At 73.4% G+C, this 47,682-nt stretch carries 35 protein-coding genes and 1 pseudogene; 8 read left to right on the forward strand and 28 right to left on the reverse strand.

All coding sequences use genetic code 11. The annotated features are described in order from the left end of the window. Positions 1–302: 302 nt before the first annotated feature. From AC060L_RS34890 to eccD, 9 genes are all read right to left on the reverse strand, one after another. Positions 303–1,988 (reverse strand): ribonuclease J, encoded by a 1,686-nt coding sequence (locus AC060L_RS34890; RefSeq protein WP_483802995.1) that lies wholly within the window; start codon positions 1,986–1,988, stop codon positions 303–305. A 207-nt stretch (positions 1,989–2,195) separates the two neighbouring features. Further along, complete coding sequence (gene dapA, locus AC060L_RS34895) at positions 2,196–3,095, reverse strand: 4-hydroxy-tetrahydrodipicolinate synthase (RefSeq protein ID WP_483802996.1); 900 nt, start codon at positions 3,093–3,095, stop codon at positions 2,196–2,198. A 228-nt stretch (positions 3,096–3,323) separates the two neighbouring features. Continuing rightward, the gene (gene thyX / locus AC060L_RS34900) at positions 3,324–4,070 is read right to left on the reverse strand and encodes an FAD-dependent thymidylate synthase (RefSeq protein WP_483802997.1); all 747 of its coding nucleotides are present in this window, start codon (positions 4,068–4,070) and stop codon (positions 3,324–3,326) included. Continuing rightward, positions 4,067–4,507, reverse strand: a complete 441-nt coding sequence (locus AC060L_RS34905; protein WP_483802998.1) for a hypothetical protein — start codon at positions 4,505–4,507, stop codon at positions 4,067–4,069. The genes thyX and AC060L_RS34905 overlap by 4 nt, the downstream gene beginning before the upstream one ends. Beyond that, the gene (gene dapB, locus AC060L_RS34910) at positions 4,507–5,268 is read right to left on the reverse strand and encodes a 4-hydroxy-tetrahydrodipicolinate reductase (protein ID WP_483802999.1); all 762 of its coding nucleotides are present in this window, start codon (positions 5,266–5,268) and stop codon (positions 4,507–4,509) included. Before dapB ends, AC060L_RS34905 begins: the two co-directional genes overlap by 1 nt. 8 nt (positions 5,269–5,276) lie before the next feature. Next, positions 5,277–6,629, reverse strand: a complete 1,353-nt coding sequence (locus tag AC060L_RS34915) for a M16 family metallopeptidase (RefSeq protein WP_483803000.1) — start codon at positions 6,627–6,629, stop codon at positions 5,277–5,279. Between the two features lie 81 nt (positions 6,630–6,710). Next, a complete protein-coding gene (locus AC060L_RS34920; protein WP_483803001.1) occupies positions 6,711–8,918 on the reverse strand; it encodes a polyribonucleotide nucleotidyltransferase in 2,208 nt (735 codons plus the stop codon). A 411-nt stretch (positions 8,919–9,329) separates the two neighbouring features. Beyond that, positions 9,330–9,620 carry a 30S ribosomal protein S15 gene (gene rpsO, locus AC060L_RS34925; protein ID WP_184935315.1) on the reverse strand — a complete coding sequence of 97 codons (291 nt, stop codon included), beginning with the start codon at positions 9,618–9,620 and terminating at the stop codon, positions 9,330–9,332. 78 nt (positions 9,621–9,698) lie between these two features. After that, positions 9,699–11,174: a type VII secretion integral membrane protein EccD gene (gene eccD / locus AC060L_RS34930; RefSeq protein WP_483803002.1), complete on the reverse strand. Its 1,476-nt coding sequence runs from the start codon at positions 11,172–11,174 to the stop codon at positions 9,699–9,701. Positions 11,175–11,358: 184 nt separating this feature from the next. Here eccD and eccCa point away from each other — a divergent pair, with 184 nt between their 5' ends. Then, positions 11,359–15,366 carry a type VII secretion protein EccCa gene (eccCa, locus tag AC060L_RS34935; RefSeq protein ID WP_483803003.1) on the forward strand — a complete coding sequence of 1,336 codons (4,008 nt, stop codon included), beginning with the start codon at positions 11,359–11,361 and terminating at the stop codon, positions 15,364–15,366. 552 nt (positions 15,367–15,918) lie between these two features. Then, positions 15,919–17,325: an APC family permease gene (locus tag AC060L_RS34940; RefSeq protein WP_483803004.1), complete on the forward strand. Its 1,407-nt coding sequence runs from the start codon at positions 15,919–15,921 to the stop codon at positions 17,323–17,325. 108 nt (positions 17,326–17,433) lie between these two features. Here AC060L_RS34940 and AC060L_RS34945 read toward each other — a convergent pair whose 3' ends face one another. The 6 genes and pseudogenes from AC060L_RS34945 to eccB all read right to left on the reverse strand — a co-directional run bounded on the left by AC060L_RS34945 (position 17,434) and on the right by eccB (position 23,247). Then, positions 17,434–18,777: a hypothetical protein gene (locus AC060L_RS34945; protein WP_483803005.1), complete on the reverse strand. Its 1,344-nt coding sequence runs from the start codon at positions 18,775–18,777 to the stop codon at positions 17,434–17,436. Positions 18,778–18,951: 174 nt separating this feature from the next. Further along, positions 18,952–19,467, reverse strand: a pseudogene (locus AC060L_RS34950) (SigE family RNA polymerase sigma factor); the annotation flags it as partial. A 127-nt stretch (positions 19,468–19,594) separates the two neighbouring features. Continuing rightward, positions 19,595–20,815 (reverse strand): type VII secretion-associated serine protease mycosin, encoded by a 1,221-nt coding sequence (mycP, locus tag AC060L_RS34955; protein ID WP_483803006.1) that lies wholly within the window; start codon positions 20,813–20,815, stop codon positions 19,595–19,597. A 23-nt stretch (positions 20,816–20,838) separates the two neighbouring features. Then, on the reverse strand, positions 20,839–21,141 hold the full coding sequence (locus AC060L_RS34960) for a WXG100 family type VII secretion target (protein ID WP_483803007.1): 303 nt from the start codon (positions 21,139–21,141) through the stop codon (positions 20,839–20,841). 40 nt (positions 21,142–21,181) lie between these two features. Then, positions 21,182–21,469: a WXG100 family type VII secretion target gene (locus AC060L_RS34965; protein ID WP_483803008.1), complete on the reverse strand. Its 288-nt coding sequence runs from the start codon at positions 21,467–21,469 to the stop codon at positions 21,182–21,184. 173 nt (positions 21,470–21,642) lie between these two features. Beyond that, positions 21,643–23,247, reverse strand: coding sequence for a type VII secretion protein EccB (gene eccB / locus AC060L_RS34970; RefSeq protein WP_483803009.1), 1,605 nt, complete (start codon positions 23,245–23,247; stop codon positions 21,643–21,645). 167 nt (positions 23,248–23,414) lie between these two features. Here eccB and eccE point away from each other — a divergent pair, with 167 nt between their 5' ends. From eccE to AC060L_RS34990, 4 genes are all read left to right on the forward strand, one after another. Continuing rightward, positions 23,415–24,875: a type VII secretion protein EccE gene (gene eccE, locus AC060L_RS34975; RefSeq protein ID WP_483803010.1), complete on the forward strand. Its 1,461-nt coding sequence runs from the start codon at positions 23,415–23,417 to the stop codon at positions 24,873–24,875. Then, positions 24,875–25,612, forward strand: coding sequence for a hypothetical protein (locus tag AC060L_RS34980; RefSeq protein WP_483803011.1), 738 nt, complete (start codon positions 24,875–24,877; stop codon positions 25,610–25,612). Before eccE ends, AC060L_RS34980 begins: the two co-directional genes overlap by 1 nt. Positions 25,613–25,675: 63 nt before the next feature. Next, the gene (locus AC060L_RS34985) at positions 25,676–26,476 is read left to right on the forward strand and encodes a hypothetical protein (protein ID WP_483803012.1); all 801 of its coding nucleotides are present in this window, start codon (positions 25,676–25,678) and stop codon (positions 26,474–26,476) included. An 89-nt stretch (positions 26,477–26,565) separates the two neighbouring features. Continuing rightward, positions 26,566–28,872 carry a nucleotide-binding protein gene (locus tag AC060L_RS34990; protein WP_483803013.1) on the forward strand — a complete coding sequence of 769 codons (2,307 nt, stop codon included), beginning with the start codon at positions 26,566–26,568 and terminating at the stop codon, positions 28,870–28,872. Positions 28,873–28,964: 92 nt separating this feature from the next. On the opposite strand, the gene AC060L_RS34995 is transcribed toward AC060L_RS34990, so the two are convergent. From AC060L_RS34995 to rimP, 10 genes are all read right to left on the reverse strand, one after another. Then, complete coding sequence (locus AC060L_RS34995) at positions 28,965–29,897, reverse strand: bifunctional riboflavin kinase/FAD synthetase (protein ID WP_483803014.1); 933 nt, start codon at positions 29,895–29,897, stop codon at positions 28,965–28,967. Positions 29,898–29,964: 67 nt separating this feature from the next. Next, positions 29,965–33,630, reverse strand: a complete 3,666-nt coding sequence (locus AC060L_RS35000) for a serine protease (RefSeq protein ID WP_483803015.1) — start codon at positions 33,628–33,630, stop codon at positions 29,965–29,967. A gap of 359 nt (positions 33,631–33,989) precedes the next feature. Continuing rightward, complete coding sequence (truB, locus tag AC060L_RS35005; protein ID WP_483803016.1) at positions 33,990–34,895, reverse strand: tRNA pseudouridine(55) synthase TruB; 906 nt, start codon at positions 34,893–34,895, stop codon at positions 33,990–33,992. Between the two features lie 53 nt (positions 34,896–34,948). Then, the gene (locus tag AC060L_RS35010) at positions 34,949–36,046 is read right to left on the reverse strand and encodes a DHH family phosphoesterase (RefSeq protein WP_483803017.1); all 1,098 of its coding nucleotides are present in this window, start codon (positions 36,044–36,046) and stop codon (positions 34,949–34,951) included. Between the two features lie 2 nt (positions 36,047–36,048). Further along, complete coding sequence (gene rbfA, locus AC060L_RS35015) at positions 36,049–36,495, reverse strand: 30S ribosome-binding factor RbfA (RefSeq protein ID WP_483803018.1); 447 nt, start codon at positions 36,493–36,495, stop codon at positions 36,049–36,051. A gap of 165 nt (positions 36,496–36,660) precedes the next feature. Next, the gene (locus AC060L_RS35020; protein ID WP_483803019.1) at positions 36,661–36,957 is read right to left on the reverse strand and encodes a DUF503 domain-containing protein; all 297 of its coding nucleotides are present in this window, start codon (positions 36,955–36,957) and stop codon (positions 36,661–36,663) included. Between the two features lie 136 nt (positions 36,958–37,093). Next, positions 37,094–40,309, reverse strand: coding sequence for a translation initiation factor IF-2 (gene infB / locus AC060L_RS35025; RefSeq protein ID WP_483803020.1), 3,216 nt, complete (start codon positions 40,307–40,309; stop codon positions 37,094–37,096). 245 nt (positions 40,310–40,554) lie between these two features. Then, a complete protein-coding gene (locus AC060L_RS35030) occupies positions 40,555–40,848 on the reverse strand; it encodes a YlxR family protein (protein WP_483803027.1) in 294 nt (97 codons plus the stop codon). Positions 40,849–40,928: 80 nt separating this feature from the next. Then, the gene (gene nusA, locus AC060L_RS35035) at positions 40,929–41,954 is read right to left on the reverse strand and encodes a transcription termination factor NusA (protein WP_483803021.1); all 1,026 of its coding nucleotides are present in this window, start codon (positions 41,952–41,954) and stop codon (positions 40,929–40,931) included. A 28-nt stretch (positions 41,955–41,982) separates the two neighbouring features. After that, positions 41,983–42,597 (reverse strand): ribosome maturation factor RimP, encoded by a 615-nt coding sequence (gene rimP, locus AC060L_RS35040; RefSeq protein ID WP_483803022.1) that lies wholly within the window; start codon positions 42,595–42,597, stop codon positions 41,983–41,985. A gap of 329 nt (positions 42,598–42,926) precedes the next feature. Here rimP and AC060L_RS35045 point away from each other — a divergent pair, with 329 nt between their 5' ends. Both AC060L_RS35045 and AC060L_RS35050 read left to right on the forward strand, forming a co-directional pair. After that, positions 42,927–44,111 carry a ferritin-like domain-containing protein gene (locus AC060L_RS35045; RefSeq protein WP_483803023.1) on the forward strand — a complete coding sequence of 395 codons (1,185 nt, stop codon included), beginning with the start codon at positions 42,927–42,929 and terminating at the stop codon, positions 44,109–44,111. Positions 44,112–44,230: 119 nt separating this feature from the next. After that, positions 44,231–45,154 carry an aminoglycoside phosphotransferase family protein gene (locus AC060L_RS35050; RefSeq protein WP_483803024.1) on the forward strand — a complete coding sequence of 308 codons (924 nt, stop codon included), beginning with the start codon at positions 44,231–44,233 and terminating at the stop codon, positions 45,152–45,154. A 21-nt stretch (positions 45,155–45,175) separates the two neighbouring features. On the opposite strand, the gene AC060L_RS35055 is transcribed toward AC060L_RS35050, so the two are convergent. The 3 genes from AC060L_RS35055 to ispG form a co-directional block, all read right to left on the reverse strand. Beyond that, positions 45,176–45,718, reverse strand: coding sequence for an N-acetyltransferase family protein (locus tag AC060L_RS35055; RefSeq protein ID WP_483803025.1), 543 nt, complete (start codon positions 45,716–45,718; stop codon positions 45,176–45,178). A 25-nt stretch (positions 45,719–45,743) separates the two neighbouring features. Further along, a complete protein-coding gene (locus tag AC060L_RS35060) occupies positions 45,744–46,619 on the reverse strand; it encodes a GNAT family N-acetyltransferase (RefSeq protein ID WP_483803028.1) in 876 nt (291 codons plus the stop codon). Between the two features lie 53 nt (positions 46,620–46,672). Further along, the coding region (gene ispG, locus AC060L_RS35065; protein ID WP_483803026.1) for a flavodoxin-dependent (E)-4-hydroxy-3-methylbut-2-enyl-diphosphate synthase at positions 46,673–47,682 on the reverse strand (1,010 nt) is incomplete at its 5' end.

Genomic DNA, 47,682 nt, shown 5'->3' on the forward strand with positions numbered 1-47,682 from the left:
ACGCTGTTGAGTTCTCAAGGAACGGAGACTTCCTTCGAGCTGCTCTCGCAGTCCCTCCGGGCCTTTCGTTCTTTCGTGTTTCAAGCTTATCAGATGTTTCCCGCGCCGTTTCCGGCTTCGAATTTCATTCCGATTTGCTTTCGCCTTTCGGCGCTCCCGAACTCTAGCAGAGTTTCTCGACCCGTTTTCCCCGCTCGAATCGGAATTCGAAACGGAGCCGCGCGGTCGGCGGGGCAACCCGGAGAACATTACGCACCGGGCTGCCCCGCGTCAAATCAAGCCATCGGGAGCGACGGCTGTGGTCAGACCTCGACCACGACCGGCAGGATCATCGGCCGGCGACGGTAGTTGTCCGCCACCCACTTGCCGATGGTCCGCCGCACCAGCTGCTGCACCTGGCGCACCTCCAGCACGCCGTTGTCGGCGGACTTACGCAGCGCCTCCTCCAGCTTCTGGACGACCGGGCCGAAGGCGTTGTCGTCGATGCCGGAGCCGCGCGCCTGGATGGTCGGGCCGCTGACGATCTTCCCGCTGCTGGAGTCCACCACGACGAAGACCGAGATGAAGCCCTCCTCGCCGAGGATCCGGCGGTCCTTCAGGGAGGACTCGGTGATGTCGCCGACCGAGGAGCCGTCGACGTACACGTACCCGGCCTGCACCTTGCCGACGATCTTCGCGACGCCGTCGACCAGGTCGACCACGACGCCGTCCTCGGCGATCACCGTGCGGTTCTTCGGGACACCGGTCTTGATGCCGAGGTCCGCGCAGGCCCGCAGGTGGCGCCACTCGCCGTGCACCGGCATCAGGTTCTTCGGCCGGCAGATGTTGAAGAAGTAGAGCAGCTCGCCGGCCGAGGCGTGGCCGGAGACGTGCACCTTGGCGTTGCCCTTGTGCACGACGTTGGCGCCCCAGCGGGTCAGGCCGTTGATCACCCGGTAGATCGCGGTCTCGTTGCCGGGGATCAGCGAGGAGGCCAGGATCACGGTGTCGCCCTCGACGATCCGGATCTGGTGGTCGCGGTTGGCCATCCGGGACAGCGCGGCCATCGGCTCGCCCTGCGAACCGGTGCAGACCAGCACGACCTCCTTGTCCGGCAGGTCGTCGAGCTGCTTCACGTCGACGATCAGGTTGCCCGGGACCTTCAGGTAGCCGAGGTCGCGGGCGATGCCCATGTTGCGGACCATCGAGCGGCCGACGAAGGCGACCTTGCGCTTGTACTCGTGCGCGGCGTCCAGCACCTGCTGGATGCGGTGCACGTGGCTGGCGAAGGAGGCGACGATGATCCGCTTGTCGGCGTTCGCGAAGACGTTGCGCAGCGCGGCGGAGATGTCCCGCTCGTGCGGGATGAAGCCGGGGACCTCGGCGTTGGTGGAGTCCACCAGCAGCAGGTCCATGCCCTCCTCGGCCAGCTTGGCGAAGGCCGGCAGGTCGGTCAGCCGACCGTCCAGCGGCAGCTGGTCCATCTTGAAGTCACCGGTGGCCACGACCATGCCGGCCGGGGTGCGCACGGCGACCGCGAGGGCGTCCGGGATCGAGTGGTTGACCGCGATGAACTCGCAGTTGAACGGGCCGATCTGCTCCCGCTCACCCTCGGCGACCTCCAGCACGTACGGCCGGATCCGGTGCTCGGCGAGCTTGGCCTCGATCAGCGCGAGGGTCAGCTTCGAGCCGATCAGCGGGATGTCCGGGTTCTCCCGGAGCAGGTACGGGACGGCGCCGATGTGGTCCTCGTGGCCGTGGGTCAGGATGATGCCGTCGACCTTGTCGAGGCGGTCCCGGATCGAGGAGAAGTCCGGCAGGATCAGGTCGATGCCGGGCTGCTCGTCCTCGGGGAAGAGCACGCCGCAGTCGATGATGAGCAGCCGGCCGGCGTGCTCCAGCACCGTCATGTTGCGGCCGATCTCCCCGAGGCCGCCGAGCGGGGTGATCCGGATCGCGTTCGGCGCGAGCGCGGGGGGTGCGCCGAGTTCGGGATGGGGGTGGCTCAAAAGACTCTCCTTCACGCCGCACGCCATATGCCCGGGGTTCCGTCCCCTGCCGACATATGGCGCGCGGCTTCGCTGGCTACCTATCTGTACGGTCCGCCCGTCGCCGAGCGGTTGGTCGCTGTGCACCGCGCCGTTCGTCCCGGTCCGGCGGCGGGTCCCAGCGGCGGCTGGGGCCCGGCGATCCGGGGGCGCGCACGTTCGTTTCTGCTACAGGTGTACCCCGCCGGCGGCGAGATCCTCCTTCAATCGGGCGATCTCCTCGGCCGTGGCGTCGACCAGCGGCAGCCGGACCGGACCGGCGGGACGGCCGCTCAGGTTCAGCGCCGCCTTGGTGAGGATCACGCCCTGGGTGCGGAACATTCCGCTGAAGACCGGGAGCAGGCTCTGGTGGATCTCGGTGGCGCGGGCCACCTCGCCCGCGGTGTGCGCCTCGATCATCTCGCGCAGCCGGCCGGCCACCAGGTGGGCGACCACGCTGACCGTGCCGACGGCACCGACCGAGAGCAGTGGCAGGTTCAGGATGTCGTCGCCGGAGTACCAGGCCAGGCCCGAGCGGGCGATCGCCCAGGAGGCGGCGCCGAGGTCACCCTTGGCGTCCTTGTTCGCCACGATCCGCGGGTGCTCGCCGAGCCGGACCAGCGTCTCGTGGCTCAGGGCCACGCCGCTGCGCCCGGGGATGTCGTAGAGCATCACCGGCAGGCCGGTGGCGTCGGCGATCGCGGTGTTGTGCCGGTACAGGCCCTCCTGCGGGGGCTTGCTGTAGTACGGCGTCACGACCAGCAGCCCGTGCGCTCCGGCGGCCTCGGCCTGCCGGGCGAGCTCGACGCTGTGCCGGGTGTCGTTGGTGCCGACCCCCGCCAGCACGTGGGCGCGGTCCCCGACCGCCTCCACCACGGCCTGGACGAGCTGCGCCTTCTCGGCGTCGGTGGTGGTGGGCGACTCGCCGGTGGTGCCGTTCAGGACGAGACCGTCGTTGCCGGAGTCGACGAGGTGGGCGGCCAGGCGCTGGGCGCCGTCGAGGTCGAGGCCGCCGTCGGCGGTGAACGGGGTCACCATCGCGGTCAGGACCCGGCCGAAGGGCGCGTGAGGGGTGGAGATCGGAGCCATGGGTCCAAAAATACTCGTAGCCGATGAGGAGGCCGTGGGTCCGGTCCAGTGTTCGGACGGAATGGCCGCTGACCGGGGGACAGAAACCGGACAAATCATAGAATTCCGGTGCTACCTGCTCGGGGGTTCAAGCAGCACCGGAATCCGTGTTCTGAGCCTAGGGAGCGCTCTGAACCGTCGCAATCCAGACATGCCGGGGCAATGCGCCCATATGCCTATCTGCCCAGGTCAGGGTGCGACCCGGCCGTGCTCGTTGAAGGCCGCATGGGTGAGCGGCATCAGCTGGGCCCACTGGGCCTCCATCTGCTCCGCGACCATCTCGATCTCGCGCTGCGGGAAGCTCGGCACCTTCGCCCGCTCGTCCTTGGTGCGCAGCGAGAGGAAGTGCATCAGCGAGCGGGCGTTGCAGGTGGCGTACATCGAGGAGAAGAGACCGACCGGCAGCACCGCGCGGGCGACCTCGCGGGCCACACCGGCGGCCAGCATCTCCTGGTAGCGGCGGTAGGCGTCGAGGTAGGACGCCTGCATCGCCTCGGTCACCGTCTTGTGCTGCTCGGGCGTGCCCTCGTGGAACTCGTACTTGCCCGGGCGGCCGACCTGGACCAGCTTGCGGTCCTCGCCCGGCACGTAGAAGACCGGCTGGAGCTCGCGGTAGCGACCGCTCTCCTCGTTGTACGACCAGCCGCTGCGGTGCCGGTGGAACTCGCGGAAGACGAAGATCGGCGCGCTGATGAAGAAGGTCATCGAGTTGTGCTCGAACGGCGTGCCGTGCCGGTCCCGCATCAGGAAGTTGATCAGGCCCTTGGACTTCGCCGGGTCCTGCTGGAGCGCCTCCAGCGACTGCTCGCCGGCCGTGGAGACCCGGGCCGCCCAGAGCACGTCGGTGTCGGTGGCGGCGCTGCGGACCAGCTCGACCGTCACGTCGGAACGGAACGTGGGGGTGGCCGCTGCTTCGGCGGTCACGGAGTCGGTCACGGGTTGCTCCTCAACTTGATGGCGTGGTGCATGGTCTTGCGGGCCCGCGGCGTGTCGCCGGCGTCCGCGTAGGCGACGGCGAGGCGGAACCAGACCCGCCAGTCGGCCGGTTCGGCCTCCGCCTCGGCGCGCCGCTTGGCGAAGACCTCGTCGGCCGAGGCGCGGTCGATCCGCCCGCCGGAGGTGCGCTTCAGCTCGTCCACCGGCAGGCCGCCCTCGGCCTCCAGCTCGCGGGACATCGCCTCGGTGGTCCGCCCGAACCGGATGGTCTGGCGCAGGAACCAGATCCCGATGCCCGGGATGATGAACGCGCAGATGCCGATCCCGATGCCGAACGGCTTTCCGGTGGCGATGAGTTGGACGCCCTCGCCGATGCAGACCAGGGCGACCAGGAAGAGCACCCCGGCGAGGATGAAGAAGCCGGTGCGGGAGGTCATCACAGGTCCAGGAAGTGCTCGAGGCCGAAGGTGAGCCCCGGCGTCTGCACCACGCGGCGCACGCCGAGCAGGATGCCCGGCATGAAGCAGCTGTGGTGCAGCGAGTCGTGACGGATCGTCAGCGTCTCGCCGGTGTCACCGAAGAGCACCTCCTGGTGCGCCAGCAGGCCGCGCAGCCGCACGGCGTGCACCGGCACGCCGTCCACGTCGGCGCCGCGGGCACCGGGCAGCTCGTGCGTGGTCGGGTCCGACTGCCGGGGCAGGCCGGCCGCGTCCCGGGCCGCCGCGATCAGCTGGGCGGTGCGGGTCGCGGTCCCCGACGGGGCGTCGGCCTTGCGGTTGTGGTGCAGCTCGACGACCTCGACGGACTCGAAGTACTTGGCGGCCTGCTGGGCGAACTGCATGGTGAGCACGGCGCCGATGGAGAAGTTCGGCGCGATCAGGCAACCGACCGGTCCGGTGGTCGTCCCGGGCGCGGCGGCCAGCCAGCCGGTCAGCAGCTCCAGCCGCTCGGGCGTCCAGCCGGTGGTGCCGACCACCGTGTGGATGCCGTTCGCCGTGCAGTACTCCAGGTTGCGCAGCACCGAGTCGGGGTGGGTCAGTTCGACGGCCACCTGGGCGCCGCTCTTCACCAGGGTCTCCAGCTCGGAGTCCCGGCCGAGCGCTGCGACCAGCTCCAGGTCCGGAGCGGCCTCGACCGCCTTGACGGCCTCCGAGCCGATCCGGCCGGTGGCGCCGATGACGGCTACACGCAGAGTCATAGCGTTCCTTACTTCAAGAAGTCCACGAGCTTGGCGGCCCGCTTGTCGGCGATCGGCCCGATCAGCGCGAGCGAGGGCCGGTTCGCGCCGAGCACGTCCCGGGCCACCGCGTGCACGTCCTCCAGCGTGACGCTCGCGATCCTGGCCAGCATCTCGTCCACCGAGAGGTGGTGGCCGTAGCTCAGCTCGGCCTTGCCGATCCGGTTCATCAGCGAGCCGGTGTCCTCCATGCCGAGCACGGTGGAGCCGGAGATCTGGCCGATCGCGCGGCGCAGCTCCTCCTCGGTGATGCCGTCCGCGACGACCTTGTCGAGCTCCTCGCGGCAGATCCGCAGCACCTCCTCGACCCGCTTCGGCTGGCAGCCGGCGTAGATGCCGAACAGGCCGCTGTCCGCGTAGGAGGAGGAGTAGGAGTACACCGAGTAGGCCAGGCCGCGCTTCTCCCGGACCTCCTGGAAGAGCCGCGAGCTCATCCCGCCGCCGAGCGCGGCGTTCAGCACGCCCATCGCCCAGCGCCGCTCGTCGTGCCGGGGCACGCCCGGGACGCCGAGCACCAGGTGGGCCTGCTCGGTCGGCCGGTTCAGCACCTCCAGGTGACCGGCGGTGCGCACCGCCTTGACGCCACGACGGGCCTCGGCGGGCGCCGCGTCCGACTTGGCGAGCAGCGGCGCGAAGGCTGCCTCGACCTGCCGCACGACCGCCTTGTGGTCCAGGTTGCCGGCCGCGGCCACCACCAGGTGCTCGGGCTTGTAGCGGCGCCGGAAGAAACCGGCGATCTGGTCGCGGGTCAGGCCCTTGACCGTCTCCTGGGTGCCCAGGATCGGCCGGCCGAGCGGCGAGGAGCCGTAGATCACCTTGGCGAACAGGTCGTGCACCACGTCGCCCGGGTCGTCCTCGGCCATCGCCATCTCCTCGAGGATGACGCCGCGCTCGGCCTCCACGTCCTCGGGGCGGATCAGCGAACCGGTGAGCATGTCGCAGACCACGTCGATGGCCAGCGGCAGGTCGAGGTCCAGCACCCGCGCGTAGTAGCAGGTGTTCTCCTTCGCGGTGAAGGCGTTCATCTCACCGCCGACCGCGTCCAGGGCCGCCGAGATCTCCAGCGCGCTGCGCCGCTCGGTGCCCTTGAAGAGCAGGTGCTCCAGGTAGTGCGTCGCGCCGTTCAGCACCGGGGTCTCGTCCCGGGAGCCGACGCCGACCCAGATGCCGAAGGTCGCGGAGCGCACCGTCGGCAGGGTCTCGGTGACGACCCGCAGGCCGCCGGGAAGGACGGTGCGCCGCACAACGCCGGCGCCGTCCACGCCCTTGAGCAGAGTGCGAGTGGTACCGGGGCGCTGCTTCGCCGCCGAGGCCTGGGCCACGAAAGTTCCTCTCAACGAACAACAGGGTGCGGCCCGTACGCCGCGAGGGCGTACGGGCCGCTGGAGACTACCGCGGGCGCGTCACTCCGACGCGGCCTCGCCACCCTCTTCGTCCTCGACGACCGGGATCAGCGAGAGCTTGCCGCGCGGGTCGATCTCGGCGATCTCGACCTGCACCTTGGCGCCGACGGCCAGCACGTCCTCGACGTTCTCCACGCGCTTGCCACCGGCGAGCTTGCGGATCTGCGAGATGTGCAGCAGGCCGTCCTTGCCCGGCATCAGCGAAACGAACGCGCCGAACGTCGTGGTCTTCACCACGGTGCCCAGGTAGCGCTCGCCGACCTCCGGCATGGTCGGGTTGGCGATCTGGTTGATCGTCGTACGGGCAGCCTCCGCCGAGGGACCGTCGACCGCACCGATGTAGATGGTGCCGTCGTCCTCGATGGTGATGTCCGCGCCGGTGTCCTCCTGGATCTGGTTGATCATCTTGCCCTTCGGGCCGATGACCTCACCGATCTTGTCCACCGGGATCTTGATGGTGATGATGCGCGGCGCGTTCGGCGACATCTCGTCGGGCGCGTCGATGGCCTCGTTCATCACATCGAGGATGTGCAGACGGGCGTCCTTGGCCTGCTTGAGGGCAGCCGCGAGGACGGAGGCCGGGATGCCGTTCAGCTTGGTGTCCAGCTGGAGGGCGGTGATGAAGTTGCGGGTACCGGCGACCTTGAAGTCCATGTCGCCGTACGCGTCCTCGGCGCCCAGGATGTCGGTCAGCGCGACGTAGTGCGTCTCACCGTCGATCTCCTGCGAGATCAGGCCCATGGCGATACCGGCGACGGCGGCCTTCAGCGGCACACCGGCGTTCAGCAGCGACATGGTCGAGGCGCAGACCGAGCCCATCGAGGTGGAGCCGTTGGAGCCCAGCGCCTCGGAGACCTGACGGATCGCGTAGGGGAACTCCTCGCGGGTCGGCAGGACCGGGATCAGCGCGCGCTCGGCGAGCGCGCCGTGGCCGATCTCGCGGCGCTTGGGCGAACCCACGCGGCCGGTCTCGCCGACCGAGTACGGCGGGAAGTTGTAGTTGTGCATGTAGCGGCGACGCGTCTCCGGGGAGAGCGTGTCCAGCTGCTGCTCCATGCGGAGCATGTTCAGCGTGGTGACACCCAGGATCTGGGTCTCGCCGCGCTCGAACAGCGCCGAGCCGTGCACCCGCGGGATCGCCTCGACCTCGGCGGCCAGCGTGCGGATGTCGGTGACACCGCGGCCGTCGATGCGGACCTTGTCCTTGATGACGCGCTCGCGCACGATCTTCTTGGTCAGCGCGTTGTAGGCGGCGCTGATCTCCTTCTCGCGGCCCTCGAACTCCGGGAGCAGCTTCTCGGCGGCGACCGCCTTGACGCGGTCCAGCTCGTTCTGGCGCTCCTGCTTGCCGGCGATGGTCAGCGCCTTGGCCAGCTCGTCCTTGACGGCGGCGGTCAGCGCGGCCAGCACGTCGTCCTGGTAGTCCAGGAAGACCGGGAACTCGCCGGTCGGCTTGGCGGCCTGGGCGGCGAGGCGGGACTGCGCGTCGCACAGCACCTTGATGAACGGCTTGGCGGCGTCCAGACCGGAGGCGACGACCTCCTCGGACGGCGCCTCGGCGCCACCCGCGACCAGCTTGATGGTCTTGTCGGTGGCCTCGGCCTCGACCATCATGATCGCGACGTCGCCGTCCGGCAGCACCCGGCCGGCCACGACCATGTCGAAGACGGCGTCCTCGAGCTCGCTGTGGGTCGGGAAGGCCACCCACTGGCCCTTGATCAGCGCGACGCGGACGCCACCGATCGGGCCGGAGAACGGCAGGCCGGCCAGCTGGGTCGAGGCGGAGGCGGCGTTGATCGCGACCACGTCGTACAGGTGGTCGGGGTTGAGCGCCATGACCGTGACGACGACCTGGATCTCGTTGCGCAGGCCCTTGACGAAGGACGGGCGCAGCGGGCGGTCGATCAGGCGGCAGGTCAGGATGGCGTCCTCGGAGGGGCGGCCCTCACGACGGAAGAACGAGCCGGGGATCCGGCCCGCGGCGTACATCCGCTCCTCGACGTCCACCGTCAGCGGGAAGAAGTCGAAGTGCTCCTTCGGCTGCTTGGAGGCGCTGGTGGCCGACAGCACCATGGTGTCGTCGTCCAGGTAGGCCACGGCGGAGCCGGCGGCCTGACGGGCCAGGCGGCCGGTCTCGAAGCGGATGGTACGGGTGCCGAAGGAACCGTTGTCGATCACGGCCTCGGCGTAGAACACGTTCTCTTCCACCTGGAAGATCTCCTCTTTCGTACGTCTCCGGGAGAGCGCCCCCGCGCTTGCCTGCCGGTGGCCCTGACCTGCCGGGCCGGTCTTCGATCGAAGCCCCCGGGCCATCCCGCTTCGGTCTGCGGGAATCCCGGCGGCCACTACCGAGGACCGGCGCCTCTCGGCTGCCAGACCTCGCGGCGGTGGGCGTCTGGACGCTCTCCTGGATGCGGGCGGCTTCCGTTTGAAGCCTGCGGCCCGCTTTGGGGTCATGCGTGCTGCTCGGGTGGGGCGCGTCGTCCGCGCCACTTCCCGGCATGCCCACAACCCTACGGTGCGAATCTCGGCCACCTCGGGAGGCGGACCGGAAATTCTGGGGGGTGGTACGCGCGAGGGGCGGCTCCCCGGTGTGGGGAGCCGCCCCGAGCGGCGGTCTTAGCGGGCGCCACCGGCGGCACCGCGGCGGATGCCCAGGCGGTCAACGAGCGTACGGAAGCGCTCGATGTCCTTCTTGGCCAGGTACTGCAGCAGACGGCGGCGCTGACCGACCAGGATCAGCAGGCCACGACGGCTGTGGTGGTCGTGCTTGTGGAACTTGAGGTGCTCGGTCAGGTCCGAGATACGGCGCGACAGCATCGCGACCTGGACCTCGGGGGAGCCCGTGTCGCCCTCCTTCTGGCCGAACTCGGCGAAGATCTGCTTCTTGACGGCGGCGTCGAGGGCCACTGCAACTCCTTCAGGGTGACCGAGCGATCCTGGTCTACGTCACAGGCTCGAAAAGACTCGGCAGCCCCAGGGTACCAGTCAGCTGGTGGCGCCCCGCACCCGGGCATAGACGTCGAGTACCGCGAGGGCCAGCGGCACCAGCGAGAGAAGCAGCAGGCCGTCCAGCATATCGAGCAGTCGGCCCCAGAACGGCGAGACGCCCAGGCGCGGGACGAGCAGCGCGATCGCGGTCAGCAGCGCCGCGCCGAGCGCGATCGCACCGGCCAGCCAGAGCGTGTGCAGGTCCGCCGCGCTGCCGCCGGCCGGCAGCGGCGGGCGGGACCCCGTCGACAGGCCGAGAACGAGCAGGGCCAGGCCGAGCAGTCCGGCCGCGGTCAGGCTGAGCACCTGCGCGGTGCGCCGGAACAGCCGGGCCCGCAGCATGGTCGCCAAGCCCAGCGCCAGCGCGAGCAGCTGCGGCAGCGCCCGTCCGGTGGAGCCGAGCACCGCGCACGCCACGACCGGGACCGCGGCCGCGCCGCCGACCAGGCCGGCCAGCAGCTCGTGCCCGCGCCTGACCTGGAGCGCGATCCGCTCATAGGGCACGGCCGGCGGCACGGCCGGCGCACCGCCACCGGCCGCATCGCCGCCGGTCATGCGGGTGCGGCTCTGGCTCTGAATCTGGCCGGGCGCGGTGAAGCCAACCGGCAGCCGGGCGAAGCGGGCCGCGAGGGCCGGCAGGAAACCCACCGCGGCGACCGCGCAGACGCCGGCGACGGCGGCGATCCGGTCGGGCGCGGTGCCCGGCATCAGCACCGCGACGAACGCGGCCAGCGTGCCGGCGCCGCCCAGGAAGGCGGCGGCGACGAAGACCGAGTCGCGCTCCGGCAGTAGCCCGGCCAGCAGCACCGCAACCACCAGCACGCTCGTGCAGCCGACCAGCAGCTGCAGCCGGCCCGGCCCGTCACCGGGGTGGCCGACCGCCAGGATCCCGCTGCCCGCGATCAGCGCGTGCGGCAGCGCACCGGCGCCGAGCGTGAGCGCGGCGCCGTGGTCCGCGTACACCCGGGCCCGCACGGCCGCGAGGGCGATCAGCAGCACGGCGGCCACGCCGCTGAGCAGTCCGGGCAGGCCGTGCATGTCGTGGCGCGGGCCGGCGGACCAGAGCGCGAAGCCGAGCAGCACGAGGAGCAGCCCGGCGCCGGCCAGGCCGAAGACGCGGGTGGGCTCCGGGCCCCAGAACCGGCGGTCGGCCGCGACCGCCCCGGCGATCGCGTCGGCGACGTCGTCGTGGACGGCCGGCGGCAGCGACTCGGCGAACGGGCGCAGGCTCAGCAGGTCGCCGTCGCGCACCTGCTGGGCGTGGAGTGGCAGGCCGCCGTCCAGCACCGTGCCGTCCCGGCGGACCAGGTGGAAGCCGGTCGGCGCGCCGGCCGCCTGGGTCAGGCCGGAGAGCCGCAGCACCTCGGGATAGATGTCGGCGAGCGGGACGTCCTCCGGCAGCGCGACGTCGATCCGGCTGCCGGGTGCCGTGACGGTGACGCGGCAGAAGCCGGTCGTCGTGTCCCCGTGCACCGGCGTCCCCCTCGCTTCGCGGCCGCGCGCGGGTCCGCGCGGATCTGGCGCTGCGTCACCTTACCGCCCGTGCACGGACGGTGGCGCGGTGCGGCCCCCAGATCGATAGGATCGACGACTGCGCGGAGCTGCCGGGGTCGAGGACGGACTGCCGGGTCGGGGACGGGACAGGGGCGGGGACGGCATGGGTTTCGTTACGGTCAAACGTCCGGCCCGCGCCTATCCGCCGGCGGTGCCCGACCAGCCGGTGGAGCTGGCCGCGCCGCCCGACCTGGCCCGCGGCGGCGGCGAGGACTGGCTGATGAGCATGCTGCCGCTGCTCGGCATGGGCGGCTCTTCGGCGTTCTTCTTCATGCCCGGCCAGCAGCCGATGATGAAGATCATGGGCGCGCTGATGATCGCCTCCACCGCGGGCATGGGCGTGGCGCAGCTGGTCCGGGCCCGCCGGGGCGGCGGCGCGGGCCTGGCCGACCAGCGCCGTGACTACCTGAAGTACCTCCAGCAGATGCGCCGCCAGGTCCGCGGCACCGCCGAGCGGCAGCGCGACGCACAGCTCTACCTGCACCCGGCGCCGGACCAGCTCTGGTCGGTCGTCGCCGAGGGCCGCCGGCTCTGGGAGCGCCGGGCGGGCGACCCGGACTTCGGCCAGATCCGGGTGGGCCTGGGTCCGCAGCAGCTGGCCACACCGCTGATCGCACCGCGCACCGCGCCGATCGACGAGCTGGAGCCGCTCACCGCGGAGGCGATGCGCGGCTTCCTGCGAGCCCACAGCACGCTGGCGGACCTGCCGCTGGCCGTCTCGCTGCGGGCGTTCTACCACCTGACGGTCTGCGGCGACCCGGACGCGGTCTACGGCAACGTCCGCGCGATGATCGCCCAGCTGGCCACCCTGCACTCCCCCGACGACCTGGTGATCGCGGTGGCCGCGGCGCCCGGCGCGCTGGAGGAGTGGGACTGGACCAAGTGGCTGCCGCACACCCAGCACCGCAGTGAGAGCGACGGCGCCGGCTCGCGCCGGCTGATCGCGCCGGGGCTCGGCGAACTGGAACGGCTGCTGGCCGAGGAGCTGGCCGGCCGCCAGCGGTTTTCCCGGGACGCCGCACCGGTGCCGGAGCAGCCACACCTCGTGGTGGTGCTGGACGGCGCGGCGGTGCCACACGACTCGCTGCTCGCCGGCGTGGACGGCGTGCACGGCGTCACCGTGATCGAGGTGGTGCCGGGCGAGCCGGACGAGCCGACCGGCCACCTGCTGGTCACCGTCGGCCGCACCGCACTGCGGCTGGACTCGGCCTCCGGCGCGTCCTACACCGGCACCCCCGACACGCTGACGCTCTGGCAGAGCGAGGCGCTGGCCCGACAGCTCGCGCCGTACCGCAGCTCGGCCGGCGGCGACGACGAACCGCTGCTCTCCGACCTGGACTTCACCGAGCTGACCGGCGTCGGCGACGCCGGCTCGGTGGACGTCTCGCGGACCTGGCGCCCGCGCGCCCGCCGCGATCGGCTGCGGGTGCCGATCGGCGTCGGCGCGGGCGGCGAGCCGGTGCACCTGGACCTCAAGGAGGCCGCCTTCGAGGGCATGGGCCCGCACGGCCTGGTGGTCGGCGCGACCGGCTCGGGCAAGTCGGAGCTGCTGCGCACGCTGGTGCTCGGCCTGGCGATGACGCACTCCTCGCAGACGCTCAACTTCGTGCTCGCCGACTTCAAGGGCGGCGCGACGTTCGCCGGCATGGCGGAGCTGCCGCACACCTCCGCGCTGATCACCAACCTGGAGGGCGAGCTCACCCTGGTCGATCGGATGCGGGACGCGATCGAGGGCGAGCTGAACCGCCGCCAGGAGCTGCTCCGCTCGGCCGGCAACTACGCCGGCCTGAACGAGTACGAGCGGGCCCGGGCCGCCGGCGCGGCGCTCGACCCGCTGCCCTCGCTGCTGGTGATCATCGACGAGTTCTCCGAACTGCTCACCGCCAAGCCGGACTTCATCGAGATGTTCATCCAGATCGGCCGGATCGGCCGGTCGCTCGGGGTGCACCTGCTGCTCGCCTCGCAGCGGCTGGAGGAGGGCAAGCTGCGCGGTCTGGACACCTTCCTCTCCTACCGGATCGGCCTGCGCACCTTCTCGGCCGCCGAGTCGCGGGCCGCGATCGGCGTGCCGGACGCGTACCACCTGCCGCCGGTGCCGGGCGTCGGCTACCTGAAGTTCGGCACCGAGGCGCTGACCCGCTTCAAGGCCGCGTACGTCTCCGGGCCGTACCGGGCGCCGGGCCGGCAGCGCTCGTACGACCGGGTCGCCGGTGCCCGGCCGGTGCTCTTCACCGCGGCCGAGGTGCCGGTGCAGGCACCGGCCGAGCCGGCGGACGACGCCCAGGCGGACACGGACGCTGTGCTGGTGGACGGCGCGCCGGCGGACACGGTGCTGGACGTGATCGTGCAGCGGCTGGCCGGCCAGGGCCCGGCGGCGCACCAGGTCTGGCTGCCGCCGCTGGACCGCGCGCCGAGCCTGGACCAGCTGGTCCCGCCGCTCCTGGCCACACCCGAACGCGGCCTGACCTCACCGGAGTTCGGCGCGCTCGGGCGCCTGGTCGTGCCGGTCGGCATCGTGGACCGGCCGCGCGACCAGCGCCGCGAGGTGCTCTACCAGGACTACGCGGGCGCGGCCGGGCACGGCCTGGTGGTCGGCGGCCCGCGCTCGGGCAAGTCCACCGCGATCCGCACGCTGGTGGCCGGCTTCGCGCTCACCCACACGCCGGCCGAGGCCCAGTTCTACCTGCTGGACCTGGGCGGCGGCGGGTTCCAGGCGCTGGACGGACTGCCGCACGTCGGTGGCGTCGCCGGCCGGCTGGAGGCGGACAAGGTCCGCCGCACGGTCAGCGAGGTGCACGGCGTGCTGAACCGGCGCGAGGAGCTGTTCCGCTCCGCCGGGATCGACTCGATCGGCACCTACCGCGCCCGCCGGGCGGCCGGGCGGCTGCCGCAGGAGCGCTTCGGCGACGTCTTCCTGGTGATCGACGGCTGGCTCAGCTTCCGCCAGGAGTTCGAGGCGCTGGAGCCGGTGGTGGCCGACCTGGCGAACCGCGGCCTGAACTACGGCGTCCACCTGGTGCTCACCGCCTCCCGGTACGCCGAGGTCCGCCCGGCGCTCAAGGACCTGCTGCAGAACCGCACCGAGCTGCGGCTCGGCGACGCGATGGAGTCCGAGATCGACCGGCGCGCGGCGCAGAACGTGCCGGCCGGCACGCCCGGGCGCGGTCTGACGGCCGGCAAGCTGCACCTGCTCACCGCGCTGCCGCGGCTGCACGACCCGGCGACTGCTGTGACGGCCGACGCGGTGACGGACGCAGTGACGGATGCGGTGACCGGTGGCGAGCCGGCGGCCGGGACGGCCGCCCTGGTCGCGGCGGTGAACGCCGCCTGGCACGGCCCGCGGGCGCCGCGGGTGCGGATGCTGCCGCCCGTGCTGGACGGCCATGAGCTGCCCAAGGGCTTCGAGCACCCCGAGCTCGGCGTGGCGTTCGGGGTGGACGAGGCCGAGCTCGCGCCGGTCTTCGTCAACTTCGAGAGCGACCCGCTCTTCACCGTCTTCGGCGAGAGCGAGTCGGGGAAGTCCGCGCTGCTGCGGCTGCTGGTCAAGCAGCTCACCGAGCGGTACCCGGCGGACGAGATCGGCATCGTGGTCGGCGACTACCGGCGCGCGCTGCTCGGCGCGGTGCCGCCGGAGTACCTGGTCGAGTACGCGGCCGCGCAGCCGGCGATGAGCGCGGTGGTGGAGATGCTGCGCGGGGCCTGCGCGCGCCGGCTGCCCGGACCGGACGTCACCGCCGAGCAGTTGCGCAACCGCAGCTGGTACAGCGGCCGGGACATGTTCCTGATCGTCGACGACTACGAGCTGGTCGCCACCTCCGCCGGCAACCCGCTGGCGCCGCTCGCCGAGTTCCTGCCGTTCGCCCGTGACATCGGCCTGCGGGTGATCGTCGCGCGCGGCTCGGGCGGCGCGAGCCGCGCGCTGTTCGAACCGGTGATGCAGCGGATGAAGGAGCTCGGCGGGCAGGGCGTGCTGCTCTCCGGCAGCCGGGACGAAGGGGTGCTGCTGGGCACCGCCCGGCCGCAGGCGCTGCCGCCGGGCCGCGGCGTCTTCGTCTCCCGGCGCGTGGCCGGCGGGCAGCTGGTGCAGACCGGCTGGCTGCCGCAGCAGTAGGCGCGGGTGGCGTGGCCCGGCGGCGGGCGTCCGGCCTCCGGCGGCGCGACCCGCCGTCGCCACTGAGGGTGAGCGAGGGTTCGGACACGCAGCGTCGTATCCGGCGCCGCGACGTCTCAGCGGCTGAAAAGTTTCGGATTATTTCCGGCCACTGAGCTGCGGTTATCGTCGCGCGCCGGGTGAGGCCGGTGGGACCGCCGGGGTGCATGGACATGCCTGGGCCAGCACCAACCCACCCCGCCCTGAACCTTCGATTCGAGCGACGCAATCGAGGTTCGCCTTTGATTCATGCCCCGTTTGCCAAAGGTAACAAGTCGGACATCTTTTGCCATCACTGAATGTGATCTTCGCTTCGGATGGTTATGCGGCTCAGTGCAACGGATTCCGAAGGCAGAGCGGCATTGACGCGATCTATACGCCCCCGCACCATGGCGATCCGGGAGCGACAGAACCAGCAGACCCAGGCGACCCCCTTCGGAGGCGATACCGCTCCCGCCCCCAGCACCGCACAGTCCGCGCTCGTCGCGCTGAGCCGATCGGATCCCCCCAGTCATGACCGACACGCTTCGCCCACCCGCCACCGCCCCCACGGTGACGGTCAGTACCGCCGATGCCCCGCGCAAGCTCAACCGTTCGCTCGGCGTCGTGGGCGGAACGCTGCTCACGCTCTCCTGCGTCACCCCGGCCTCCTCGCTCTTCGTGCTGGTGCCGACGCTCTTCAACTCGCTCGGCACGGCGACCGCGCTGACCATCGGCATCGGCGCGATCATCTGCGTGGCAGTCGCCTTCTGTTACTCCGAACTCGGCACCCTGATCCCGAGCGCCGGCGGCGAGTACGCGATGGTCGGCACGCTGGCCGGGCGGTTCGCCGGCTGGCTGGTCTTCATCCAGTCGCTGCTGGTGGTGATGATCGTGCCGGCGGTGATCGCGGTCGGCACCGCCGCCTACCTGGCCCCGATCGTGCACGTCAGCGGTCCGGTCGCCGGCGCCGGCGTGATGATCGCGGCGACCGTCGCCGGTCTGCTCGACCTGCGCGCGAACGCCTGGATCACCGGCATCTTCCTGGTCCTCGAAGTGATCGCGGCCGGCGTGGTCTCGGTCCTCGGCTTCGCGCACAGCCAGCGCGGCGTGGGCAGCCTCTTCCACGGCGTGAGCGCCGACCCGCACGGCGTCACCAGCCCGGTGGGCCTCGGCGCGATGCTCGCGATGATGGGTGTCGCGCTCTTCGTCACCCAGGGCTTCAGCACCGCGATCTACCTCTCCGAGGAGCTGGAGAACCCGCGCCGCAACGTGGCCCGCACGGTGCTGTGGACGCTCGGCCTCTCCGCGGTCGTCATCATGGTCCCGGTCATCGCGATCACCCTGGGCGCCCCCGACCTGGCGACGCTGACCGGTGGCGACATCTCCGGCATGGTGGCCGGCTGGAGCGACTCCGCGCTCGGCACCTTCATCAGCCTCTGCATCGCGCTGGCGATCATCAACGCCGGCATCGTCATGGTGATCCAGAACTCCCGGGTGCTCTTCTCCTCCGGCCGTGACAAGGCCTGGCCCGAGCCGGTCAACAAGGCCTTCGGCACGCTGAACCGGTTCAACGCCCCCTGGATCTCCACCCTGGCGGTCGGCATCCCCGGCGCCGCGCTCTGCTTCGCGCCGCTGACCCTGCTGACCAACGTCACCGGTGTCGCGGTCGCCGCGCTCTACCTGCTGGTCGCCATCGCCGCGCTCTTCTCCCGCCGCGGCGCCCACAAGAACGCCCCCGCCTGGCGCCAGCCGCTCTGGCCGGTGCTGCCCGCGCTGCTGGCCTGCGCGCTCGTCTACACGCTGACCCAGCTGGACCACACCGCGCTGATCTGGACCGTCGGCATCACCGCGGTCGCCTCCCTCTACTGGGTCTTCTACCTGCGCCCCCGCCAGGACGAGCGCTGGGTGATCACCCTGCCGGAGGACGAGCAGGTCTGACCGGTCACCCGAACCGGTACGACCTGACTGACCCGCACGACAGAAGCGGCCCGGACACCCTGCTGGGGGGTGTCCGGGCCGCTTTCGCTTGCGTCTCGTGCGTCCCGGTTACGAGTCGGCCCAGTGCGGCTGCCAGACCGGGCTGGTGGCGATCGCGGTGAGCTGCTCCCGGGTCAGCACCGGGGCGGAACGGGTGGTCGGCAGCAGCGGACCGGGGCCGTTGTACGCGGAGGCGATGAGCTCGGTGCCGTCCTTGCGCAGCACCCGCACCGTCTCGCCGAAGAAGCTGCCGCTCCCGGTCCCACTGCTCGGCGGGATCGGGACCACCAGCACCCGGGAGCCGTCGGGCAGCGTGCTCGCGCCCGCGTACTGGTGGTTCAGCAGGTCGACGTTCCCGGCCGGGATCGATCCGGGGGAGCCCTCGACCGAGACCTCGACCAGGCCCGCGCCCCTGCCGTCATCGACGGTCACGTGTGCCTTGTCCTCGCCGCCGACCATGCCGGCCGTCCTCAGCTTGGCGGGGATCAGGCCGGCCAGATCGGTCTGCATCTGCTGCTCGTCGATCACCGGCAGCGTGTTGACCGGGACCGGCGTCGGTGCCGTGATCCCGGCCAGTACCGGACTCCAGGACTGGCTGCGGGCCACCACGGCCAGCTGCTCCGGCGTCAGCGGCGGGTTCTGCCGGGTCACCGGCGCGCCCCGCTCGGTCGGTGCGTTCCACTCGTCGACCTGGATCAGCCGGCCGTCCGGGCCGTACCGGGTGGCGGACCAGTCCTTGGTGCCCTGCTTGTCGGGGGACGTGTAGCCCTGCAGCAGGGTCAGCACCGAGCCGTCCGGCAGCGTGCTCGTGCTGCACGCGTCCACGGGGAAGTAGACCGGATCCGGGCAGGCCCCGTAGTTCGCTCCGGCCCGCGCATCGACCCGGCTCAGCCGGACCGAGATCTTCGCGCTGCCGTGGCCGTCGTCGAAGACCAGGTTCACGTTCGGCGTGTCGTCCATGCCGTTCACGGTGTCGGCCGCCGCCACTCCGCTCTCGTAGGCGGTCTGCCCGGGCGGGAGCAGCGCCTTGAGCATCGTCACCAGCTGCCGGCCGGTCACCGTGGACGGCGTCGCCGCGCTGAACGGTGGCGGCATGGAGCCGTGCGGGAGCGGCCCGGCGGTCGGCGAGGAGGCGACCGAGCGCAGGGCCGACGGCTCGGCGCCGCTCGGCCCGGTGGGCCGGCCCGGGTGGCCCAGGCCGCCCGCCAGCACACCGCCCAGGCCGACCACGGCGATCGCGGCGGTGGCGCCGACCATGGCATTGGTGCGGCGGCGGCGCAGTCGGCGGCCACGGGCCAGCCCGCCGACGACCAACGCGTCGATCTCGGGCCGGAACGCCTCACCGGCCTGGGCGAGGACTCCGATCAGCTGCTCGTCGTCGGTCGGCCGCTGCGGCCTCGGGTCTGCGGACATGCGTGATCACCTACTCTCGGGGCGAAGGCTCGGGGTGGAACTGAGGGGCTGTGCGACGGAGTACGGCGCGGCGGAGCGCAGGGCCACAGGCGGCGGGACGGCGGGCGGGGGGACGGCGCGCGGTGGGACGGTCGAGCGCAGCGCGGCGGCCTGCGGGGTCACGCCGGCGAGCAGGTCGCCGAGCGAGTCGCCGAGCAGCGCACGCAGCCGGGCCAGCGCCCGCACGCTCTGGGTGCGGACCGCGCCCGAGCTGAGCCGCAGCGCCTCGGCCGTCTCCTCGACGCTGCGGTCCTCCCAGTAGCGCAGCGTCAGCACCGCCCGGTCCCGCGCGGAGAGCCGGGCGAGCGCGTCCAGCAGGGTCAGCCGCAGCTCCGGATCACCCTCCCGGGCGGGTGCGTCCGGGAAGTCCTCGGTGGGCCGCTCGGTACTGCTGCGGCGGCGCTGGTGCGAGAGGAACGCGCGGACCAGCACGGTGTGCGCGTAGGCGGCGGGGTTGTCGATCCGGGTCGCCCCCATCGACCGGCCGGTCCGCCGCCACAGCGCGTACATCCGGCCCAGCGTCTCCTGCACCAGGTCCTCGGCGAGATGGGTGTCCCCGCCGGTCAACAGACAGGCCGACCGGTAGAGCTGCCCGGCCCGGCCGGCGGCGAACTCCAGGTATTCGGCCTCACGCGCCGCGCTGCTCCAGATCACCACTGACCCCCCTGCTCACACCGCTCGCACTGCTCCGACACTCAGATGACGCGTGGACGGGCGCGGGATGTTACAGCGGGGGGGCGGCCACCGGGCCGGGGCCCGGAGCTGGGCTGGGCCGGGCCTAGGAAGAGCGGCGGCGGTCGCGCAACACGACCGTGCCACCGGAGAGCAGCGCGACCAGCAGGACGCCGGTGGCCAGCACGTACGTCGCGGTGCGCCGGTCGCGGTCGGCCCGGGTCTCGCCGAGGCCGAGCGGCTGCGGGCGGATTGGACTGGCGGCAAGGCGCACCGGCGCGTCCGGGGCGGCGTCGTCGGCCGGCGGGTCGGTGTCGGTGACGGCCTTGACCGGGTCGACCACGCCCCAGCCGAGGTACTCGTCCGGCCCGCGCCCGGTGCGCTGGGCGGTCTGCTCGATCCGGGCCCGGATCTGCCGGGCCGTCCAGTCGGGGTGCGCGGCGCGCAGCAGTGCGGCCACCCCGGCGACGTACGGCGCGGCGAAGCTGGTGCCGTTGTCCACGCACTGGCCGCCGCCGGGCACGGTGGAGAGCATGTCGACGCCGGGCGCGGCCACCTTGACGAAGCCGCCGTACTCGGAGAACGCGGCCCGCTCGTTGTTGCGGTCGGAGGCGCCGACCGCGAGCACGGTCGGGTAGCCGGCCGGGTACGTGGCGCCCTGCCGGCCGTCGTTGCCGGCGGCCGCGACCACCACGACGTTCGCCGCCTCGGCCGCCGCGATCGCCCGGCTCAGCCGGTCGCCACCGACGAAGTCGGCACCGGTACCCGCGGCGCGGACGTCCTGCGAGATGTTGATCACCTGGGCGTGCCGCTGGACCGCGATGCCGATCGCCTGCACCAGCGTGTCCACATCGCCGCTGCCCGCGTCGTCGTTCTGCCGCACGGAGAGGATCGTCGCCTGCGGGGCCAGCCCGACGAAGCCGACGCCGGCCCGGTGCCCGGCCGCGATGATGCCGGCCACCTTGGTGCCGTGGCCGACCGTGTCGGTGAGGCCGTTCCCGAGCACCTTCGGGCTGCCACCTCCGCCAGTGCCGGTGTCGAGGAGCAGCGAGCCGCCGTCCAGCACCCGCCCGGCCAGCTGCGGATTGCTCGCGTCGACGCCGGTGTCGATCACCGCGACCGTGACGCCGGCGCCCTGGTTCCCGTTCTGCCAGAGCTGGTCGAGCAGCACGCGCTGCAGCGCCCACGGCATGGCCGGGACGTCGGGCGAGGGGAACGTGCAGTCGCCGTCCGCACCGGCGGCCGGTGCGGCGGCAAGTGCGGCCAGCAGGCCGAGCGTGGCCAGTACCGCCGCCGCCCTGACCCCGCTCCCGCTCCCGCGTGCCACCCGAACTCCCCCCGGTGCGTGGCTCAGCCCTGGTACCAGATGTCGGTGTTGGCCTTCTCGGTCGTGGTGTAGCCCTCGTGCGCGTGGTCCAGCGCGTCACCGATCGCGAGCAGCGTGGTGTGCAGCTCGGCCGCCTTGTCGTCCCAGATCTTCTGGCGGGCGTCGTAGCCGTCCTTGGCAGCGCCGGTCCAGGACTCGGCGATCTGCGTGACGCCGGTGCGCAGTTCGTCCAGGTGGGCCTGGATCCGGCGGGCCGAGGCGCGGACCTGGTCACCGGCGTCCGAGATGGTGCTGAAGTTGACGAGGATGCGGCCGTCGTCGGTCATGGCGGTCTCCTAGCGGGAACGGGAACGAGGGAACGGATCGTCAGGCGCGGCCCACCGCACCCATGTTCGTGCGCTGCTGCTCCTCGGTGACGGCGTAGTTCCTGGTGGTGTGGTCGATCGCCCGCCGGATCTCGTCCAGCACCTTGTTCAGCGCGGTCGCATCGTCGTTCCAGGTCTGCTGGAGCTGCTGGTAGGCGGTCGCGGCCGCGCCCTGCCAGCCGCCGGCCGTCCCGTCCAACAGCGCGTGGAGCGTGGCGATCTCGCTCTGGATCTGGCCGTTCACCTCGACCATCCGGGCCGAGAAGGCCTGCATCTGCTCTGCCGTCATCGTGAACCGACCGGCCATCTGCCACCGTTCCCATCGGACGGGCGACTCCGGCCGCGTCGTCACTGTGCACGCCCGGAGGACATCACGGAGTGATGTTCTGCCAGCACTGTAGCCGCAGCCGGTGACGGACCCAACACCCAACTCGGGAGGATCCGGCTCCACTTCGGCCACGCTCAGGAGTTCTGCGCCTGGGTCGCGGTGGTGGTGCTCAGAGTCGGGCCGGCCGGCACCAGATCGGACCAGGCCCTCGGCACCGGCACCGGTGTGGTGGTCCGGTAACCCAGCCTGTCCTGGGCCTCGTTGACGCCCGGCTGACTCGACTCCGGTGTCGCTGCCGGCGCCGATGTCGGTGTTGTTGTCGCTGTCGGTGTTGGTGTCGAGGGCCCGGTCGCCACCGTGCCGTCGCTGCTCGCCGGCACGTCGTAGCGCAGTCCGGTCTCGGTGATCAGGTAGTCGCTGCCGGATCCCCCGGTCGAGTTGTCCACCGCGCGGTAGAAGAGGCCGTGCCCGGGGCTGACGTGCGCGCTCGCCACCCCGAGCATGAGCGGGGCCGGGAAGTCACCGTCGGCCCAGACACTGCGCCGGACCGTGTCGCCGGTCATCCCGTCGTACGTGCTGCACACCACCTGGCGGCCGGCGCCCGGATCGGCAGCGTCGCCGTTGACCGGGGCGGACGGCTTGGCGAGCGGCCAGTCGGCCGGCCGGGCCAGCGGCCCGCTGGTCTCGAAGTCCCGGGTGAAGCGGGAGTTGTCGGCCGGCGGGATCTCGGCGAAGCCCGGCTCCTGCTGGTCGTAGGCGGTCTGGGTCAGCGGGTTCTGCCGGATCAACTCCGCCTGGAACGCGGTCACCTGGTAGAGGCGGTCGGCGCCGACCACGTAGTACGCGTCCCCGGAGGTGACCAGCCGGCCGACCACCCGCTGCGCCGGGTCGGAGAGTTGGACGCTGGACGGGGTCTTCGTCGCGGTCAGGCCGGGGACCTGCGGGAAGCCGATCGCGCTGCCCGGCGCCAGCGTGGCCAGCCACTCCGCGGTGACGTGCTCCGGCTTGGCCTGGGTGCCGAACAGCGCGATCCGCAGCGCCCGCAGATCGGTGTCGGACATCCCGGGCACGCCGATCAGGTGCTCGCGGCCCTGCGGATCGACCAGGTACTGCGGGCCGTCCGCGCCGCTGCGCCGCGGCCCCTGGACGTACAGCGACTGGCCGCCGGCCAGCAGCTTGCCCGGCTTGGCCAGGGTGTCCGCGTCGGCGCCCGCCGCCACGAAGACGCCCTGGTCGGGGTGGTCGTCGTCGGCGCCCGGCCGGTCGCAGACCGACCACTTCTTCGGCCGTCCCGCATCGACCGGATCGGGCAGCTTGTCGGGCGCGTACGGGATGCCGATGGTCGCGCCGTGGTTCTTGTACGCGTCGAGCACCTGGTCCGCGACGATCACCACCTGGGAATCCACCGGCAGCACCAGTTTCGCCGAGGCCATGTTCAGCACCGGGTGCAGCACCTTGGCGCCGTCGGCACCCGGCAGCACCACGTAGCGGGTGGTCGACTCCTTGCCCAGGATCACGTTCCGGCCGCTGTCCCACTGCAGCGGCGCGCTCGGCCTGATCAGGCCCCAGGCGCCGAAGCCGGCCACCAGCAGCGCGGCCAGCGTGAGGGAGGGCAGCAGCGCGCGCAGCGGCCGCGGCGCGTCCTCGTCGCCACCCCCGCCGGCCGGCTGCAGGAAGGCGCCCACCGTGCGCCTGCGGGCGAAGGTGTAGGCGTTCAGCTCGTCGCGGCGCGAGGCCATCGGCTCCCCTGTCTCCCCGGTCACGGCTCGTGCGGTCGCGCGTTCACCACGGCGTTCGCGACGTGCCCGAGTCTGCCATCCGGCACGTATGACGCCCCGTCAACCCTCTACGATGCGGCAGACGGTGAGTACCGTACGGTCACGGAGCAGAGAGGGTCACCCGGGGAATGCCGAGTCAGACCACTCCAGGGCGACGCAGCACGACACCCGACCGGACCGGCCACGGCACGGTGCCCGGACCGGCGACCACGCCGACCGCGGCACCGGTCGAGGCACCGCGCGACGGGGCGGCAGCCGTCGAGGGAGCGGTGCCGACCCGGGCCGCGGCTCCGGTGCTGGTGAGGCTGCTCCCCCGGCCCGGTCTGCTCGGCGGGCGGCTGCGGCTGTACCGGCTGGTCCTGGTCGAGGCCGCGGTCGCGCTGGTCGCGGTCGGCTGGACGATCGGCCGCACAGCCACCGTGGCCGCCGCGGTGCCCGCCGTGCTGCTGCTCGCCCTCGCGCTGGTCCAGGTCGGCGGACGCCCGCTGCCCGAGGCGCTGCGGATCCGCGCCGCCCAGCGGGCCCGCCGGCGGCAGCTGCCGCCGGATCCGCCGCCCGGCACCGACCCCGCGCTCGCGCCCGTGCTGGAGCTGGCACCCGCACTGCGCACCTGCACGCACGCGACCGAGACCGGCTTCGTCGCCGGCCGCCCGGTCCGCCGGGAGACCGGCATGATCGGCGACGGCGGCTTCCTCACCGCCGTGCTGCTGGTGCAGGCCAAGGACCAGCCGCTGCGCCCGCTCCGCACCGCCAACCCGCTGCCGCTGGAGCTGCTCTGCTCGGCGCTGACGGTGGACGACATCACCCTGGAGTCCGTGCAGCTGGTCCAGTACACCCAGCCCGCACCGGCCCCGCACCTGCCCGACCAGGCGCTCGCCACCCGCGCCTACCAGGAGCTGCCGGACGGCCCCGACACCCCGGCGCTGCGGCTGACCTGGGTCGCGCTCAAGCTCGACCCGGAGCGGGCGGCCGCCGCGGTGCTGGCCCGCGGCGGCGGCGAACAGGGCGCCCGCAAGGCACTGCACCGGGTCACCGAGCAGCTGGCCGGCCGGCTGAGCGCGGCCGGGCTCTCCGCCACCGCGCTGGACGAGCGGGAGCTGATCGCCGCACTCGCCATCGCCGGCTGCGCCAACCCACTGGCCACCGCAGGCCGCCAGGGCACCGGCGGCGGCGGCAGCGGGCTCGGCAGCGTCGGGCTCGGCAGCGGCGCCGCCCGTCGCACACAGGAGAGCACCCGGTTCTGGCGGGTGGACGACCGCTGGCACAGCACCTACTGGATCGCCCGCTGGCCGAGACTCACCCGCCCCGGCGGCGCGCCCGGCGCGATCTCGGCGCCCGAGCTGGTCAACCTGGTCACCGGCACGCCGGCGCTGGCCGGCGTCTTCAGCCTGACCGCGCGGGCCGGCTCCGGCGGCTCGGTCGCGCTCACCGGGCACGTCCGGGTGGTCGGCCGCAGCGAGGCCGAGCTCGGCCGGATCGGCCGGCTGCTGGAGCAGCGCGCCCGGCGCGCCGGGCTCGGCCTGGCCCGGCTGGACCAGGAGCAGGCGCCCGGGCTGCTGGCCACCCTGCCGCTGGGAGGGGCCGCCTGATGGCCCGCCAGAGCACCCCGGGCCGGGCGGCCGCGCTGCTCCGGACCGGCTTCGGCCTGCGCGGGCCGCGCCGGGAGCAGCACGTGCTCGGCGCCGCGGACCTCTCCGCACTCAGCTTCCCGGTCAGCGACGACGGCGTGCTGATCGGCCAGGACGCGCACCGCGCACCCGCCGTGCTCGGCCTGTTCCGCCCGAGCGCGTACGACGTGGTGCTGGTCGGCGGCCTCTGGCTGGCCCAGCTGCTCGCGCTGCGGGCGGCCGCGACCGGCGCCCGGATCGCCGTCGAGACCGCCCGGCCGCAGGTCTGGGCGCCGCTGGCGCAGGCCGCCGGCGGCGGCCAGCCGTGCGTGACGGTGCACCCGATGGGACGCCTCGGCGCCCAGGGCGCGTCGGTCGGCGCGCCGGTGCTGGTGCTGCGCGACCTCGGACCGCGCCCGCCGCGCACCCGGCTGTCCGCCGCGCCGTGGCAGTCCACGCTGACCCTGCTGCCGTTCCTGGCCCCGAACGCCGCCCGGGTGCTCGGCGCCGCCGACCTGGTCGGGGTGCAGCGAGTGTCACCGCCGGAGAGCGAACTGACCGGCCGGGTGCTCGGGCTCGGCTCCCAGGACGTCGCCGCACTGCCTTCCCTGGGGGACGATCTCACCCTGTGGGCCACCCGGACCCGCCGCCAGTACGTCCGCACCGAGCCCGGAGCCGCCGAGCTCCAGCTGCTCGGACCGGCCCGCCGGGTTGACTAGGGTCTGCCCGGCGTCGCGTGCCCGGCAAGAACGGCCGGACAGAGCCTAGGAGAGACTCGGACCGTGAACACGTACCAGCAGGGACCCGGCCCCTACCAGCAGCAGCCGCAGCAACCCCAGCAGTCCTGGCCGCCGTCGCAGCCCCTGCCGCAGCAGCCGCAGCCGCAGGCGCAGTCGGGCCACCGGGCGGCAGCGGCGCCGGCGGGCAGGTCGTCCATGTTCGGCCCGGTCAACTGGCGGGTGGTCCGGATCTCGATCCCGATCAGCGCGGCCGTGCTCGGCCTGCTCACCGCGCTCTCCTGGCCCGCCATCAGCAAGCAGATCCACCAGGTCACCACGCACACGCTGACCGCCCGGAAGACCGTGGTGATGCGCGGCCAGACCCTCCAGCTCGTCCCGCCGACCGCCGCGGACCGTCCCGGTACCGACGCCGAGACCGCGCAGACCGGGCGCAACAAGCAGTTCGTCGGCCTGGTCCGGATCGAGCTGACCTACAGCCCGGACGGCACCCGCGACACCCCGCCCGGCTACCAGGTCTTCGCCGGCTACGGCACCGTCAGCGATCCGGCGGAGCGGATGAAGCTGACGACCGACAACCTCAAGCTGGTCGGCGCCCAGGAACTGACGCCGCTGAAGGAGTTCCCGGCCCGGGCCACCGGCTCCGGCGACGTGCCGATCGAGTGCGCCGTCATGCAGATCACCCCTGGCCAGGCCAAGATCGGCTGGTGCGCCTGGTCCAACCGCAGCAGCGTCGGCGAGGTCACGCTGATCCTCGGCCCGAACCTCGCGCAGGACACCGAGGACCTCAAGCAACTCGCCGTGGACACGGCCTCGATGCGCGACCAGCTGTACGCAAAGTCCTGACGCCGGGCCAGCTCCGGTGCTCCAGGCCCACGTTCTAGTCTTGTGCGTACGGCACCGCGCAGGCGGCGGCGAACACGAGGGAGCCCAGCGTGAGCAGCGATCGGGACGGCGTCTACGTCGGCGACAGCGGGGCGGAGGACGAGGACGAGTGGTCGGACGCGCCCGACTACACTCCCCCGGCCTGGTACACCCAGGGCGCAACCGAGCCGGCCGCCGCGACGGTGCGCGAGGCGCCTGCGGACGTGCCGATCGCTGAGAGGTCCGGCGTCGAGAGGGCGGGTGCCGAGCCGGGTGCTGCCGCGGACGCACTGCCCGGGCAGGCCGGGGCGGTCCCGGTGCCCGCGCCGGTCGACGGCCTGGCCGACTTCCCACTCCGCGCCGCCGCGCCGGCCCCGACCCGCGAGGTGGCGGCAGCCGTCCCGCTCCCACTCCCACTTCCACTCCCGCAGCCGCTGTCCGATGCAACCGGCGGGCCCGGCCGGCCGGGCGCCACGCCCTTCATCGGCGCACCCCGCCCGCCCGCCGCGCCGGCCGACTGGCCCCGGGCGGAGCAGCCCGGGTATCCCGTCGGGCCGCCGCCCGGCACGCTCCCGCCGCCCGGCTACAGCCAGGGCCACGGCTACCCGGGGCAGCCGTACCCGCAGCCGGCCCCGCCGCAGGCCGGACCGGACGGCGTCCCCGCCCCGCCGCCGGCGCCGGGCACCCCCTGGCCCACGCACCCGGGCGCGCCACAGCCCGGGTGGCCGGCGCAGCAGGCCGCCGCTGCGCAGCCCGGCCCGCCCTTCGCACCCGCGCCCGCACGCACGCCCCCGCCCGTCGCACCGGCACCCGCACCCGCACCGGCGCCCACCGCGCCGCTCGACCCCCGCCAGGGTGGCTGGCCGCAGCAGGCCGGCGTGCCGCAGGCCCCGGCCGCCTTCCGGCAGCCCGGCACCCGGCCGCCGACCGCGACCGGCGCCCCGCTCGGCTACACCGCGGCCGTCGAGCTCTCCTCCGACCGCCTGCTGCGCAACCAGCCGAAGCCGCAGCGCCAGCCGCGGCTCAAGTTCGGCGGCAAGGCCGCGCAGGCCGAGCGCGAGCGGCGGCTCGCCCTGATCCGCACCCCGGTGCTCAGCTGCTACCGGATCGCGGTGATCAGCCTCAAGGGCGGCGTCGGCAAGACCACGACGACCACCGCGCTCGGCGCGACGCTGGCCAGCGAGCGCCAGGACAAGGTGATCGCGATCGACGCCAACCCGGACGCCGGCACCCTCGGCCGCCGGATCAAGCGGCAGACCGGCGCGACCATCCGCGACCTGGTGACGGCGATCCCGCACCTGCGCAGTTACATGGACATCCGTCAGTTCACCTCGCAGGACGACAACTCCGGCCTGGAGGTGCTCGCCAACGACGTCGACCCGGCGGTCTCCACCACCTTCAACGACGGCGACTACCGCCAGGTGATCGACATCCTGGGCCAGCAGTACCCGATCATCCTGACCGACTCGGGCACCGGCCTGCTCTACAGCGCGATGCGCGGCGTGCTCGACCTGGCCGACCAGCTGATCATCGTCGCCACCCCGAGCGTGGACGGCGCCAGCAGCGCCAGCACCACGCTCGACTGGCTCTCCGCCCACGGCTACGCGGACCTGGTGCAGCGCAGCCTCACGGTCGTCTCGGGGGTGCGCGAGACCAGCAAGATGATCAGGGTCGAGGACATCGTCGCGCACTTCGAGACCCGTTGCCGGGGCGTCGTGGTGGTGCCGTTCGACGAGAGCCTGGCGGCCGGCGCCGAGGTCCGGCTGGACATGATGCGGCCCAAGGTCCGCGAGGCGTACTTCCGGCTGGCCACCATGGTCGGCGAGGACATCGTCCGGGCCCAGGAGGCCGCCCAGGCCGCAGCGGCCAACGGCTGGCAGCAGCAGCAGCAAACACAGCAACCGGCCCCGCACCAGGTCGCGCAACAGCAGCCGTGGCCGGGCCACGAGCAGCCGCCCGGGCCGCCGACACGACAGGCCCCGCCGATCCCCGCCCAACCCGTGCAGCGCCCGCCGATGCCCGGCCTGCAACCGCCGGGCCGGCCGTTCCATGGCCACCCGGGACAGCCGGGCTCCGAGTACCCCGCCCCCGGCCACCCCGTCCCCGGCCCGCCTGCCTATGCCTACCCGCCGCAGGATGCCGGACGGCCCTGGGAGGCCCAACCCGCCGGCAGCCCCTGGCCTGCGCAGCCCGGTGCAGCGCCCGTTCCGCCACCGCCGTACGGCGCTGCGGAGCCGGACGGCTACGGCTACGGCTACCCGCCGCCCGCCGCCCCACAGCCCCCGGCACTGCCGGACTGGGCCCAGCCCCCGGCAAGCGCCCACCCACCGCACCAGCCGCCGCCGGACGGCTACAGCCACCCGCCCGCACAGCAGTAGCGGCCCGCCCAACCGGCCGCCCTCACTGAGGCACCATCACGCCGGCACAGCGTCAGCTCCCCGCGCCGGATCCCCGCGGTGAGCCCTCGGCGTCAGTCCTCCGCGGTCAGTTCCCGCGCCTGCTTCACGTCCGCCGCCATCCGGTCCAGCAGTGCCTCGATCGAGTCGAACTTCTCCATGCCGCGGAGGTAGGCGAGGAACTCCACCGCCACGTGCAGGCCGTAGAGGTCCAGGCCGACGCGGTCGATCGCGTACGCCTCGACGGTGCGCGTGGTGCCGTCGAAGGTCGGGTTGGTGCCGACCGAGATCGCGGCCGGCATCCGCTCGCCGTCGGCGGTCAGCCAGCCCGCGTACACCCCGTCGGCCGGGATCGCGCTGTGCGGCACGGTGTCCACGTTCGCGGTCGGAAAGCCCAGGTCACGGCCGCGCTGCGCGCCGCGCACCACGATCCCCTCGACCAGGTGCGGCCGGCCGAGCACCTCGGCCGCGCCGCTGACATCGCCCTCGGCGACCAGCCGGCGGGCCAGGCTGGAGGAGAACGGCACGTCACCGCCGACCTGGAGGTCGGCCACCTCGACTTCGAAATCACCGGCCCGGCCCAGCTCGGCCAGCAGGGCGACGTCACCTGCGGCCTTGTGGCCGAAGCGGAAGTTCGGGCCCTCGATCACCAGTCGCGGGTGCAGCGCGTCCACCAGCACCTGCTGGACGAACTGCTGCGGCGACTCCTGCGAGAGCTCGGGGGTGAACGGCAGCACCAGCACGGCGTCCACGCCCAGCGCGGCGAGCAGCTCGGCGCGGCGCGGCTGCGGGGCCAGCAGCGGCGGGTGGCTGCCGGGGCGGACCACCTCGCGGGGGTGCGGGTCGAAGGTCACCACCACGGACCGCGCGCCCAGCTCACGGGCCCGCGTGACCACCCGGTTGATGATCAACTGATGTCCCAGGTGCACCCCGTCGAAGGAGCCGATGGTGACGACGCTACGTCCCCAGTCGCCGGGAATCTCCTCCAGGCCACGCCAGCGCTGCACCCTGACCGCTCCTTCTCCGCTCCGAGTCCACCCGGGGCGGGTGACTCAAACACTCGAACTCAGACCCCTATAGCCTGCCATGCGCCCGTCCGGGCCCCGGCACCGGAACGCCCGCTGCGGCCAGCCGTCCACCGTCCGTGCTCGCGAGTGCGCCACCCGCCACACCTGGCACACCCGCCACACCCACCACGCCCGGTGCAGTCGCCGGTGCACCGGTGACCGGCGACCGTTCGGCCTCGGCGGCTGCGTACTGCGGGTCGCGCCCCTCGGCGGCCAGTTCCCGCATCCGGGCCAGCAGCGGTCCGCCGGCCGGTGGGCGGTCCGCCGTCGGCCACTCGGCGAGCAGCCGGGCGAAGGCGGCGCTGCGGCCCGCGCAGCGCACCAGCAGCGCGTCCAGCCCGCCGGCCGGCGCCGCGCCGCGCTCCCAGGCGTCGGCGGTCCGGCGGACCAGCACGCGCAGCCGCTCGGGCTCGCGCTCGGCGGCGGTACCGGCGAGCCGCTCCAGCAGCGGGGTGAGCACGGCCGGGTCCTGCTCGGTGAGCAGCAGCCGGTCGAGCAGCTCGGCACCGGTCCCCTGCCGGTGCTCGGCCAGCATCAGCGCGAAGGCCCGGCGCACGGGGACCGGCCGTTCCGCCGGACGAGCGCCGAGCAGCGCGGTCAGGTCGCCCGAAGCAGCCCGGCCGGCCAGCAGGCGGCGGTGCAGGTAGCCGGCCGCCGGCTCGGCCCGCTCCGGACGGTCCCGCAGCAGCCGGCCGACGAGCCGGGTGGCCGGATCGGGCAGCCCACCCGGGACGGCCGAGCGGCCGGGCGGCGCCGGAGCGTCGGCCAGCACCCGCAGCACCGCCGCCGCATCGCCGCCGGAGTGGGAGTCCTCCCGGCCGGAGTCCGGGCGAGCCAGCCGGGCCTCGAAGGCGGCCAGCACGGCCTGCTGGTCGGTGGCCAGCGCAAGACCCAGCACCTCGGCGGTGACGAAGGGATCGTCGGCCGCGTAGGCGGCGAGCGCGGCGGGCAGCTGCCCGGCCCTGGTCCGCGGATCGCGCACCAGCAGCGCGAGCGCGGCGCCGTGCAGAGCCGGCTCGTCCTCCCGGGCGAGCAGCGCGAGCGCGGTGTACCGCAGCAGATCCGCCCCGGCCCCGGCGGCGTACGGCGCGGTGCGCAGGGCGTGCACCGCGGCCGCGACGTGCCGTTCGGGGCGCGGATCGTGACTCCACCGATCGACCGCCCGGCAGAGCGCGGACGGCTCCTCGACCGCGAGCACGGCCAGCAGCGCGTCCGCCCGCGGGTGCGCCGCGGCCACCAGCGCCTCGGTCAACTCATCCACGGCCAGGGATCGGTGGGCGTAGAGCAGATCCTGGGCAAGGTCGGCCGCGCTGCCACCGGGGAGGCCGGGCAGCGCGCGGACGTCCTCGAACCAGCCACAGAGCAGCGGCTGCACGGTCACGGGGTCAGCCCGCAACCGCTCGGCGGCGAGCGCGAGGAAGCCCTGCGGGGTGAAGCCCTGCCCCTTCAGGCCCGGAACAGGCCGGTCCGCACGAACGAGCGTGCGCAAGAGCTCCAGCAGCCGATCGGGCGGCAGCTCGAGCGCCGCCCAGAAGGCCGGCCCGAAACCAGCCTGCCAATCCAGGTCGGCGCAAGCGCCGACTCCCGTCCCCAGCAGCGGTCTCGGATCCTCATCTCCCCCGGCGATCCGCGCCGCGAGCGCGGCCAGCAGCTCCGCGTGCCGGGTCGGCTCCGGGCTCGCCAGCAGGGCGGCGGCCAGCAGCCGGCCGGCCCACCAGCGCGGCTCCGCGTCATCGGCCCGCAGCGCCTGCCAGAGCCGGTCCAGCCATCGTTCCAGCTCGCCCGAGCCGTGCTGCTCGGCGAGCGTGCGCAGCGCGGCCTGCACCGCGCCGATCCGGTGTCGCGGCACCGGGCGCCGGGGCGGGCCGGCCTCCGCCAGCAGCAGTCGCAGCGCGGCGTCCAGGTCCAGGTGCAGGCCCTGCAACCAGTCGGCGAGTTCCTCGTGGGCGAACCGGTAGCCGTCCCCCGCCGGGACGAGGAGTCCGTCCGCGAGCACCGCCCGGGCCCAGCCGCCCGCCGCCGGGAAGAGCTCCGCGAAGGCGTTCTGACCGAGCCCGCCCTGCCCGGGGCCGAGCATCCGCCGGGCCGCCTCGTGCACCCGGCCCGCCACCACGGCGGCCAGCCGGCGCACCTGTCCGGGCGTGGCGGCGAACCGGTCGGGCGGCACGCTCCCCCGGCGGTGCGAGGGCGGCGGACCCGCGGCGGCCTCGTCCGCGATCTGCTGCGCGATCCGCAGGCAGCTCAGGTCGAGCCGGGCGGCGGCCAGCTCCAGCAGGCTGCCGGCCGGCTGCGTTACGCCCGCCGCGTGCAACTCCCCGGCCAGCCGCAGCGCGAGCGGCAACACCGCCTGCGCCTGCGCCTCCCTCGCCTGCGCCGCCGCTGCCCGCACCACCTGCTCCGCGACCCCGTAGCGCCGGGCCACCCGCGCCAGCGCGTCGCCACGCAGCGGGCTGAGCCGGTGCAGCTGCGGCAGGCCCACCCACTCGGCACCCACCACCCACTCCGCACCCTCCGCGGCGCCCTCGCCGCTCTCGCAGCCCGGCGCGTACTGTTCCCAGCTCTCCGGGCGGCAGGCCAGCAGCAACCGCAGCTGCGCCGTCCGCAGCCAGTCCAGCGTCTCGCGCCACCAGGCCGGGCCGAGGGCGGCGAGCGCCTCCTCCGGGCCGTCCAGCACCACCAGCAGCGGCCGCCCGGCCGCCGCACAGACCCGCGCCACCGCCTCGACGGGCGGCGCGGCGGCTCCGGCGACCGCCGTCAGTGCCCGCTCCAGCGCGGCGGCCGGGGTCCGGTCGCCGGCCCGCAGGTCGGCGCCGCGCAGCCAGAGCGTCGGCAGCGGACGGACGCCGCCGGCCCGGCGGACCGCGAGCGCGGCCAGCTCGGTGGTCCGGCCGCTGCCCGGTTCGCCGACCAGCACGGTGAGCGCGGCGCCCGGCTCCTCGCCGGCCAGCCCGTCCGCGCGGTCCACCCGGTCGGCGGCCAGCTCGGCGATCCGGCCGGGGCCGGCGCTCGCGAAGGTCAGTTGACGGGAGGTCAGCCGCAGCACGCCGGCCAGGTTGAGCGCCCGGCCGTAGCCCGGCGCGGTGGCCGCGTTGCGGGCCGCCGCCTCGTGCAGCGCGGGGTGCGCGAGCGGCAGCGGCAGCGCGGCGGTCAGGCCGGGCGGCAGGCCGCGCAGGCCGGGGGCGAGCAGGCCGAGCACCGCGCCGTCGGCGGCGTCCAGCACGGGGCGCCCGGCATCGGCCGGACCGGCCGGCGGCAGGTCGAGCAGCAGCACCCCGGGCAGCAGGCGGGCCGGTCCGGGGCGCCCGGCCAGTCCGGTCGCGGTGCCGAGCACGCTGCCGGCGAGCGGGGGGCCGCCGTCGGGCACCGGCAGCAGGACCGGGTGACCGTGCTCGACGACGCCCGGCCAGAGCGCGGTCGGATCGCCGAACAGCTCTCCCCGCCAGAGCTCCTGATCGACCGTCAGCAGCGCCAGGCCGAGCTCGGGCAGCGCGGTCAGCTGCTCGGGGCCGAGTTCGAGTCGGCCGCCGGCGGCGCTCTCCAGCACCAGCCGGTCGGCGCCGGCGACCACCTCGTAGCCGGTCAGCACCGTGCCGCGGTCGTCGATCGGCAGACCGAAGCCGCGCACCCGCCCGTCCGGCTCGCCGATCCGCAGCACCGACCGCCGACCGACCACCGCGGCACCGTCACCAGCGCCAGCGCCAGCGCCCACAGCACCTGCACCAGCACCAGCACCAGCACCAGGGCGGTGGTCGTCCCGCTCCCCGCCCGCCAGGCCACCCGTCATCCGTGCCGCCCTCCCCGGCGGCACGCGCGGGGCTCCTGCCGGGCCCGTCACCGTTGCCGTGCTCACCGTGGGGGAGCCTGCCCGCAGCACGGCCCGTGCGACCCCCGGCCGCCCCGTTCACCACGGCCGTTCACTCCGCGCGCTCGCCCGGACGGGTGAGTCCCGGTCACTCCGGGTGAGCCAGGGCCGCACAGGGCGATACAGGGCGCTAGAGGGCTAAAGGCCCAGGGCGATACAGAGCGCCGGTCTCAGCCGACGAAGACGGCGACCGGCTTGGCCTGGCCGCCCTTCTCCTCCACCAGCGCGAGGAACCGGCCGTCCGGCCCGAAGACCGCGATCGGCCCCTCGACACCGAGCCCGGGAGCCTTCAGCCGCACGCCGGTGGAGAGCAGCCTGGCGTCGTCCTCGCCGATGTCCCAGCGCGGGAAGGCGGCCGCCGCGGCCTCGCCGATCGGCAGCACCGCCAGCTTCTCCTCCAGCTGCTCCAGGGTGTGCGCCGACTCGACCGAGTACGGGCCGACCCTGGTGCGCCGCAGCGCGGTCAGGTGCCCGCCGACGCCCAGCGCCGCACCCAGGTCACGGGCGAGCGCCCGGATGTAGGTGCCCGAGGAGCACTCCACGGTGACGTCCAGGTCGAGCACCGGCGTGCCGTCCTCGGCGACCGCCGCGCGCTGCCCGTGCACCGTGAAGGAGTGCACCGTGGTCGGCCGGGCCGGGATCTCGAAGTCCTCGCCCTCGCGCACCCGGTGGTACGAGCGCTTGCCGTCGATCTTGATCGCGCTGACCTTGGACGGCACCTGCATGATCTCGCCGGTCAGCACCGCGATCTCGGCCGCGATCGCGTCGGCGTCGACCGCGTCGGCGGGCACCGAGGCGGTCACCTCGCCCTCCCGGTCGTCGGTGATCGTGGTCTGGCCGAGCCGGATCGTCGCCTCGTACGTCTTCGCGGTGAGCATCAGGTGCCCGAGCAGCCGGGTGGCCCGCTCGACGCCGATCACCAGCACGCCGGTGGCCATCGGGTCCAGCGTGCCGGCGTGGCCGACCTTGCGGGTCCCGGCCAGCCAGCGCAGCTTGGCGACCACGCCGTGCGAGGTGATGCCTTCGGGCTTGTCCACGATGACCAGGCCGTCGGGCCCGGTGCCTTTGCGCTTCATCGGTACTTTCTCTGTGGAACCAGTGGAACCTGCGGAACCTGTGGAAACGAAGGTCAGCCCAGCGCGGCCCGGAACCGGGCCACCGCGGTGAGCACGTCCGTGCGCACCGAGAACCCGGCCGCGTAGACGTGCCCGCCGCCGCCGAGCGTCGCGCAGGCGGCGGCCACGTCGACCCCGCCCTTGCTGCGGCAGGAGCCGCGCAGCGTGCCGTCCGGGTCCTGCTTGAGCACCAGCGCGACCTCGGCCTCGGCCGGGCGGCGCAGGATGTCGATCAGGCCCTCGATCTCCTCCATCGTGACGCTGAACAGCGCCAGGTCCTGGTACGGCACCCAGGTCCACACCAGGCCCTGGCCGCCGGCCGCGTCCGGCTCGTAGGCCGCGCGGTCCAGCGCGGCGGCGAGCACCTTGAGGTAGCCGAAGGAGGAGGTGTCCCAGAGCCGGCGGGAGATCACGTCGTGCCGGATCCCGGTGGCCAGCAGCCGCCCGGCCAGCTCGTGGGTGGCCGGGGTGGTGGCGGCGTACTTGAACGAGCCGGTGTCGGTGGCGACGCCGGTGTACAGGCAGGTGGCGATCGCCTGGTCGAGCGGCACCCGCAGACGGCGGAGCAGCTCATCGACCAGGACGGCGGTGGCCGGCGCGCTCGGATCGATGATCCGGTGCGTGCCGAAGCCCGGGTTGGAGGCGTGGTGGTCGAGCACCACCAGGGTCCGCGCGGCGAACGCCTTCCCGTGCAGCAGCCCGAGCCGCCCTTCGGAGGCGACGTCGAAGCAGAGCACCAGCTCCGGCTCGTCCGGCACCTCGGCGGCCGGCACGATCAGCTCCTGGCCGGGCAGGAAGCCCAGCGACTCCGGGATGATCTGCGGGTCGTCCCCGAAGGAGACCCGCACCTCGTGGCCGAGCCCGCGCAGCGCCAGAGCGGCCGCCAGGGCCGAGCCGAGCGCGTCGCCGTCCGGCGTGATGTGGCAGATCAGGTCGATCGACCCGGCCCTGCGGACCGCCGCGACGATCCGCCGCCACTCCCCCTCGAAACCGACCGGTGACCCCTCGCGAGGCCCCGGAAGCACCGCAAGGGCGTCCTCCACCGTGCCGGTGACAACCGTGCCGGTGGAAGACGCCCCCGCAGAACCGGCCGCCGCCGGCTCACCTGCCATGACTACTCGTCCTCGTCCGCGTCGTCGCGGTCGGCCGCGGACTTGTACGGGTCGGCGTCGCCCGCGTACTGCGCGCCGGTCGCCGCGGTGCGCACCGCGGCGTCCGAGACCCTGACCCGCTCCAGCAGGTCGTCGATGTTGCGGGCGTTGTCCGGCAGCGCGTCCGCGATGAAGGTCAGCGACGGGGTGAAGCGCACCCCGGTCTGCTTGCCGACCTCGGAGCGGAGCACGCCCTTGGCGCTCTCCAGAGCTGCCGCGGTCGCCTCCCGCTCGGTGTCGTCACCGAAGACCGTGTAGAAGACCGTGGCCTCCCGCAGGTCCCCGGTGACCCGGGTGTCGGTGATGGTCACGAAGCCCAGCCGGGGGTCCTTGATCCGGCGCTCCAGCGTCTCGGCGACGACCACCTGGATACGGTCGGCGAGCTTGCGCGCCCTTGCGGTGTCGGTCACGTTGCCTCCTCGTGCAGTGGGCACGGTCCTGCGATCGACTGATTGCGGTCGATCGCACCCATCGGGGCCCATGCCCCAAAGTACCGGCCCGCGCCCAGCCTTGTGGACGCTCTCGGTTGTGATCGGTACGACAGTGGCGAGGTCACGCGGCCACCGCGCCCGGTCTCATTCATCGTCGTCGTTGTGATGGCGCCTCCGTGCGGAGAGCAGCATCACCTCGGGGCGGCCGGCGACCAACCGCTCACAGCTGTCCAGGATCTCGGTCACGTACCCGGCGTCGCCGGACACCACCGCGAGGCCGATCTCGGCCCGGCGGTGCAGATCCTGGTTCCCGACTTCAGCAGCGCACACGCTGTACTTGCGCTGCAGCTCGGCCACGATGGGCCGCACGATCGAGCGCTTCTCCTTGAGCGAGTGGACGTCGCCGAGAAGCAGGTCGAAGGTGAGTGTTCCCACGAACATGTATGACAGGTCTCGCCGACCTGAAGGCCTCGTAGGGCGCCTCTCGAACCAGCGAAAGGCTCGTGCGAGGACCCTACACAGCGAGACCGGGGCCGGTCGACGGGAATTCCCGCCGACCGGCCCCGGTATGAAACCGCTACGAGCGCGGCTTCTCGCGCATCTCGAACGTCTCGATGACGTCGTCCACCTTGATGTCGTTGAACGACCCCAGGGTGACACCGGCCTCGAAGCCCTCGCGGACCTCGGTCGCGTCGTCCTTGAAGCGGCGCAGACCCTCGATGTTGAGGCTCTCCGCGATGACCTTGCCGTCGCGGATGAGGCGGGCCTTCGCGTTGCGGCGCAGCAGACCCTCGCGGACGATGACACCCGCGATGTTGCCGAACTTGGAGCTGCGGAAGACCTCGCGGATCTCCGCGGAGCCGAGGCGCACCTCCTCGTACTCCGGCTTGAGCAGGCCCTTGAGCGCGGCCTCGATCTCCTCGATCGCCTGGTAGATGACCGAGTAGTACCGGACATCGACGCCCTCGCGCTCGGCCGCCGTGCGAGCACGGCCCTCGGCGCGGACGTTGAAGCCGATGATGATCGCGTCCGAGCCCATCGCCAGGTCCACGTCGGACTCGGTGATGGCACCCACACCGCGGTGCAGGATCCGGAGCTCGACCTCGTCGCCCACGTCGAGCTTGACGAGCGCGTCCTCAAGGGCCTCGACCGAACCGGAGACGTCACCCTTGATGATCAGGTTGAGCTGCTGGATGCCACCCGCCGCGATCGCCTGGTCCAGGTTCTCCAGGGAGATCCGCATCGGACGCTTGGCGAACATGGCGTTGCGGTCACGGGCCGAACGCTTCTCGGCGATCTGGCGCGCGGTGCGGTCGTCATCGACGACGATGAAGCTGTCGCCGGCGCGGGGCACCGAGGTCAGACCGAGCAGCAGGACCGGACGGGACGGACCCGCCTCCTCGACGTTCTTGCCGTTCTCGTCGAGCATGGCGCGGACACGGCCGTGCGCGTCGCCGACGGCGATCGAGTCGCCGACCCGCAGCGTTCCACGCTGGACCAGGACGGTCGCCATGGCGCCGCGACCCTTGTCCAGGTGCGCCTCGATGGCGATACCCTGCGCGTCCTGCTCCGGGTTGGCCCGCAGGTCCAGCGAGGCGTCCGCGGTCAGGACCACGGCCTCCAGCAGCTGGTCGATGTGCAGGCCCTGGCGCGCGGAGATATCGACGAACATGGTGTCGCCGCCGTACTCCTCCGCCACCAGACCGAACTCGGTCAGCTGACCGCGGACCTTGGTCGGGTCGGCGCCCTCGACGTCGATCTTGTTGACGGCGACCACGATCGGCACACCCGCGGCCTTGGCGTGGTTGAGCGCCTCGACCGTCTGCGGCATGACACCGTCGTTGGCCGCGACCACCAGGATCGCGATGTCGGTGGACTTGGCACCACGAGCACGCATGGCGGAGAACGCCTCGTGACCCGGGGTGTCGAGGAAGGTGATCCGGCGCTCCTCGCCGTTCACCTCCGCCGCGACCTGGTAGGCACCGATGTGCTGGGTGATGCCACCGGCCTCGCCGGCCACGACGTTGGACTTGCGGATCGCGTCCAGCAGTCGGGTCTTACCGTGGTCAACGTGACCCATGACGGTGACGACCGGCGGACGCGGCAGCAGCTCGTCCTCGTCGCCCTCGTCGGCGCCGAAGTCGATGTCGAACGACTCCAGCAGCTCGCGGTCCTCGTCGTCCCGGCTGACGATCTCCAGGGTGAAGCCCATCTCCTGGGCCAGCATCTGGAGCGTGTCGTCGGAGACCGACTGGGTCGCGGTGACCATCTCACCGAGGTTGAACATCACCGAGACGAGCGCGGCCGGGTTGGCGTTGATCTTCTCCGCGAAGTCCATCAGCGAGGCACCACGCGACAGACGCACGGTCGCGCCGTTGCCGCGGGGCAGCATCACACCGCCGACGGACGGGGCCTGCATGGCCTCGTACTCCTGGCGACGCTGACGCTTCGACTTGCGGCCACGGGCCGGGCGACCGCCCGGGCCACGACCGAACGCACCCTGCGTGCCACCACGGGCACCCGGGCCGCCGGGACGGCCGCCGAAGCCACCGGGACGCGGGCCGAAGCCACCGCCGCCACCGGGGGCGCCGCCACCCGGACGGGGGCCGCCGAAGCCGCCGCCACCGGCCGGACGCGAGCCCGGACCGGCCGGACGACCGGCGAAGCCCGGACGGGCGCCGCCACCGGCACCACCCGGACCACCGGGACGGCCGCCGGGACCACCGGGGCCACGGCCGCCGGGGCCCGGACGCGGGCCGGTGCCCGGGCCGGGACGCTGCGGCATCATGCCCGGGTTCGGACGCGGCATGCCGGACGGGCTGGGAGCACCCGGACGCGGGCCGGCCGGACGCGGCATGCCGTCGGGACGCGGCGCGCCACCGGGACGCGGAGCACCGGCGCCGGGGGCACCGGCGGGACGCGGACGGTCGCCACCGGGACGCGGCGCACCGGCACCCGGGGCACCGGCGGGACGCGGACCACGGTCACGGTCGCCACCGGGACGGGCGCCGCGGTCGGCACCGGGAGCACCGGCGGGACGCGGACGGTCGCCACCGGGACGCGGGCCGCGCTCGGCGCCGGGGGCACCGGCGGGACGCGGGCCACGGTCGCCGCCCGGACCGGCCGGACGACGCTCGCCCGGACGGGCCATGCCGGTCGCACTGCCCGAGGTGAACGGGTTGTTGCCCGGACGCGGGCCGGCCGGGCGCGGGCCCGGACGGGCACCGGCACCGGCGGCGGAGCCACCGGCCGGACGCGGGGTCTGCGCGGCCGGAGCAGCCGGGGAGGCGGCCGGACGCGCGGGGGTCTCACTGGCCGGAGCCGGCGAGGAGAACTCGGCCGCCGGAGCAGCCGGGGCCGCAGCAGCGGCGGGACGCGCCGCCGGGCGCGGGCCCGGAGCGGCCGCGGGACGCGGCGCGGCGGGCGCGGCCGGAGCAGCGGCAGCCGGCGCGGCGGGGGCGGCCGGGGCGGCGGGAGCCGCGGCGGCCGGGGTCGGACGGGGGCCGGGGGTGGCCGCGGGACGCGGACCCGGCGTGGGGGCACCCGGCTTGGGTGCGGCTGCACCACTGGGCGCGGGGGTGGGCGCCGCGGGCTTCCGCGGGCCAGGCTTGGCGGACGCGCCACCGGCAGGCGGCGTCGCTCCCAAAGCGTCAGTCAACTTGCGCACGACCGGCGCCTCGATCGTCGAGGACGCCGAACGGACGAACTCGCCGAGCTCGGTGAGCTTGGCCATGACGGCCTTGCTCTCCAAGCCAAGCTCCTTGGCGAGTTCATATACCCGGACCTTAGCCACTTCGCTCCTGTCTATAAGTCCGGGGTAGTCGTCCGCCGGACCGTCGCTACTTCATGGGCGTACTCATCGCGTACTCATCGAGTGCTCATCGCAATCTCGACCTACTTCCATCTCGCGAGGTACCTGGCTGTGGCGCGGCCGCACCGAAGTGCGCGCGCCGTGCTTCTGTACGGTGGTTCACCCCCGCGGTCGCGGGGGCCGTGCCCTCCGGTCGGACCCGAAGGCGCCGGCGTTTCTCCGGACTTTCAGGGCGCCGGGGCGCTGTCCGCCCGAGCCTCGACGTGCTCACGCAGCGCATCCGAGTCGAGCGTGCCCTGGAGCCGGAAGGCCCTCGGGAACGCCCGGCGGCGGACCGCCAGATCGAGACAGGTCGGGTCGGGGTGCAGGTACGCGCCCCGGCCAGGCAGCGCGCCGCGGGGATCGGGGACGCAGAGGCCCTCAACCGCCGTGACACGCAACAGCTCGTGCTTGGCCGCCCGCTTGCGGCAGCCCACGCAAGTGCGTTCTGGGCATGCGCGGACACGCGTCCGGCCGGACACCATCAAGTCTACCCCTCCGGAGGGAGTGACGGCGGCCCCGCCGATCGGGGCAGGGCCGCTACTACTACATGACAACACGATCAGTCGGTGTCGGATTCCCTGCCGCGGTCGCCCTCGGACCCCTCGCCGGAGGCCTCGGTGTCCGGGCGGATGTCGATCCGCCAGCCGGTGAGGCGGGCGGCCAGGCGGGCGTTCTGGCCCTCCTTGCCGATCGCCAGCGACAGCTGGTAGTCCGGCACGATCACCCGGGCGGAACGCTGCGCGTAGTCGACGATCTCGACCTTCGTCACCCGGGCGGGGGACAGCGCGCTCGCCACCATCTCGGCCGGGTCCTCCGACCAGTCGACGATGTCGATCTTCTCGCCGTGCAGCTCGGCCATCACGTTGCGCACCCGGCCGCCCATCGGGCCGATGCAGGCGCCCTTGGCGTTGAGGCCGGCACGGCGCGAGAAGACCGCGATCTTGGTGCGGTGACCGGCCTCACGGGCGATCGCGGCGATCTCGACGGAACCGTCGGCGATCTCCGGGACCTCCAGCGCGAACAGCTTGCGGACCAGGTTGGGGTGGGTGCGCGAGAGCGTCACCGAGGCGCCGCGCACGCCGCGGCGAACCGCCACGACGTAGCTGCGCAGCCGGGTGCCGTGCTTGTACTCCTCGCCCGGGACCTGCTCCTGCGGAGGCAGGATGGCCTCCAGCTTGCCGATGTCCACCAGCACGTTCTTGGGGTCGTTGCCCTGCTGGACGACACCGGTGACGATGTCGCCCTCCTTGCCCGCGTACTCGCCGAAGGTCTGGTCGTCGGCGGCGTCGCGCAGGCGCTGCAGGATCACCTGCTTGGCGGTGCTCGCGGCGATCCGGCCGAAGCCGCTCGGGGTGTCGTCGAACTCCTTGGGCTCGACGCCCTCGTCCAGCTCGCTCGGGTCCTCCAGCGCCCACACCGTGACGTGCCCGGTCTTGCGGTTCAGCTCGACCCGGGCCCGACGGCGCGAGCCCTCGGTGCGGTGGTACGCGATGAGGAGTGCCGACTCGATCGACTCGACCAGCAGGTCGAACGGGATGTTCTTCTCGGTCACCAGCCCGCGCAGGGCACTCATGTCGATGTCCACGGCTACGCCTCCTCTGCTCTTCTGTTACTCAGTGCTCGTCGGTGGCGGTGCCGGCGGCACCGCTGTCGTCGGTGTCGGCGTCATCGAGGTCCTCAAGGTCCTCGATGTCCTCGTCACCTTCGGTGTCGTCGGCGTCCTCCGCGTCGGCGAGCAGCTGCTCGTCCTCCTTGCGGTTGAACTCCACCTGGATCCGCGCCTTCGCGACCTCGGCGAACTCCAGTCGGCGCTCCTTGGCCCGGCCGCGGCCCTTGACGGGCTGCACCTCGACCAGAGCGCCGTCCTCGTCGGTCTCCAGGATGCGCGCGACGATCTCGCCACCGTCGGTGAGCTGGATCTTGACCAGCCGACCGGTGTTGCGCCGCCAGTGGCGGGGCAGGGTGAGCGGACGGTCCACGCCCGGCGAGCCGACCTCCAGCACGTACGCGGCGCTGCCCATCACGTCGGACTCGTCCAGCGCCTGACCCACCGAGCGGCTGAACTCGGCGATCGCGTCGAGGTCCACACCGCCGTCGGCGTCCACGTCGATCTGCACCTGGCGGCGGCTGCCGGCCTGGCTCACCTTGAGGTCCTCAAGGTCCAGGCCCGCCTGCTCGGCCAGCGGCTCCAACAGGGCACGCAACCGATCGGTGGGGGTGGTGCTCATCCGGGTGACTCCTCGGCCGCGTCTGCTGTTGTCAGAAGGTCGTAACTCGACCCAAAGCCTATCGGGTCAACCCCCGAACCGCCGATTCCGATCATCACGGCACAACCCGGAGTGTCCGGCCACCTGGCCGTCGACGAGCTGCCGCCCGGCCGTCGCCGGTCGGCCGGCGGTCGGCCGGCGACCCGCGCTAGGCAGCTTCGGGGGCGGACGGTACGGTCCAAGGGGGCGGGCACAGGATGTTCACTTCCGTCCCGGCAAGCATGCACGAAACAGCTACAGCGCCGCGGGGGGCCGGGAGGGCTTCCGCATGACCTCACGGGAGCACGTCGATGCAGTCCCCCAGCCGGCGGACCCTGCTGGCCGCCGGAGCACTGGCCGCGTCCGGGCTGCTGGCCGGCTGTACGAGCTCCGGATCGGGAGACGCCGGCCACGGATCGGGAGCGGCCGGGGGCGGGGGTGGCAAGGCTGCCAAAAAGCCCGACCCGGACCTGCCGCTGCGCACCCGGGCGGTGGCGGCGACCGACGCACTGCTCGCGCAGTACGCGGCGGCGGGCACCGCGGCGCCGCTGCCGGACCTCCAGGCCGAGCTGGTCGCGCAGCGGGCGGCGCTGGCCGTGGGCCTGCCGGCCTCGGCCTCGCCCGCCGCTTCGGCGGCGGCGTCCTCGTCCGGGAGCCCGGCGAACCCGGCGAGCCCGGGCGGTGCGAGCAGCCCGGGCAACCCGGGTAGCCCGGCCGCTGCCGCGGCGCCGGTGACGCCCGCCGTGCTGGCGGCGGCCGAGTGGACCACCGCGCAGGCCAGGCTCGCCGACCTCGGGGCCGCCTCCGCCGAGCTGGCCCGGCTGCTCGCCTCGGTCTCGGCGGCGGGCGCGCTGCACGCGGTCCGGCTCGGCAACCAGGCCCCGCTGGCCGCGACCCCGGCCGACCCGACCGCGAGCACCGCGCCCGCGAACGGCGCCGCACCGAGTCCCTCCGCAAGCGCCTCCGCGAGCACCTCCTCGAGCGCCTCCCCCACTGCCTCCGCCGCTGCCTCCGCCGCTCCGCTGCCGTCCGGCACGGCCACCGCGCTGCAGGCCGCGCTGGCCGCCGAGCACGCGGCGGTCTACGGCTACGGGGTGATCGGCGCCCGGATACCGGCCGGCGCCAAGCGGGACGACGCCCGCGCCGACTACGCCGCGCACCAGGCCCGGCGCGACGCCTGGAGCCGGCTGCTGGCCGCCTCCGGCGCCACCCCCGCCGCGGCCGCCCCCGGCTACCAACTCCCGTTCGCCGTCCCGGACGCCGCCACGGCCGGCCGGCTGGCCGCGCTGATCGAGACCCGGCTGACCGCCGTCTACGCCGACCTGGTCGCCGCCGCCACCGGCCCGCTGCGCAGCTCCGCCGCCACCGCGCTGCGCGACTGCACGCTGCGCGGCAACAGGTGGGGCGCCGCCCCCGCGGCCCTGCCCGGCTTCCCCGCCCCCTCATCCACCTCACCCACCTCGGCGGCCTCCCCCTCCGGCACCGCCAGCCCCTGACCCACCCACCCGGCCACCCCCACTCGCCCCGCTGACCAGCGCGTCTGTGGCGCCCGGACGGCGGCCATGGCCGACAATGGACGGGTAGCGCACGGGGGAAGCACGACCGGAAGGCCAGCATGTCGGCAGCAGCAGGACAGTTCAGCGTCCCCGAGCGGCTGCGCGGCAGCGTGCTGGGGCAGGCGGGTGCCGACGGCGCCGACTGGCTGGATCGGCTGCCGGAGCGGTTCACCGCGCGGCTGGCGCAGTGGCGGCTGACGCTGGAGCGGGTCTGCGAGCCCGGCGGGCGGCTCAGCCTGGTCGGCTACGTGCGCCGCGAGGACACCTCACCCGCGGTGCTCAAGGCCGGCCTGGTCATCCCGGAGACCGCGCAGGAGCACGCCGCGCTCAGCCACTGGGCCGGCCGCGGCGCGGTGCTGCTGCTGGACGCCGACCCCGCCGCGGGCTTCCTGCTGCTGGAGCGCCTGCACGGCGACATCCCGCTGCGCTCGCTCGCCGAGGCGAAGGCGATGCTGGAGGCGACCGCACTGCTGCAGCGGCTGTGGACCGCGCCGGGCGACGGCCACCCGTTCCGCACGGTCGCCGACCAGGTCCGCGCGCACACCGAGCTGCTCGGCGAACGGCGCCCGCTCGCCGAACAGTTGGACGCCCTGCCGCTGCTGGACGAGGCACTGGAGAGCGCGGCCGGGCTGCTCGCCTCCGAGCCCGAACGGTTCCTGCTGCACGGCGACTTCCACCACGGCAACGTGATGGCCGCCGACCGGTCCCCCTGGCTGGCCATCGACCCGCGCCCGCTGGTCGGCGAGCGCGCGTACGACCTGGCCTGGCTCGCCCAGGACCGCAAGGAGACGCTGATCGCCGCGCCCGGCCCGCAGGGCGCCACCCGCCGCCGGCTGCACCAGCTCTCCGAGGCGCTGGAGGTGGACCGGGACCGGCTGCGCGGCTGGACGCTGTTCCGCACCGTCGAGGCCGGCCTCGCCGCCCTCGCCCTCGGCGACCGGACCAGCGCCGAACTCCACCTGGAGTTCGCCGGCCGGCTCTAGCCGCGGCCCGGAAGCCGCCGACTAGCCTGCGCGCAGCGGCAGTCGGGCACCCATCACGGCGTACGGCCGGTCGGTGTTCGGGAACCGGACCGCGCGGGCCAGGTCGCGGTAGCCGAGCGAGCGGTAGAGCCTGCGGGCCGGGGTCTCGGCGTCGATCGCGGAGAGGATGCTGCGCGGCAGCCCGGAGTGCGCGCAGAGCGTGCGGATCAGCGTGCTGCCGAGCCCGCGCTGCTGGAAGTCCGGGTGCACGTGCAACTCGGTGACGGCGAAGACGTCGTCCAGCCAGTCCCCGTAGCCCTGCGCCTCCAGGTGCGGCTCGATCACCGTGCTCCACCAGTGCTCGCGCCGGTTCGGCATCCCGTACCCGAAGCCGACCAGCCGGCCCCCGCTGAGCGCGCCGAGCGCGAGCACACCGGGCTGTTCGGCATGCCGTCCGACGATGTGCAGCCGGACCGCGATCTCCTCCGGCGAGAGCCCGAAGGCGGCCGACTGCACCTCCAGCGCGTACGGCGCCCAGGCCGCAAGGTCGATCGGCTGGATGGTCACCTCGGTCAGCTGCTCCATGCCCGGGACGTTACTCCAGCACCACTCAGAAAAGCACCGACATGAAGGCACCGACCTCGCGGAAGCCGACCCGGTGGTAAGCGGCCCGGGCCGGCAGGTTGTAGTCGTTCACGTAGAGGCTGACCACCGGGGCGACCTCGCGCAGCGCGATGTCCAGCACGGCGGCCATACCGGTCTCGGAGAGCCGGCGGCCGCGGTGGGCGGGCGCCACCCAGACCCCCTGGATCTGGCAGGCGCCCTGGGTGACCGCGCCGATCTCGGCCTTGAAGACGACCTCGCCCTGCTCCGTGATCCGGGCGAACGAGCGTCCGCCGCTGACCAGTTCGGCCACCCGGGCCTGGTAGAGCAGGCCGCCGTCGCCGGCCAGCGGGGAGACCCCGACCTCCTCGGTGAACATCGCCACGCAGGCCGGCATCAGCAGGTCGATCTCGTCCCGGCGCACCCGCCGCACCAGCGGGTCCGGCGCGATCTCGGCGGACGGCTCGGTGGTGGCCAGCAGCGGCTGGTAGCCGCGCACTTCGCGGGCCGGCCCCCAGCTGCGCTCCAGCAGTGCCCAGAGCCCGGCGGTCGCCTCGGCCGGTCCGACGATCGAGGAACAGCGCCGGCCCTGCCGGCGGGCCCGCTCGGCGAACGCCCGGACGGCCTGCGGGCCGGCGTTGATCGGCACCAGGTTCGCGCCGGCGTAACAGAGCGACTGGAGCCGCCCGTCCTGGTCGAACCAGCCCCACATCTCGCCGCCGAGCCGCCACGGGTCGAGGCCGACCGCCTCGACCCGGGTGGCGACGAACGCGTTGGCGACCGGGTCGCGGTGCAGCACCTCAAGGGTGTCGTCGAGATCCGGCCCGTCCAGCACCCGGGTAGCGGCCACCGCCCGCGCAGCCTGCAGCGAGCTGGGAAGCATCACACCTCGATCGAGCACAGCACCTCATTCACACCGCGTCACCCGACACGTGGTCAGTCGGCGGCAACCACGGTGGGGCTGCCGGACTCCACACCCTCGGCCTGCATCTGCTCGGCGAGCTTCAGGGCCTCCTCGATCAGGGTCTCGACGATCTTCGACTCGGGAACGGTCTTGATCACCTCGCCCTTCACGAAGATCTGCCCCTTGCCGTTGCCCGAGGCCACCCCCAGGTCCGCCTCACGCGCCTCGCCCGGACCGTTCACGACACAGCCCATCACCGCGACCCGCAGCGGCACCTCCATGCCCTCCAGACCGGCGGTGACCTCCTCCGCGAGCTTGTACACATCCACCTGCGCCCGCCCGCACGAGGGGCACGACACGATCTCCAGACCACGCTGACGCAGGTTCAACGACTCCAGGATCTGGATCCCGACCTTGATCTCCTCCGCCGGCGGCGCCGACAGCGAAACCCGGATCGTGTCCCCGATCCCCTCCGCCAGCAGCGCCCCGAACGCCACCGCCGACTTGATCGTCCCCTGGAACGCCGGACCCGCCTCCGTCACACCCAGGTGCAACGGGTAGTCACAGGCCGCCGCCAGCTGCCGGTACGCATTGATCATCACGACCGGGTCGTTGTGCTTCACCGAGATCTTGATGTCGCGGAAATCGTGCTCCTCGAACAGCGAGCACTCCCACAGCGCCGACTCGACCAGCGCCTCCGGCGTCGCCCGGCCGTACTTCTCCAGCAGCCGCTTGTCCAGCGAGCCCGCGTTCACACCGATCCGGATCGGCACACCCGCGCTCTTCGCCGCCTTCGCGATCTCGCCGACCTTGTCGTCGAACGCCTTGATGTTGCCCGGGTTCACCCGGACGGCCGCGCAGCCGGCGTCGATCGCCGCGAAGACGTACTTCGGCTGGAAGTGGATGTCCGCGATCACCGGGATCTGCGACTTCTTCGCGATGATCGGCAACGCGTCCGCGTCGTCCTGCGAAGGCACCGCGACCCGCACGATCTGGCAGCCGGACGCGGTCAGCTGCGCGATCTGCTGCAGCGTCGCGTTGA

This window comes from Kitasatospora sp. NEAU-69 (assembly GCF_057158765.1).

Excerpts from the sequence above, each read along its gene's own strand:
- dapA (WP_483802996.1), bottom strand. The coding sequence starts at position 3,095 with ATGGCTCCGATCTCCACCCCTCACGCGCCCTTCGGCCGGGTCCTGACC.
- AC060L_RS34905 (WP_483802998.1), bottom strand. The coding sequence starts at position 4,507 with ATGACCTCCCGCACCGGCTTCTTCATCCTCGCCGGGGTGCTCTTCCTG.
- dapB (WP_483802999.1), bottom strand. The coding sequence starts at position 5,268 with ATGACTCTGCGTGTAGCCGTCATCGGCGCCACCGGCCGGATCGGCTCG.
- eccCa (WP_483803003.1), top strand. The coding sequence starts at position 11,359 with ATGGGTTTCGTTACGGTCAAACGTCCGGCCCGCGCCTATCCGCCGGCG.
- AC060L_RS34940 (WP_483803004.1), top strand. The coding sequence starts at position 15,919 with ATGACCGACACGCTTCGCCCACCCGCCACCGCCCCCACGGTGACGGTC.
- AC060L_RS34945 (WP_483803005.1), bottom strand. The coding sequence starts at position 18,777 with ATGTCCGCAGACCCGAGGCCGCAGCGGCCGACCGACGACGAGCAGCTG.
- AC060L_RS34960 (WP_483803007.1), bottom strand. The coding sequence starts at position 21,141 with ATGACCGACGACGGCCGCATCCTCGTCAACTTCAGCACCATCTCGGAC.
- AC060L_RS34965 (WP_483803008.1), bottom strand. The coding sequence starts at position 21,469 with ATGACGGCAGAGCAGATGCAGGCCTTCTCGGCCCGGATGGTCGAGGTG.
- eccB (WP_483803009.1), bottom strand. The coding sequence starts at position 23,247 with ATGGCCTCGCGCCGCGACGAGCTGAACGCCTACACCTTCGCCCGCAGG.
- eccE (WP_483803010.1), top strand. The coding sequence starts at position 23,415 with ATGCCGAGTCAGACCACTCCAGGGCGACGCAGCACGACACCCGACCGG.
- AC060L_RS34980 (WP_483803011.1), top strand. The coding sequence starts at position 24,875 with ATGGCCCGCCAGAGCACCCCGGGCCGGGCGGCCGCGCTGCTCCGGACC.
- truB (WP_483803016.1), bottom strand. The coding sequence starts at position 34,895 with ATGAAGCGCAAAGGCACCGGGCCCGACGGCCTGGTCATCGTGGACAAG.
- AC060L_RS35010 (WP_483803017.1), bottom strand. The coding sequence starts at position 36,046 with ATGGCAGGTGAGCCGGCGGCGGCCGGTTCTGCGGGGGCGTCTTCCACC.
- AC060L_RS35020 (WP_483803019.1), bottom strand. The coding sequence starts at position 36,957 with ATGTTCGTGGGAACACTCACCTTCGACCTGCTTCTCGGCGACGTCCAC.
- rimP (WP_483803022.1), bottom strand. The coding sequence starts at position 42,597 with ATGAGCACCACCCCCACCGATCGGTTGCGTGCCCTGTTGGAGCCGCTG.
- AC060L_RS35045 (WP_483803023.1), top strand. The coding sequence starts at position 42,927 with ATGCAGTCCCCCAGCCGGCGGACCCTGCTGGCCGCCGGAGCACTGGCC.
- AC060L_RS35050 (WP_483803024.1), top strand. The coding sequence starts at position 44,231 with ATGTCGGCAGCAGCAGGACAGTTCAGCGTCCCCGAGCGGCTGCGCGGC.
- AC060L_RS35055 (WP_483803025.1), bottom strand. The coding sequence starts at position 45,718 with ATGGAGCAGCTGACCGAGGTGACCATCCAGCCGATCGACCTTGCGGCC.
- AC060L_RS35060 (WP_483803028.1), bottom strand. The coding sequence starts at position 46,619 with ATGCTTCCCAGCTCGCTGCAGGCTGCGCGGGCGGTGGCCGCTACCCGG.